This is a genomic window from Priestia sp. JV24 (assembly GCF_025910025.1).
Taxonomy (GTDB): domain Bacteria; phylum Bacillota; class Bacilli; order Bacillales; family Bacillaceae_H; genus Priestia; species Priestia megaterium.
In genome coordinates this window covers 57,672-114,071 of record NZ_JAPCIN010000009.1, presented here as the reverse complement: position 1 = coordinate 114,071, position 56,400 = coordinate 57,672, and the positions used below count along the sequence as shown (strand labels likewise).

General features: G+C 38.2%; 65 protein-coding genes, 1 tRNA gene and 1 riboswitch (2 of these 67 running past the window's edge). Of the genes, 27 read left to right on the top strand and 39 right to left on the bottom strand.

Translation table 11 applies throughout. The annotated features are described in order from the left end of the window. A protein-coding gene (locus OK414_RS02845; RefSeq protein ID WP_016762982.1) for a M20 family metallopeptidase crosses the window boundary here: on the top strand, positions 1-238 show its 3' end. 971 nt of this gene lie to the left of the window's left edge; the window shows 238 of its 1,209 coding nt (coding positions 972-1,209); its start codon lies beyond the left edge, outside the window; it ends in the stop codon at positions 236-238. Between the two features lie 113 nt (positions 239-351). Next, positions 352-1,071: an EcsC family protein gene (locus OK414_RS02840; RefSeq protein WP_013055323.1), complete on the top strand. Its 720-nt coding sequence runs from the start codon at positions 352-354 to the stop codon at positions 1,069-1,071. 37 nt (positions 1,072-1,108) lie between these two features. Here the strand turns inward: OK414_RS02840 and OK414_RS02835 are convergent, their stop codons facing one another. Together OK414_RS02835 and OK414_RS02830 are read right to left on the bottom strand one after the other, a co-directional pair. Then, positions 1,109-2,314 carry an ABC transporter permease gene (locus OK414_RS02835; protein WP_263045968.1) on the bottom strand — a complete coding sequence of 402 codons (1,206 nt, stop codon included), beginning with the start codon at positions 2,312-2,314 and terminating at the stop codon, positions 1,109-1,111. Next, on the bottom strand, positions 2,307-3,050 hold the full coding sequence (locus OK414_RS02830; protein ID WP_013055321.1) for an ABC transporter ATP-binding protein: 744 nt from the start codon (positions 3,048-3,050) through the stop codon (positions 2,307-2,309). The genes OK414_RS02835 and OK414_RS02830 overlap by 8 nt, the downstream gene beginning before the upstream one ends. A 690-nt stretch (positions 3,051-3,740) precedes the next feature. Between OK414_RS02830 and OK414_RS02825 the strand changes: the two genes are divergently transcribed. Further along, positions 3,741-4,175, top strand: coding sequence for an HIT family protein (locus OK414_RS02825; protein ID WP_013081680.1), 435 nt, complete (start codon positions 3,741-3,743; stop codon positions 4,173-4,175). Positions 4,176-4,277: 102 nt separating this feature from the next. On the opposite strand, the gene OK414_RS02820 is transcribed toward OK414_RS02825, so the two are convergent. The 3 genes from OK414_RS02820 to OK414_RS02810 all read right to left on the bottom strand — a co-directional run bounded on the left by OK414_RS02820 (position 4,278) and on the right by OK414_RS02810 (position 7,492). Next, a complete protein-coding gene (locus OK414_RS02820; RefSeq protein ID WP_034654482.1) occupies positions 4,278-6,173 on the bottom strand; it encodes an acyltransferase family protein in 1,896 nt (631 codons plus the stop codon). Positions 6,174-6,476: 303 nt separating this feature from the next. Further along, a complete protein-coding gene (locus OK414_RS02815; protein ID WP_013081678.1) occupies positions 6,477-6,920 on the bottom strand; it encodes a GNAT family N-acetyltransferase in 444 nt (147 codons plus the stop codon). A gap of 17 nt (positions 6,921-6,937) precedes the next feature. Further along, on the bottom strand, positions 6,938-7,492 hold the full coding sequence (locus tag OK414_RS02810) for a PadR family transcriptional regulator (RefSeq protein ID WP_025752934.1): 555 nt from the start codon (positions 7,490-7,492) through the stop codon (positions 6,938-6,940). Between the two features lie 252 nt (positions 7,493-7,744). Between OK414_RS02810 and serC the strand changes: the two genes are divergently transcribed. The 4 genes from serC (at position 7,745) to OK414_RS02790 (ending at position 11,152) form a co-directional block, all read left to right on the top strand. Beyond that, positions 7,745-8,842 carry a 3-phosphoserine/phosphohydroxythreonine transaminase gene (gene serC / locus OK414_RS02805; RefSeq protein ID WP_034654485.1) on the top strand — a complete coding sequence of 366 codons (1,098 nt, stop codon included), beginning with the start codon at positions 7,745-7,747 and terminating at the stop codon, positions 8,840-8,842. Between the two features lie 124 nt (positions 8,843-8,966). Further along, the gene (locus tag OK414_RS02800) at positions 8,967-9,497 is read left to right on the top strand and encodes a tryptophan transporter (protein WP_034654488.1); all 531 of its coding nucleotides are present in this window, start codon (positions 8,967-8,969) and stop codon (positions 9,495-9,497) included. A gap of 549 nt (positions 9,498-10,046) precedes the next feature. Then, the gene (locus OK414_RS02795; protein ID WP_013055314.1) at positions 10,047-10,442 is read left to right on the top strand and encodes a YtxH domain-containing protein; all 396 of its coding nucleotides are present in this window, start codon (positions 10,047-10,049) and stop codon (positions 10,440-10,442) included. A gap of 113 nt (positions 10,443-10,555) precedes the next feature. Further along, on the top strand, positions 10,556-11,152 hold the full coding sequence (locus tag OK414_RS02790; RefSeq protein ID WP_263045969.1) for an HTH-type transcriptional regulator Hpr: 597 nt from the start codon (positions 10,556-10,558) through the stop codon (positions 11,150-11,152). Positions 11,153-11,155: 3 nt separating this feature from the next. Here the strand turns inward: OK414_RS02790 and OK414_RS02785 are convergent, their stop codons facing one another. Beyond that, a complete protein-coding gene (locus OK414_RS02785) occupies positions 11,156-11,500 on the bottom strand; it encodes a DUF1878 family protein (protein ID WP_013081673.1) in 345 nt (114 codons plus the stop codon). A gap of 476 nt (positions 11,501-11,976) precedes the next feature. Here OK414_RS02785 and OK414_RS02780 point away from each other — a divergent pair, with 476 nt between their 5' ends. Continuing rightward, positions 11,977-12,156, top strand: a complete 180-nt coding sequence (locus OK414_RS02780; RefSeq protein ID WP_034654491.1) for a hypothetical protein — start codon at positions 11,977-11,979, stop codon at positions 12,154-12,156. 35 nt (positions 12,157-12,191) lie between these two features. On the opposite strand, the gene OK414_RS02775 is transcribed toward OK414_RS02780, so the two are convergent. Beyond that, positions 12,192-12,287, bottom strand: a complete 96-nt coding sequence (locus tag OK414_RS02775) for a YjcZ family sporulation protein (protein WP_016762974.1) — start codon at positions 12,285-12,287, stop codon at positions 12,192-12,194. A gap of 36 nt (positions 12,288-12,323) precedes the next feature. Next, complete coding sequence (locus OK414_RS02770) at positions 12,324-12,413, bottom strand: YjcZ family sporulation protein (protein ID WP_016762973.1); 90 nt, start codon at positions 12,411-12,413, stop codon at positions 12,324-12,326. A 307-nt stretch (positions 12,414-12,720) separates the two neighbouring features. On the opposite strand from OK414_RS02770, the gene OK414_RS02765 reads away from it, so the two are divergent. Then, positions 12,721-13,644 carry a peptidylprolyl isomerase gene (locus OK414_RS02765; RefSeq protein ID WP_016762972.1) on the top strand — a complete coding sequence of 308 codons (924 nt, stop codon included), beginning with the start codon at positions 12,721-12,723 and terminating at the stop codon, positions 13,642-13,644. Between the two features lie 42 nt (positions 13,645-13,686). Here OK414_RS02765 and OK414_RS02760 read toward each other — a convergent pair whose 3' ends face one another. From OK414_RS02760 to OK414_RS02745, 4 genes are all read right to left on the bottom strand, one after another. Further along, the gene (locus tag OK414_RS02760) at positions 13,687-13,869 is read right to left on the bottom strand and encodes a sporulation YhaL family protein (protein ID WP_013055310.1); all 183 of its coding nucleotides are present in this window, start codon (positions 13,867-13,869) and stop codon (positions 13,687-13,689) included. A 65-nt stretch (positions 13,870-13,934) separates the two neighbouring features. Then, a complete protein-coding gene (gene yhaM / locus OK414_RS02755) occupies positions 13,935-14,876 on the bottom strand; it encodes a 3'-5' exoribonuclease YhaM (protein ID WP_013055309.1) in 942 nt (313 codons plus the stop codon). 494 nt (positions 14,877-15,370) lie between these two features. Then, positions 15,371-16,624 (bottom strand): ABC transporter permease, encoded by a 1,254-nt coding sequence (locus OK414_RS02750; RefSeq protein ID WP_263045970.1) that lies wholly within the window; start codon positions 16,622-16,624, stop codon positions 15,371-15,373. Then, the gene (locus OK414_RS02745; protein WP_095380406.1) at positions 16,617-17,516 is read right to left on the bottom strand and encodes an ABC transporter ATP-binding protein; all 900 of its coding nucleotides are present in this window, start codon (positions 17,514-17,516) and stop codon (positions 16,617-16,619) included. Before OK414_RS02745 ends, OK414_RS02750 begins: the two co-directional genes overlap by 8 nt. 141 nt (positions 17,517-17,657) lie before the next feature. Here OK414_RS02745 and OK414_RS02740 point away from each other — a divergent pair, with 141 nt between their 5' ends. Then, positions 17,658-17,843: a YhzD family protein gene (locus OK414_RS02740; protein ID WP_013055306.1), complete on the top strand. Its 186-nt coding sequence runs from the start codon at positions 17,658-17,660 to the stop codon at positions 17,841-17,843. Positions 17,844-17,883: 40 nt separating this feature from the next. Here the strand turns inward: OK414_RS02740 and OK414_RS02735 are convergent, their stop codons facing one another. The 7 genes from OK414_RS02735 to OK414_RS02705 all read right to left on the bottom strand — a co-directional run bounded on the left by OK414_RS02735 (position 17,884) and on the right by OK414_RS02705 (position 24,155). Then, a complete protein-coding gene (locus tag OK414_RS02735; protein ID WP_013055305.1) occupies positions 17,884-18,156 on the bottom strand; it encodes an HU family DNA-binding protein in 273 nt (90 codons plus the stop codon). Positions 18,157-18,268: 112 nt separating this feature from the next. Continuing rightward, complete coding sequence (locus OK414_RS02730; protein ID WP_034654500.1) at positions 18,269-19,072, bottom strand: enoyl-CoA hydratase; 804 nt, start codon at positions 19,070-19,072, stop codon at positions 18,269-18,271. Between the two features lie 5 nt (positions 19,073-19,077). Then, positions 19,078-20,691 carry a long-chain fatty acid--CoA ligase gene (locus tag OK414_RS02725; protein ID WP_016762968.1) on the bottom strand — a complete coding sequence of 538 codons (1,614 nt, stop codon included), beginning with the start codon at positions 20,689-20,691 and terminating at the stop codon, positions 19,078-19,080. A 115-nt stretch (positions 20,692-20,806) separates the two neighbouring features. Next, complete coding sequence (locus OK414_RS02720) at positions 20,807-22,309, bottom strand: coproporphyrinogen III oxidase (protein WP_170943847.1); 1,503 nt, start codon at positions 22,307-22,309, stop codon at positions 20,807-20,809. Positions 22,310-22,436: 127 nt separating this feature from the next. Further along, a complete protein-coding gene (locus OK414_RS02715) occupies positions 22,437-22,595 on the bottom strand; it encodes a hypothetical protein (protein WP_162837677.1) in 159 nt (52 codons plus the stop codon). Positions 22,596-22,745: 150 nt separating this feature from the next. Beyond that, positions 22,746-23,624 (bottom strand): Cof-type HAD-IIB family hydrolase, encoded by an 879-nt coding sequence (locus OK414_RS02710; protein ID WP_013055300.1) that lies wholly within the window; start codon positions 23,622-23,624, stop codon positions 22,746-22,748. Positions 23,625-23,804: 180 nt separating this feature from the next. After that, entirely contained in the window at positions 23,805-24,155 is a 351-nt protein-coding gene (locus OK414_RS02705) for a YlbF family regulator (protein ID WP_013055299.1), read from the bottom strand. Between the two features lie 187 nt (positions 24,156-24,342). Between OK414_RS02705 and OK414_RS02700 the strand changes: the two genes are divergently transcribed. From OK414_RS02700 to OK414_RS02670, 7 genes are all read left to right on the top strand, one after another. After that, entirely contained in the window at positions 24,343-25,686 is a 1,344-nt protein-coding gene (locus OK414_RS02700) for a YheC/YheD family protein (RefSeq protein WP_263045971.1), read from the top strand. Continuing rightward, positions 25,683-26,765: a YheC/YheD family protein gene (locus OK414_RS02695; RefSeq protein WP_230586591.1), complete on the top strand. Its 1,083-nt coding sequence runs from the start codon at positions 25,683-25,685 to the stop codon at positions 26,763-26,765. Before OK414_RS02700 ends, OK414_RS02695 begins: the two co-directional genes overlap by 4 nt. Positions 26,766-26,769: 4 nt before the next feature. Continuing rightward, positions 26,770-28,119, top strand: a complete 1,350-nt coding sequence (locus OK414_RS02690) for a YheC/YheD family protein (RefSeq protein WP_216876286.1) — start codon at positions 26,770-26,772, stop codon at positions 28,117-28,119. Then, the gene (locus tag OK414_RS02685; protein WP_263045972.1) at positions 28,116-29,276 is read left to right on the top strand and encodes a YheC/YheD family protein; all 1,161 of its coding nucleotides are present in this window, start codon (positions 28,116-28,118) and stop codon (positions 29,274-29,276) included. Before OK414_RS02690 ends, OK414_RS02685 begins: the two co-directional genes overlap by 4 nt. A gap of 66 nt (positions 29,277-29,342) precedes the next feature. After that, on the top strand, positions 29,343-29,552 hold the full coding sequence (locus tag OK414_RS02680) for a YheE family protein (protein ID WP_013081659.1): 210 nt from the start codon (positions 29,343-29,345) through the stop codon (positions 29,550-29,552). A gap of 29 nt (positions 29,553-29,581) precedes the next feature. Then, the gene (locus OK414_RS02675; RefSeq protein ID WP_263045973.1) at positions 29,582-30,484 is read left to right on the top strand and encodes a PucR family transcriptional regulator; all 903 of its coding nucleotides are present in this window, start codon (positions 29,582-29,584) and stop codon (positions 30,482-30,484) included. Between the two features lie 139 nt (positions 30,485-30,623). Continuing rightward, positions 30,624-31,733: an ABC transporter ATP-binding protein gene (locus tag OK414_RS02670; protein WP_025752961.1), complete on the top strand. Its 1,110-nt coding sequence runs from the start codon at positions 30,624-30,626 to the stop codon at positions 31,731-31,733. A gap of 23 nt (positions 31,734-31,756) precedes the next feature. On the opposite strand, the gene OK414_RS02665 is transcribed toward OK414_RS02670, so the two are convergent. Further along, positions 31,757-31,921: a hypothetical protein gene (locus OK414_RS02665; RefSeq protein ID WP_013055291.1), complete on the bottom strand. Its 165-nt coding sequence runs from the start codon at positions 31,919-31,921 to the stop codon at positions 31,757-31,759. A gap of 257 nt (positions 31,922-32,178) precedes the next feature. On the opposite strand from OK414_RS02665, the gene OK414_RS02660 reads away from it, so the two are divergent. Both OK414_RS02660 and OK414_RS02655 read left to right on the top strand, forming a co-directional pair. Beyond that, positions 32,179-32,254: transfer RNA gene (locus tag OK414_RS02660), tRNA-OTHER, on the top strand. A gap of 37 nt (positions 32,255-32,291) precedes the next feature. Beyond that, positions 32,292-32,510, top strand: a complete 219-nt coding sequence (locus OK414_RS02655; RefSeq protein ID WP_013055290.1) for an alpha/beta-type small acid-soluble spore protein — start codon at positions 32,292-32,294, stop codon at positions 32,508-32,510. 65 nt (positions 32,511-32,575) lie between these two features. On the opposite strand, the gene OK414_RS02650 is transcribed toward OK414_RS02655, so the two are convergent. Then, entirely contained in the window at positions 32,576-33,841 is a 1,266-nt protein-coding gene (locus OK414_RS02650; RefSeq protein WP_016762960.1) for a hemolysin family protein, read from the bottom strand. A 185-nt stretch (positions 33,842-34,026) separates the two neighbouring features. Here OK414_RS02650 and OK414_RS02645 point away from each other — a divergent pair, with 185 nt between their 5' ends. Then, positions 34,027-34,647, top strand: a complete 621-nt coding sequence (locus tag OK414_RS02645; RefSeq protein ID WP_263045974.1) for an NAD(P)-dependent oxidoreductase — start codon at positions 34,027-34,029, stop codon at positions 34,645-34,647. 38 nt (positions 34,648-34,685) lie between these two features. Here the strand turns inward: OK414_RS02645 and OK414_RS02640 are convergent, their stop codons facing one another. After that, positions 34,686-34,883, bottom strand: coding sequence for a hypothetical protein (locus tag OK414_RS02640; protein ID WP_016762958.1), 198 nt, complete (start codon positions 34,881-34,883; stop codon positions 34,686-34,688). 181 nt (positions 34,884-35,064) lie between these two features. On the opposite strand from OK414_RS02640, the gene gpmA reads away from it, so the two are divergent. Then, positions 35,065-35,790 carry a 2,3-diphosphoglycerate-dependent phosphoglycerate mutase gene (gene gpmA / locus OK414_RS02635; RefSeq protein ID WP_013081653.1) on the top strand — a complete coding sequence of 242 codons (726 nt, stop codon included), beginning with the start codon at positions 35,065-35,067 and terminating at the stop codon, positions 35,788-35,790. A gap of 30 nt (positions 35,791-35,820) precedes the next feature. Here the strand turns inward: gpmA and thiD are convergent, their stop codons facing one another. The 9 genes from thiD to OK414_RS02590 all read right to left on the bottom strand — a co-directional run bounded on the left by thiD (position 35,821) and on the right by OK414_RS02590 (position 41,830). Then, complete coding sequence (gene thiD / locus OK414_RS02630; protein ID WP_016762957.1) at positions 35,821-36,630, bottom strand: bifunctional hydroxymethylpyrimidine kinase/phosphomethylpyrimidine kinase; 810 nt, start codon at positions 36,628-36,630, stop codon at positions 35,821-35,823. Positions 36,631-36,652: 22 nt separating this feature from the next. Continuing rightward, positions 36,653-37,672 (bottom strand): thiazole biosynthesis adenylyltransferase ThiF, encoded by a 1,020-nt coding sequence (locus tag OK414_RS02625; RefSeq protein ID WP_013055284.1) that lies wholly within the window; start codon positions 37,670-37,672, stop codon positions 36,653-36,655. Then, positions 37,669-38,436: a thiazole synthase gene (locus tag OK414_RS02620; RefSeq protein ID WP_016762956.1), complete on the bottom strand. Its 768-nt coding sequence runs from the start codon at positions 38,434-38,436 to the stop codon at positions 37,669-37,671. Before OK414_RS02620 ends, OK414_RS02625 begins: the two co-directional genes overlap by 4 nt. A 5-nt stretch (positions 38,437-38,441) precedes the next feature. After that, on the bottom strand, positions 38,442-38,645 hold the full coding sequence (gene thiS / locus OK414_RS02615; RefSeq protein WP_013055282.1) for a sulfur carrier protein ThiS: 204 nt from the start codon (positions 38,643-38,645) through the stop codon (positions 38,442-38,444). Beyond that, positions 38,642-39,769 carry a glycine oxidase ThiO gene (gene thiO / locus OK414_RS02610; protein ID WP_263045975.1) on the bottom strand — a complete coding sequence of 376 codons (1,128 nt, stop codon included), beginning with the start codon at positions 39,767-39,769 and terminating at the stop codon, positions 38,642-38,644. Before thiO ends, thiS begins: the two co-directional genes overlap by 4 nt. Then, a complete protein-coding gene (locus OK414_RS02605) occupies positions 39,753-40,376 on the bottom strand; it encodes a thiamine phosphate synthase (protein WP_034655313.1) in 624 nt (207 codons plus the stop codon). The genes thiO and OK414_RS02605 overlap by 17 nt, the downstream gene beginning before the upstream one ends. Positions 40,377-40,497: 121 nt before the next feature. Beyond that, a riboswitch (TPP riboswitch) is annotated at positions 40,498-40,599 on the bottom strand. Between the two features lie 161 nt (positions 40,600-40,760). Then, entirely contained in the window at positions 40,761-40,976 is a 216-nt protein-coding gene (locus OK414_RS02600) for a hypothetical protein (protein ID WP_013055279.1), read from the bottom strand. Between the two features lie 47 nt (positions 40,977-41,023). Continuing rightward, complete coding sequence (gene crcB / locus OK414_RS02595) at positions 41,024-41,413, bottom strand: fluoride efflux transporter CrcB (RefSeq protein WP_028410256.1); 390 nt, start codon at positions 41,411-41,413, stop codon at positions 41,024-41,026. Next, positions 41,414-41,830 (bottom strand): fluoride efflux transporter FluC, encoded by a 417-nt coding sequence (locus tag OK414_RS02590; RefSeq protein WP_263045976.1) that lies wholly within the window; start codon positions 41,828-41,830, stop codon positions 41,414-41,416. Between the two features lie 324 nt (positions 41,831-42,154). Between OK414_RS02590 and OK414_RS02585 the strand changes: the two genes are divergently transcribed. From OK414_RS02585 to OK414_RS02575, 3 genes are read left to right on the top strand one after another with little or no spacing between them, the layout of a single operon-like run. After that, on the top strand, positions 42,155-42,976 hold the full coding sequence (locus OK414_RS02585; protein WP_013081647.1) for an amino acid ABC transporter substrate-binding protein: 822 nt from the start codon (positions 42,155-42,157) through the stop codon (positions 42,974-42,976). Further along, positions 42,960-43,664 (top strand): amino acid ABC transporter permease, encoded by a 705-nt coding sequence (locus OK414_RS02580; RefSeq protein WP_016762949.1) that lies wholly within the window; start codon positions 42,960-42,962, stop codon positions 43,662-43,664. Before OK414_RS02585 ends, OK414_RS02580 begins: the two co-directional genes overlap by 17 nt. Positions 43,665-43,694: 30 nt before the next feature. After that, on the top strand, positions 43,695-44,429 hold the full coding sequence (locus OK414_RS02575) for an amino acid ABC transporter ATP-binding protein (protein WP_013081645.1): 735 nt from the start codon (positions 43,695-43,697) through the stop codon (positions 44,427-44,429). A 34-nt stretch (positions 44,430-44,463) separates the two neighbouring features. On the opposite strand, the gene OK414_RS02570 is transcribed toward OK414_RS02575, so the two are convergent. Beyond that, the gene (locus OK414_RS02570; RefSeq protein WP_263045977.1) at positions 44,464-45,408 is read right to left on the bottom strand and encodes a nucleoside hydrolase; all 945 of its coding nucleotides are present in this window, start codon (positions 45,406-45,408) and stop codon (positions 44,464-44,466) included. Between the two features lie 179 nt (positions 45,409-45,587). Here OK414_RS02570 and OK414_RS02565 point away from each other — a divergent pair, with 179 nt between their 5' ends. Further along, complete coding sequence (locus OK414_RS02565; protein ID WP_034654537.1) at positions 45,588-46,583, top strand: NADPH:quinone oxidoreductase family protein; 996 nt, start codon at positions 45,588-45,590, stop codon at positions 46,581-46,583. 51 nt (positions 46,584-46,634) lie between these two features. Here OK414_RS02565 and OK414_RS02560 read toward each other — a convergent pair whose 3' ends face one another. The 3 genes from OK414_RS02560 to OK414_RS02550 all read right to left on the bottom strand — a co-directional run bounded on the left by OK414_RS02560 (position 46,635) and on the right by OK414_RS02550 (position 48,994). Further along, positions 46,635-47,066, bottom strand: a complete 432-nt coding sequence (locus OK414_RS02560) for an Rrf2 family transcriptional regulator (protein WP_034654540.1) — start codon at positions 47,064-47,066, stop codon at positions 46,635-46,637. A 66-nt stretch (positions 47,067-47,132) separates the two neighbouring features. Further along, positions 47,133-47,462, bottom strand: coding sequence for an antibiotic biosynthesis monooxygenase family protein (locus OK414_RS02555; RefSeq protein WP_034654541.1), 330 nt, complete (start codon positions 47,460-47,462; stop codon positions 47,133-47,135). A 122-nt stretch (positions 47,463-47,584) separates the two neighbouring features. After that, positions 47,585-48,994, bottom strand: coding sequence for a SpoVR family protein (locus tag OK414_RS02550; RefSeq protein ID WP_013081640.1), 1,410 nt, complete (start codon positions 48,992-48,994; stop codon positions 47,585-47,587). Positions 48,995-49,315: 321 nt separating this feature from the next. Between OK414_RS02550 and OK414_RS02545 the strand changes: the two genes are divergently transcribed. Next, a complete protein-coding gene (locus OK414_RS02545) occupies positions 49,316-49,567 on the top strand; it encodes a YhdB family protein (protein WP_013055267.1) in 252 nt (83 codons plus the stop codon). A 210-nt stretch (positions 49,568-49,777) separates the two neighbouring features. Next, positions 49,778-50,389, top strand: coding sequence for a biotin transporter BioY (locus OK414_RS02540; protein ID WP_013081638.1), 612 nt, complete (start codon positions 49,778-49,780; stop codon positions 50,387-50,389). Positions 50,390-50,423: 34 nt separating this feature from the next. On the opposite strand, the gene OK414_RS02535 is transcribed toward OK414_RS02540, so the two are convergent. The 4 genes from OK414_RS02535 to OK414_RS02520 all read right to left on the bottom strand — a co-directional run. Further along, positions 50,424-52,178 carry a phospho-sugar mutase gene (locus OK414_RS02535; protein ID WP_263045978.1) on the bottom strand — a complete coding sequence of 585 codons (1,755 nt, stop codon included), beginning with the start codon at positions 52,176-52,178 and terminating at the stop codon, positions 50,424-50,426. 164 nt (positions 52,179-52,342) lie between these two features. After that, positions 52,343-54,022, bottom strand: a complete 1,680-nt coding sequence (locus OK414_RS02530) for a glycerol-3-phosphate dehydrogenase/oxidase (RefSeq protein ID WP_016762944.1) — start codon at positions 54,020-54,022, stop codon at positions 52,343-52,345. 186 nt (positions 54,023-54,208) lie between these two features. Beyond that, entirely contained in the window at positions 54,209-55,699 is a 1,491-nt protein-coding gene (gene glpK / locus OK414_RS02525; RefSeq protein WP_034654548.1) for a glycerol kinase GlpK, read from the bottom strand. Positions 55,700-55,766: 67 nt separating this feature from the next. Next, positions 55,767-56,400, bottom strand: partial view of an MIP/aquaporin family protein gene (locus OK414_RS02520; protein ID WP_013055262.1) — the 3' portion only. 194 nt of this gene lie beyond the right edge of the window; only the last 634 of its 828 coding nucleotides appear in the window; the start codon falls outside the window, past its right edge; it ends in the stop codon at positions 55,767-55,769.

Sequence of the window (56,400 nt, the reverse complement as noted above, 5' to 3'; positions counted from 1 at the left end):
AGAAACGGAGCCTCACATGACTGGGGAAGATTTCTCTTATTATTTGCAGCATATTAAAGGAACGTTCTTTTTTACAGGAGCTCAGCCAGAAGGTGTAGATGCTCCGTATCCTCATCATCATCCTAAATTTGATTTTAACGAAAAAGCAATGCTTATCGCAGCTAAAACGCTTGGTACGGCTGCTGTTGAGTATTTAAGAGAACAAGCTCCTTCTAAAAACGTAATAAAAGCTAATTAATCATTCAGCAAGCATTCGTACAGATAAGCAGACGAGTGCTTGTTGTTTTATTTCAGGAACCTTTTCCACACTTAAAACGTAGTATTTATATCGACTGAAATGAGGTGATTTTTTTGAATACGTATGAAGAAAAAGTGTTACAAGAAGCTGAACATTGGAAATTCAGCATGTTGAAACGACCTTCTAAATTTCAACGGACCGCAAAATCTTTACAGCTTAAAATAAATGAAAAAATCCCTGCTAAAGTCCATAAGATTATGACTGAAAGCATAAAAAAAATGGTTGAAACCACGCTTGTTGGATCCGATTTCACCACTAAAAAAAGAGATGTCAGCGGTCTTTCGTTTGAAGAAAAAGAGAAAAGAATTTTGGAACTCATACCTAAGTACAAAAAAACAGCTGCTGTAGAAGGAGCTGGTACTGGTGCAGGCGGTATCCTTTTAGGTGCAGCAGATTTCCCGCTTCTTCTTTCCATAAAAATGAAGTGCTTATTTGACATTGCCGCTACATATGGTTTTGATGTAAAAGAAAAAGAAGAACGCATTTATATGCTGTATATTTTTCATCTTGCCTTTTGCAGCGACGACCATAGAACGAAGCTGCTCGAAGTAGTAGAAAACTGGGAAGAAAAGAAAGAGGAACTTCTTGAGCTTGATTGGAAAGCTTTTCAACAAGAATACCGTGATTACATTGATGTCGTGAAAATGTTTCAACTTATGCCGGGAATTGGAGCTGTTATAGGTGCATATGCTAATTATCAGCTTCTTGACCATCTCACAAAAGTAGCAATGAACGTCTATCGCTTCCGTATATTATCTTCGTCTCCAAAGTAGTCTAAAAACGTAAAAAAGCTCCTTTCGGAGCTTTTTTTTACGTTAATTTTTTATTTACATATGCATGTACAAATAAGTGAATAAATACAGCACCTGCTGTCACAGAAAGCAGTGCAGCAACTATATTAGAAAAAGCCACCGCTATGGCGAGCACAAGAATTTGTACATACAGCGCTTTTTTCCATACATCCAAAAATGCCTTTTTCCGTTCTTTAGCTTCAACTGGATAAAGAGAAAGCCATAAAATCTGTTTGTGCTGCTTCCAAAGCGGGAGTAATTGAAAACCCGTCATGTATATAACAAATAAAACAACCACTATATTGCCGTATTGAAACGGCGCAGCTACAATTAAAAATCCGCCAATGACAGTTAAGCGAACGAGCAAACTTAAATAATCTCCTGATCGTAAAAATGTTCTGGTGTATAAGTAATGGTAAGTGGCACTTTGATGAAATGGAATACGTGCTACTAGCCAATCTAAATATCTACGGCGTTTGATTCGCTCTTTCACCTGAGGAACGTCCGTAAATAAATTAGCTAATCGATAAAAATAGCCCATACGCTTTTCTTCTAAGTCAATTAGCTTTTCCCATTTGATCGGCTTTCTTTTTGTAAGGGAGCGATAATAAATAGCTAGCGCAATCATAATCACCGCTACGACTCCTGTAAACAATACGTATGCATGGGAAAATAAGAAGTACGTAAAAACTGCGTTCAAGAAAAACCTGACGATATAATCTGTCCACTTCGCCCACTTTTCTTCAAACCATACAGCCCACCAAGACATGCCTAAGTTTACAACTTTCAAGATGAGTAATAGCAGAAAAAACACAAAAACGTTTGAGTAAGAATCATGCATTACCTTTACGTGAAGAGGTGCTGCTGCACCAGTTGTAAATAATAAAATATAAAGCTGAATCGTAAAGGTAAACCAAAAAGATTTTTTAAAATAAGGCTGCAGCTTCGTCTCTAAAGGGAGTAAAAAGACTAAATCAGGTCGTTTTAAAAACGTTTGAATTTGACCCATGGTTAAAATCAACCCCATAAGTATCGCAATCACTACAGCCGAAGGAAACGCAGGTGTTAATGTACTCAACCACTGTTGATAATAGTAGGCCAAACCGCCAATCGCAAAAATTAACACTAATTTAATGTGGTCATTTAAGATATATTTTGTATATCTTCTTACATCCACTAAATACTGCTGAAACCGTTGCTTCCATAATGCATCAATCTTACTCATAGCCTTCTTCCTTTGTTAATTCAATATAAATTTCATCAAGAGTAGCATTGCGCATCTGAAATTCTTCTTGAAGGTCTTTAAGCGTTCCTTGCGCTCTTACTTCTCCGTTATGTAGAATAACAAATTTATCGCAGTAGCGTTCCGCGGTCGCCAAAATGTGTGTGGACATTAAAATGCCTGCACCTTGCTTTTTCATATCCGTCATCAAATCAAGTAAAGATTGAATACCCAGCGGATCTAAACCTAAAAAAGGTTCATCAATAATATAAAGAGACGGCTGAACCAAAAAAGCGCACATAATCATAACCTTCTGCTTCATTCCTTTTGAAAAATGCGCAGGGAACCATTTTAACTTCCGGTCTAAACGAAACTCTTTTAAAAGCGGCTGCAGACGGGCTTCATATGTTTGAGGCTCAAGTCCATAAGCCATAGCTGTCATATCTAAATGTTCTTTTAATGTTAATTCATCGTATAGCACAGGAGTTTCTGGAATAAACGTAAACTGACTTCGATAACCTGTCGGATCTTGTTGAAAGGTTTTATTATTAATGGATACACTTCCTTTTTTTGCTTCCATTAATCCAATGATATGTTTAATCGTTGTACTTTTGCCGGCTCCGTTTAACCCGATTAACCCGACTAATTCACCTGCATTTACATCAAACGATACATCTTTTAAGACGGGAGTTTTTGTATATCCCCCTGTAATATTGTTAATTTGCAATAAAGAACCCATCACGATCTCCTTTTATTTGTTCTTTTTTGTCTCCAAGCGCAAGCGCTATTTGCTCTATTGTACCAAATCTTTTTCTTCCTCACATTGTTTTCAATTTTTTTCGGTTAATTTTTCCAGAATATAATCGAAATATCGGGACATTCTATATAGGGAAGAAGGAAAACAAGTTATTGATTACAACTAATCATTACAAAGCTTCTTACATTTGGGATGAGGTGTCTACAGCAGGCATATTTCAGAAAACCTTATTGTAAATCGATGTATGTTTGATTCATAAGGGGATGGTAGTCATGAACGTAGTAAGAATATATATAATGGGTAGACAATAATGTTCATTTATTACTGTGTAGATGAGGTGTTTGTCAAAGACCAAGAACGATTTCGTTCACATTGTATATTTTTTAGCTCAATGCTTAAATGAGGTGTTTGTTAAAGAGAATATACTTTTTCAAGTTACTGTTTCATTAGGCAATGCAATTACGTAAATGAGGTGTTCCTTAAAGATCATATGCTGCATTAAAAGCTATTTTTTCCTTCTTCACATGACGGGATGCATAATCGTTTGCATCCCGTTTTTGTGTATAAAATGCCAGCAGCTATTTCTTGCCTGCTGATTGCATTTCTACTTTGTGGTAAAATAAACATACATGTATACCCATACATTTATATTGGTAACGGAAGGTGAATATAATGAGCACACATGATGAAAACTGTATTTTTTGCAAAATTACTCGCGGTGAAATCCCAGGTGCAAAAGTATTTGAAAATGAACATGTATTAGCTTTTTTAGACATTAGTCAAGTAACAAAAGGGCATACGCTGGTGATTCCAAAAGTACATAAAAAAGACATTCACGAACTAACGCCGGAAATTGCGCGCAATTTGTTTGAAGTAGTTCCTCAAATCGCAAATGCAATTAAAGAAACATACAGCCCAATCGGCTTAAACATCTTAAATAATAATGGTGAAAAAGCTGGTCAATCCGTGTTTCATTATCATATGCACATTATTCCTCGCTATGGGGAAGGCGATGGATTCGGTGCTGTATGGAAAGAGCATACAAGCGAATACACGCCTGAAAAACTTCAAGAAATCGCTGGCAATATTTCTTCTCACCTTTCTTAAAACAAAAAAAGCTTACACATGTAAGCTTTTTTTGTTTTAACTATTCATTTAACACATGTTTAATCAGTTTGTGATATAAAATATCGTGCGGCTTTTCACTTATTATGAACGACTTTCCGCCTTAACTTCTAAATTCATACGTTCTTCAATCAATTTTGTTAATGCTCTTGATCCTTCAGGTACCAAGTGGACACCATCTGATGTAAAGTATTCAGGGTGCTTAGAAGCCTCTGAGTGCCAATCTACGAGCGTGACATGATCAAACTTTTCAGAAGCAGCTTTCAAATTCTTGTTCACGGTGCTTTCCCAGGAACGAGGAACGCGCGTATTCACTAAGTAAACGTCCGCGTGTGAAAAAGCTTTTAACAGTTGTTCCAGTTCTTCATTTGTAAAATAGCCATTTGTTCCTAACTCAATAATCACTGCGCTGTTCGGATTATTAAATGCTTGATAGCTAGGAGTTAGCTGCAGTGCTTCATTGAGCTGCCTTCCTACTTTTCCGTCAATCGTAATACTAAGCGGCATCTCTTTAAGATTAGGAGCAATATCCAGCATGACCGAGTCTCCAATCGCAAGAACATCTCTGTAAGAATTCGGCTGCTGTTTTTCTTTGGCATCAGATTTTTCTTCCCCGGAACTCTTTTCCGCGTTCTCTGCTTTTTTATCAGCCGCTTTGTTCTTGTCTTTGACAGAAGTTGAAGCATTTTCTTTATGATTCGTTTGAATTTTAACCTCTGTCTCTTTCGCTTTCGTTTCATCCTTTTGCTGCGTACTAATAGCAAAGCTTGTCATATCTGCTGTAAACAGCGCCAAAAAGAAAATGAGACTGCCCAACACCGCTTGTCTCGAACGAGAGAGATTACGCCATTTAAAAAGCTCTCTCGGATGGTAGTGCCTGAAATAATAGCGAAAGCCGCGTGTGCGGATAGGCACTTCAATGTAACGGTAAGAAAGTTCAGCAATGATAAATGTAAGGCCTACTTGTAGCAGCGCATGCCAATAGACCGGGCGGCCAATCTCGGATACAGGTGTTGTAAGAACAATAACCGGATAATGCCACAAATAGATGCCATATGATCTAGTACCAAGCCAGCGAAGCGGTTTAAACGACAGAGCTTTTCCTAAAAAACTACTAGGATGACTAATCGTTGCAACCAGTACAGCAGCGTTTAAACAAATCAGCAGCATTCCACCTTGATAAAGAAAAGATGCATGAGTATACTCATCAACGCTCCATACGCAGAGAATAAATACAAAGAAACTCACCATACTTACCGCGTTTAATACTTGCTTGCCTACGGCTGGAAGATTTTTCGATGATAAACGATACATCGGCCAGGCAAATGCAAGTAAACAGCCGATTAAAAGGGCAAATAGCCGAGTGTCGGTTCCATAATAAATGCGGCTAGGATCTCCTCCTGGCTCATATAAAAAAGACATTAGAATAGCTGAGGCCATTACTCCAGCTAAAATGAATAGAGAAAGAATTCCTTTCTTTTTGATAAATTTTAAACCCAATAATAAAACAAGTGGCCACACAATATAAAACTGCTCTTCAATAGCCAGTGACCATAAGTTCTTTAATGGTGACGGTGACCCAAAACTATCAAAATATGAAACTTTATGAAAAATAAACCACCAGTTACTCATATAAAAAATAGACGATAATGCATCGCCTCGTAGCGTTGTTAACAACGGCCGGTTAAATAAAATAACCCAAGCTGCAGTTAATACTACCATCACATACACAGCTGGAAGAAGTCTTCTCGTTCGGCTAATCCAAAAATGCTTCAAATTTTTCAAAGGATTTTCCCAAGATTGCACCAGTAAAATCGAGGTAATTAAATACCCTGATAATACAAAGAAAACATCAACTCCTAAAAACCCTCCAGATGCCCATCCAAATCCTAAGTGATATGCAATGACAGACATAACAGCGAAAGCTCGAAGTCCATCCAAACTATATATATACCTATTTTTCTTTTCCTTTGCACTCATAAAAATGCCTCCAAGCAATATGTACAACAAATTTCTTTCTGAACCAATATTAAGAATATTACGTAATTGTTACATTTTTGTTACAAAAATCATTATATACAATATTATTACTTTCTTCAATATATCACTTACTTAAAATCAAAGAATAAGCAAAAAGAAACAAATTCATTATCTATCTTATTCATAAATTACTAATTTAGTAGTAGTCATATCGATTCTATCTGCGCAGTACTAAAGCCTAACATCTTTCTTTCACCTTACCCGTTTCAGAAATAGAAAAACTTCACACAATTGGTGAAGTTTCTAAGGTGTCTTTAGCATATCTACGTGGGGAAGCCCTTCATCTGAATAAATATCGGAAACAGGTCTAAAACCAAACGATTCATAAAATGTTTGAAGTCTGCTTTGAGCTTGAATTTTAATTGTCTTCTCGTGCAACTCATTCTCTAAAAAATCAATTCCTCTTGCTACTAGTTCTCTTCCGAGACCCGTACCGCGCTGTGCTTGTTTTACAATAATGCGCCCAAGAGAAGCTTCCTGGTAGCTAATTCCTTTTGGTAAAACTCTAAGGTATGCGATAATTTTCTCATTCTCTTTTTTGAACAAGTGATAAGCAAGTTTGTCTTTTCCATCTACTTCTAAGTAAGCACACTTCTGTTCAACAACAAAAATAGCGGTGCGAACCTGTAGAATTTCATAAAGCTCATCGTTTGTCAGCTCTTGAAATGATTTTATGCACCAAGTCATGATCCGCTCACCTTTTCTTATTGTTCTTTTTCAATTAAATTCAGCGTGCGTTCAAGCCAATTGATATAGCTTGTCTCCCGGTCTTGAGCGCGAGATAGCACCAAATAATGACCAAATTGAGGAGACGAAACGGTAATGTGATGATTAACTTGTTCCAAAAGGTCATCCATTCGTTTCTTTAAAAAAGTTAGCTTCACTTTCCTGCTTGATAGCTGATTATCTATTTGTTGCTTTAACTCTTCTATTGACATGGATGAAGCAAAATAAGCTTTTAACATAAATTCATCTTTAGTTGTTTCAGGAATAGGATCAATTGTAGTGAGCCACTTGCTTAACTCGGCTCTTCCTTCTTCCGTTATCGAATACATCTTTTTTTCTAATTTCTTGCCTTGAATCACGGTTTCATAGCGAATAAAACCCTCTTCTGTTAATCGCTTTAACTCGGGATAAATCTGGCTGTGCTTAGCACTCCAAAAATTACCGACCTCTTCTTTAAAAAGTCTGGTAATGTCATACCCGCTGAGCTCCTTCTGATCTAAGAGCCCTAATATGGCATATTTTAATACTCTCATTCTGTTCCTCCACATTATTTCTTCCATCAGTATAGCATATAAACATTTCATTTACATGTTTGCCAAAACATGTTTGCGTATACTTTTATTTATCTTTTTTCTATTATTTTCTCTTTACAGATTAATTTAAATTTTTGAAAAGTTACCTCCACAATCAATGGTTTTCATGATAGTATAATGATATTCTTTCTGACATCAGTCATTAGCCATTTTGTATGATGAGTGTTCGAACTAATTTGAGGAGGAATTAATGTGATTACGTTAAACAGAGCTTATAATTTTAATGCAGGTCCGTCTGCGCTTCCCCTACCTGTCTTACAACTTGCTCAAGAGGAGCTAGTTAATTTTAAAAATACGGGTATGTCTGTGATGGAATTATCACATCGCAGCAAAGAGTTTGAAGATGTATTAACACATGCTAAAGAAACACTCACGGAATTGCTTAACATTCCAGATACACATGAAATTTTATTCCTGCAGGGCGGAGCAAGCCTGCAATTCTCTATGATTCCAATGAACTTTTTAGCTCCCGATCAAGTCGGTGCATATGTCCTAACCGGAGCATGGTCGGAAAAAGCATTAAAAGAAGCAAAGAAACTTGGAAAAACAGCAGTTGTTGCTTCTACTAAAGAAGAAAATTACCGCTCTATTCCATCTCTAGATGATATAAAGCTTCCAAAAGAAGAGATTGGGTACTTGCATATCACGTCCAACAATACCATCTTTGGTACACAATGGGCTGACTATCCGTCTATCGAAGGAGTAGACTTAATTGCCGACATGTCAAGCGACATTCTTTGCCGTCAAATTGATGTATCTAAGTTCTCTCTCATTTATGCTGGTGCTCAGAAAAACCTCGGACCATCTGGTGTCACGGTTGTCATTTTGAAGAAAGAATTACTTAAACGTATTCCTGAAGGTTTACCAACAATGCTGAATTATGAGACACATGTAAAGAGCAACTCTCTTTACAACACTCCTCCAACGTTTGGCATTTACATGCTTTCACTTGTTTTAGATTGGATTAAAGAACAAGGTGGCGTTAAAGCAATTGAAGCCCAAAATCATAAAAAAGCTAAGTTACTCTACACAAGCATGGAACGTTCAAATGGTTTCTATACCCCTCACGCTACAGAGGAAAGCCGATCAATTATGAACGTAACGTTTACTTTACCGACCGATGAGTTAACGGCTGTGTTTTTACAGCAAGCAAAAGAAAAAGGCTTCGTAGGATTAGCTGGACACCGTTCAATCGGCGGATGCCGCGCTTCTATTTACAATGCTGTACCGCTTGAAGCGTGTGAAGCTCTTGCCGCCTTTATGGATGAATTTGCACAAGCAAACGCATAATTGGCAGAATTAACTGATCCTTTTTTCACATAAATATGTTATAATCAGTATGTAAATATATGCAATGGGCATAGACGCACTATTGGTATATTTCGAGCTTAGCTTAGAAGAGGAGAGATGAGAAATGAATACAAAGGTTTTAGTTTCTTTAGCGTTATTAGTCGGAATTGGAGCGGTTCTCCACACGGTGGTACCTCCTATTTTATTTGGAATGAAGCCAGATATGATGTTAACAATGATGTTTTTAGCAATCCTGTTGTTTCCTAGCATAAAAAATGTTGCATTGGTTAGCTTAACCACAGCGGTTATTTCTGCTTTAACAACAAGCTTTCCTGGCGGACAAATTGCAAACTTGATTGATAAACCAATTACAGCATTTGTTTTCTTTGCATTATTTATGCTTGTGAAAAAAGCAACAGGCATTAAAACACCAGTTGCCGCTGCTTTAACAGCTGTTGGCACACTCGTATCAGGAACCGTATTCTTGTCTGCTGCCGCGCTAATCGTCGGCTTACCGGGCGGAAACAGCGTCATGGCGCTTGTTACTGCGGTTGTATTACCTGCAACAGTAGTGAACACAATCGTTATGGTCGTTATTTATCCAATTGTTCAATCCGTTCTAAAACGCACAAGCATCAAAGCAAAATTATCGTAACGTCAAGAGCCTGATTTAATTAAGAATCAGGCTCTTTTTTTACACCAAAAGCTCAGGCCCGCCAAAGCGTGGCGGACCTTTAGATAAAACGGTTCATTCATAGTATGTTGCTGATCTTTTAGAGACAATCTACAGTTCGACTCTTAACTTTTTGTTTAAAAAGAAATGGTACAGAATGCTTTTCACTTAAATTTCATTTGCAGCTCATACAATAGGTATGAAGACTTACTATGTAATAAAGGTTTAAGTTCTCCATCCTAGGTTACATAATAAAGTATAAGCGCCAATAAAAAACTCGCAAAAGCCACTGTCGCACATGTAAGAGACTTTTGTTTCAGCACATGTTTAGGTGGATATGATGCCGTTCTAGTCGTAAGGCTAAACCATTTAAAGGCAGCCAGAAAAAAACTCAGGCTAATTATCAAAAGAATGAATAAAGCTACCCCATGTTGATAACCTCCTTCTTTTGTATAAATTTATGCTATTTTTTTATGATTATGTCAGAAGGAAGTGTTAGCAATTACTTTACTACATAGGAGGAAATAAATAATGAGCAGAATGAAAAAACTAGCAGCTGGAGCAGCAATCGGAAGCACCGTAGCCGCTATTACAACGCTTCTTGTTACTCCATATTCAGGACGAGAACTTAAACAGCGTGTCAGCTCTCGAAAAGACCGAGTTAACGCTTCACAACAAGAGCTCTCAACAAAAATAAAAGCTGTTTCTCAACAAGTACAAATGACCGCCAGAGAAGGAAATACTATAGTGAAAAATATCGCAAGTGACCTTTCTACTACCCTTGGTCAGTTTAAAGAAGAAATTGTCCCTCATAAGGAATCCCTTCAGCATCATTTGAAAGAAATCCAAAATTCTTTGTCAAACCTAGAGGAACATGTACAGACAACTAAAAATCCCAATGAAAAAATTGACAAAAAAGAAGGTTAAAACGCCTTCTTTTTTAATTTTTTAAAATTTTGTAAATTTACATCTTTATAATTTTTTATTTTATTGGCATAATAGAAGATAAATAAAAAAAGAGACTAAGTAGGTGGGAGAAGATGAAAAAGACTAGTGATCAAGATTACAGTTTGAAAGAAGCACTTCTATTTAGCCAACGCATTGCCCAATTAAGTAAAGCCCTTTGGAAAACCGTAGAGAAGGATTGGCAGCAATGGATTAAGCCTTATGACCTTAATATTAACGAGCATCATATTTTATGGATTTCATATCATTTAAACGGGGCTTCCATTTCCGAAATTGCCAAATTTGGAGTTATGCACGTTTCTACTGCATTTAACTTCTCCAAAAAACTAGAAGAACGAGGTTTGCTTGAGTTTTCTAAAAAAGAAAGCGACAAGCGAAATACGTACATTCAGCTGACAGATAAAGGCGAGGCCATTTTATTAGATTTAATGGAACATTACGAACCTTCTAATAATTCAGTGTTCAGCGGCGCACTTCCGTTGCGCGACTTATACGGCAAATTCCCTGAGTTTATGGAACTAATGACCGTCATCCGCAAAATTTACGGTGAAGATTTTATGGATATCTTCGAGCGATCTTTCCATCATATCGAAGAAGAATTCACTGAAGAAGATGGCAAGCTTGTCAAGAAAGATAAAGAGAACCACCACGAGACTATTTCAAACTCTTAATGGTTAGTCCCTTATCCATTGAATAATTTCAAAAAATTCATTCATCACATCTTGATAAGAAGGTTGATAACGAAGCGATTCGACCGTCTCTCTGGGAGTTAATTTATAATTCAGCATGCCAACAAATTGTGTAAGAAGCGGAACAAAGTCTGTTAGACCTTCCGCTTTTTGCTCAATATATTCGTTTTTTGTATCTTCACACAGAATTAAAATTTCCTCTACTTCCTTCTTTGTAAGCTGATTTCTTACCACTAAATCAATAAATGGTTTAGCTTCTTGTTCAGATGTCCCAGATAACAGTTTTATGTAATATTCTAAACGTGATACTCGAGATTCTAAAGTTTCCATCCGCTTCCCCTACTCCTTCAACGTTCATATACCTCTACTCCATATTGTACATGATTCATTCATGTTCTTCCAAATAATTCTTTCTGCGTCATTCACATTTCCTGTTTAAGTAGCACCGTATAAAGATTTTCATATACTGATTATGTGCTCACTGCATATATTAATATAAATCCCTCTGTCCTTTTTAACATTCCTTTTGCACAATGGGTAATTGTTACTCATTTCTTATCCATTCACTTTGCTATTTCGTTTAAAACCTAGTTCTCAACTTCTTAACTACCCTTTATAAAATAAAAACCGCATTTCTGTGTAAATACCTTTTGAAATTCTTTGCTCAACTGTATATATAACTATCTATTTTACCGCTTTTTTGGTAATGTTAATATAGATATTTGTAAATTCATACAAAGCTGTACTATATAAATGACTATAAGACTTTTTGTCTTCGTCACACTGATTTTGTTAGGGGGATTTTTATGTACATATTCTTTATTGTATTTGCGCTATTCATTTTATTCTACATCAATGCACTAACAAATACATTGTGTATTCAAAAAGAAGTTCCAGCTGAAAAACAGCCTAAAGTTTTTCGTACGATTAATGTATTAATTACCATTTTATTAGTTTCATCTTATATTGAAGTATCATTTACATAAAAAACGGTGAGATGTCTCACCGCTTTTTTATAGGCTTAGCAAAAACAGCTAGCTCCGATGATAACTAATAAGATGAATAATACGACTAATAGCGCAAATCCACTGCCGTATCCGCATCCGTAAGAACCCATATCTATCACCCCTTTCCTTTTATATTCATCTGTTTCCTAGTGGTAACATGCACAACCAACAATGACTAATAAGATAAACAGTACAACTAATAGTGCAAAACCGCCTCCATATCCGCCTCCGCTCATTTGAGCACCCCCTTTGTTTACTAATACTGCATCTTATGCATCAGCTCAAAAAACGTCTAGGCTTTTAGCCCAAACTCGATAATTTATTTCTCTTGCTTCTCGTTTGGAGATTACTCTGTGAGTTTGTCCATCATTTTGAAAACGCTTTATAAAAAAGCCATCATAAGCGTATAATCACTCCATGCTTAGTGGAAAATAAATGTAAATTTACGTGGTTTTAACTTCATTTGCTAACATCAGGAAATGTGATATAGTAAATCTTGAGTCAAGCTACATAAGTAAAAATGATGAGTAGGAGTGTTTACGTATGAAAAAAAGCTTAGTTGCACTAACAACGGCAGCCAGCCTCGTTGCTTTATCAGCATGCAGTGGGGGAAATGATGCTTCAAATGCAAACGATTCTTCAAAAGTAATTGTAGAAACAAAAGCAGGCAATATCACTCAAGGTGATTTGTATAAGCAAATGAAAGATACAATCGGACAAGACCAATTTAATACACTCGTACGAAGCGTTACCGAAGAAAAAGTATTGAGTAAAAAATATAAAGTAACGGATAAAGAGCTTGATCAGCAGCTGAACATTCTAAGAGAACAATACGGTGATCAGGTGGATTCAGTTATTAAGCAAAAAGGCGAAAAAGAAGTCAAAGATATGCTAAAAGTTGATATTCTCCGTGAAAAAGCTGCTACGGCAGGCATTAAGGTATCGGACAAAGAGCTGAAAAAAGCTTATGATGAATATAAAGCTCAAAAACCTCAAATTCGCGCAAGTCATATTTTAGTAAAAGACGAAAAAACAGCAAACGAAGTAGAAGCGAAAATCAAAAAAGGCGAGGACTTTGCTAGTCTAGCAAAAGAATATTCAACGGATCAGCAGTCTGCAGCTAACGGCGGCGATTTAGGCTACTTCGGTGAAGGCCAAATGGTTAAAGAATTTGAAGAAGCGGCTTACAAGCTGAAAAAAGGTGAAGTAAGTAAACCAATCAAAACAGAGTACGGCTACCATATCATCAAACTAGTGGATAAAAAGAAAGTAGAATCGTTTGAGAAAAAGAAACCCGAACTTGAGCAGCAAATCAAACGTTCAAAAGTAGATCAAGCAGAAGCGAACAAGAAGATTCAAAAAGAGCTTGATAAAGCAAAAGTGAAACCAAAAGATAAGGATGTAAAACCAATTTTCGAAGAAGGTGCGACAGATAGTCAATCTGGCGTAGAAACTCCTCAGCAGTAATGCTAAGAGCCTGTCACTCATGTGACAGGCTCTTTTATATAATCAGATGGAATCGCTGTTGCGTCTTTCTTTTTCCACTTGCATTCTTTCGATGAAGACTTGTCCCTCTTTTTCAATAAACGAATCATCCACTTGCTTATCATGTTGTGCAGCACGAATCGCCATAAATCCACTAAAGAAAATGCCTGCTACAACTAAATAAATCCAAATTGGTAGTGTCACCATATATTGATCCCCCATCACAGTTATTTACAACCACTATATGCGAAGGAAGAAAGACTTATACCTTTTTAATCAATCGTTGGTTTATAAAATGAGCGATTATCAAGTGCAAAAATACGCTCTGTAAACTCACCGGGCTTCACTTTTGTTAATGCTCGGTCCAGCATATTCATTTTAGCGTCTACATTGTCAATCAAATGAAGCATCTCAGCCTCTTTAATTAACGGCTTTTTCGGACTTCCCCACTCTTCCTTACCGTGGTGCGATAATACAAGATGCTGAAGAAGCATAACCTCTTCTCCTTCAATCGCTAATTCTTCTGCCGCTTTTCCAATTTCATTCACCATAATTGAAATATGGCCAAGCAGGTTCCCTTCGACTGTGTATATCGTCGAAACAGGACCTGAAAGTTCAAATACTTTGCCAAGGTCATGAAGAATAACTCCAGCATAAAGCAAATCGCGGTTTAAGCTTGGATAAAGGGTTGAAAATGACTCAGCCAGCTTCAACATAGACACCACATGGTAAGCAAGTCCCGATACAAACTCATGGTGATTTTTAGTTGCTGCCGGATATTCTAGAAATTCCGTTTGATATTTTTTAAACAAATGGCGAGTAATGCGCTGGACATTCGAATTTTTCATTTCAAATATACTCTTTGTAATATGTTCGACCATTTCTTCTTGAGATAAAGGCGCCACTTCTAAAAAGTCAGATGTGCGCACTCCGTCTTGGGGCTGTGCAGGACGAATGTTGCGTATTTTCAGCTGGTTGCGTCCCCGGTAATTCATTACTTCTCCAGCAGCTCGCACAATCTTTTGAGCAGCATAATTTTCCTCGTCATCTGGGGAAGCATCCCACAGCTTGGCTTCAATATCACCTGTTTTATCTTGCAGGATTACCGTTAAAAATGGCTTTCCATTGCTTGCAATTCCTCTCGTTGAGGATTTAATTAAAAAATAAAGATCAACTTGCTCTCCTACTTCGTATTGAGCAATTCCTTTTGTCATGATCTTTTCCTCCTTACCACTTCATTCTATGTATTTGATAACGAAGCTCTTATCGCTTCTTCCGCTTATTTACAGCTCTTTACATTTCATTTTACCATCGCTTGCCACCGAATGCACGGGTAGACGCTTTTTCATAAAAGATGAGATTGCGACATAACAAAATCAATGCAATCTAAAGACGAACAAATTGGATAAAGGCGCTGAACTGCTTGAGACACCGCTGTTGATTTCCGTGCAAGACTTCGCTTTCCGCGAGCGGGCGCTGAGCCTCATCGTCCCTTCCGCTCCTGCGGGGTCTCACCTATTCCGCTTTTCCCGCCGGAGTCTTCGTCTTGCTCTCCAATACACAGCTAGAAGCAGCCACATATATATGAAAACTATGGTCACTATAGCAATAAAAAAATCCGAACGAGTTGGATTCTCCCTCAAGAATCTAGGTTGTTCGTTCGGAACTTCCTTCAACTAAACTACTTTTATCTCAGCCTCTCACTTCTTTATGTTTCTTTTTTCGTTAGCTGCAGCGCCTTTTTAATATCTTTAAAAGAGGTAGATTGCCCATACATAAGGACTCCTCCTTTATACACACGGGCACCAAATATAGCTAAAGCAGTAATCGTCACAACTAAAATCCCTATCGATACACTCACTTCCCACACAGGAACATTTAACATACCTACACGCAAAAACATAATCATCGGAGCAAAAAATGGGATAAAAGATGTGACCGTAATGATTGTGGTTTCAGGATCACCAAGTCCAAACATAGCAATTAAAAAAGCAGCCACAATCACAAGGGTCATAGGCGTAATCATTTGCTGTACATCTTCAATACGGCTCACAAGAGAACCTAAAAAAGCCGCGAGCGTAGCAAAAAGGAAGTACCCCAATATGAAGAAGACAAATGCATACACGAATGTAGTCAGCGGAACATCATTAAATCCGAGATAAGAAAAGATACCGTTATGATTTGTTTCCACACTGGCTTTTAACGATGTGTAGCCCACGCTCAGTATCACTGCAAGCTGTGTTAAGCTGAGCAGTGCAATTCCAATGATTTTAGCAAACATTTGTGTAATAGGTGATACGCTCGATACAAGGATCTCCATAACGCGGGATGATTTTTCAGTAGCTACTTCCATTGCGATCATGCTCCCATACATGATAACAGCAAAATAAATAACAAACAGCAGTACATACACAAGACCTCTTGCTTGATTTAGCTCTTGTTCTGTTTTGGCATTTTCAACTAACGCTTTCTTTTTAAATGAAACAGGGCTGTAAAGCTGATCAATTTGCTTTTCTTCTAACCCGATTTTCACTGTAGCCATAGCCACTTTTGTTTGCTGTACCGCCTGTTCTAAGGTAGAAGAAAGGTTTGATTCGGCCAAAGAGTTAGCTTTGTACACAGCTTGAGGCAGCTGCTTATCGTTTAAAGATAAAAGTAAATAGCTATCGAGCTCCCCGTTTTTTACCGCTTGTTTTGCCTTAGACTCAGACGTAAATTCTTTTAAATGAATGTCTTTATCCATGGCATTTACATTTTGTTTGAACAACGTATATAAGCTTTCAACTTCATAGATGACACCCACATTTGTTCCATTATCGTCTGAATTAAAAACGTCGATAATTTTCTCCATATTTGTAAGAGCAACTAGAATAAGAGCAGTAATAATCGTCGTAATAATAAAAGATTTTGTTTTTAATTTATTAAGATATGTATGAAAGACAATGACCCAAAATTTATTCATAGGAAGCACCTACCTTTTCAATGAAAATATCATTTAATGAAGGCTCTTCCACTGCGAATTTAGATACAAATGAAAAGTATTTAAGTTCTTGAAAAATGAGTTGTGATACGGATTCATGTTGAATTTGAACAATCATGCCCTCAGCCGTTTTTTTTACCTTTACAACGCCTTCAAGCTCTGTAATTCTCTCAAACGGACCTTTTCCATGTACAATGACGTTTTTCTTTCCAAATGAACGTTTGATCTCGGGCAGCCTTCCATACACTACAGGCGTGCCATGATGCATAATACATAAATATTCACAAAGTTCTTCCACATGTTCCATTCGATGACTTGAAAAAACAATCGTCGTTCCGCGTTTTTTCAAATCAAGCACCGCTTCTTTTAATACCTCTACGTTTACAGGATCTAAGCCGCTAAAAGGTTCGTCTAAAATAAGCAGCTCGGGTCGATGAATAACAGAGGCAATAAATTGAATTTTTTGCTGATTTCCTTTGGATAGCTCTTCTACTTTTTTGGAAGCATATTGGGGAATATTGAATCTAGATAACCAGTGCTCCATTTCTTGCAGCACGTTCGCTTTTTTCATTCCGCGCAACCGTCCAAGATATACAAGCTGATCTTTGACTTTTAATTTCGGATACAGTCCCCTTTCTTCTGGAAGGTAGCCAACTAGATGACTTCTACTGTAAGTTAAAGATTTATCATTCCATTGGATATGACCTGAGGTTGGTTCAATGAGCCCTAAAATCATTCGAAACGTCGTCGTTTTGCCAGCACCGTTTGCACCTAAAAAACCGAACACTTCGCCTTTTGGAATTTGCAGGGATAGCTCGTTTACAGCTGTAAATTCACCGTAACTTTTTGAAACTTCACGGATAGAAAGAGACATTTAATTCCTCCTTTGTAAATAAACCTATGTTTATTGTATGGAAAAAAATGATATCTGTAAACCTTAGCAGGATTTAGGGGAATAGGACGAGAAATATGTTGAATACGCTTACAATTATACTATAAGAGGAGAGTAGATTTTATGAGTACTTACACATTAACCGCTTTTGAAAAGACGGGGGAAAAATTAATAGATGAAAGTTTTGAAGCAGCTTCTGAGACAGAAGCAAAGACTATCGGCACCAAGAAGTTAGAAGAGCTTTCCTATTTAGAAAAAACGCATCGATGCGTTAGCTCTAGCGGAAAACTTGTATTGTTTCATCGTTAATACAAAACGCCGGAAAGTTTTAGCTTTCCGGCGTTTTATATTACTTTACAGCTTCTTTTAGTTCTTTACCAGCTTTAAATGCCGGTACTTTTGATGCTGGAATTTGCATTTCTTCACCCGTTTGAGGGTTACGGCCTGTACGAGCAGCACGCTCGCGTACTTCAAATGTACCGAAGCCGATTAACTGAATTTTTTCACCTTCACCTAGCGTCGATGAAATTGTTTCTAGTAATGCATCAACTGCTTTAGATGCATCTGCTTTTGTTAACTCTGATTTTGTTGCCACTGCGTTTACTAAATCTGTTTTGTTCATTTCCAATCACCTCATTAGTTTCTACATTATCTTGTGTTACCACTGTTTTGCAACTTTTAAACATGCTCTATCAATATGATAGACAAAAATATTGGCTTTTAAACTAGTTCACTTAATTTTCGGAAATATCTTTTTCACTTTGATTAAAAACAGGCGCTCGCTTTTCTAGAAACGCACGTACACCTTCCTTATGATCCGGACTTTGGCTCATAGCAAACTGACTTCTTTTCTCAAGCGCAAGCACTTGCTTTAATTGTGAAACAGATGTCTCCACATAAATTCGCTTTGTTTCCTTCAAAGCACGTGAAGGTTTTTTTAGCCAATATGAGAGATAATCTTCTACATGCTTCGCCAAATCTCCTTCTTTTATTTCATCAATTATGCCAAATTGATGAGCTTCCTCTGCTTTTAATGTCTTTCCTTCCCAAATTAGCTGTTTTGCACGATGAGCACCGATGCGCTTTTCTAGTAAAAAGTGACCGCCTCCGTCTGGAATTAGAGCAATACCGATAAAGTTCATCGCAATTTTTGTGTGTCTTTCTGCAATAATATAATCAGAAGCAAGCGCGATGCTCAGTCCTAGCCCTGCTGCCGCACCGTGCAGTACACTTATTGTCATTTGAGGGAGGCTATATAAAGTCAGCACGGCTTCATTAATCAAATCCATTACCTGCTCAAAACGTTCTGATTGTGAAGGTGACATCATCATATTAATATCTCCGCCTGCTGAAAATACTTTTCCGTTTCCTTTTACTATTAAAAAGTCCGCTTCACTTTCTTCGACAACTTTTAAACATTGAATAAACTGCTCTAGCACTTCTTCGTTTAATGCATTTAACGCATCCGGCCTGTTAAACGAAATTGTGGCGATACGCTCTTGCAAAACTAGTTCTACTACTTTTAATTCGACGGTCATCTTACTCACCCTTTCTGATAATGATTGAGGACTTGTTCACGAAGCGTACGTTTTAAGAACTTTCCTACCGTTGTCTTCGGGATCTCATCCATAAATAAAATGTCATCTGGAAGCCACCATTTTGCGAACTGCGGCGCTAAAAATTCGAGCAGCTCTTCTGACGAAACGATGCCTTTGTATGCATCTTTTAACACGACACAAGCCACCGGACGCTCTTGCCACACCTTATGAGGGACTGCTATTACACAGGCTTCGAAAACAGCTTCATGGGCAATAAGCGCGTTTTCTAGATCAACCGATGAAATCCATTCTCCTCCGCTTTTAATTAAATCTTTTGTTCGGTCTACGATTTTGATCGTTCCCTCTTCGTCAACCGTCACAATATCTCCGGTGTACAGCCAGCCGTCTTTAAACGTATCTTCTGTTCTTTTATCCTTGTAATATTCAGAAGCTACCCATGGGCCCTTTAGTAATAGCTCACCCATTTCGACTCCATCCCAAGCAATTTCTCCATTTTGACCTATTACTTTCATTTCAACGCCAGGAACTAAGAAACCTTGCTTCGCTTTTACGTTGAGCTGATACTCAAAGTCTTCGCTGTACTGATAGCTTTTTAAGCGGGAGACGGTCACCACAGGGCTTGTTTCCGTCATTCCGTATGCATGCATAAATTCAATTTGATATTTTTCCTGAAATTCTCGAATGACGCTTTTTGGGGCCGCTGATCCGCCACATAAAATAGCTCGCAAACTATCGACTGCGTAAGGCCTGGTTTCTATCTCTTGTAAAAAGTTTAACCAAACGGTAGGTACTGCTGCAGCCAGAGTTACTTTCTCTTCTTCAATCAAAAAAGCAATCGTCTCTGAAGTACAAAAAGCACCCGGCAGCACGAGCTTTGTTCCAAACCAAACGGCAGCAAAAGGAATTCCCCATGCGTTCACGTGAAACATTGGAACGATAGGCATAGCGGTATCAGCTTCTGATAATCCAGCACTATCAGCAAGCCCTAGCGCCATACAGTGCAGATAAATAGCGCGATGAGAATATACAACGCCCTTTGGCTCGCCTGTAGTAGCAGAGGTATAACAAAGACCTGCTGGTTCTTCTTCGTTTAAATCTTGAACAAAAGAATGCGATGCATCCCCTTGCTTAATCCAATTTTCGTAATGATAAACTGGCAAGTCTGTTTTTGGCAGCTTATTTTCATCTGACATAATGATATAGGCTTCAACATGTGGAAGCTTGTGATGAATGCTTTCAAATAAAGGTAAAAAACATTCATCAAATAAAATGACTTTATCGCGTGCATGGTTAATGATGTATACAATTTGCTCAGGATCTAACCGGATATTGATGGTGTGAAGAACAGCGCCTATTCCAGGCACGGCAAAATAAGCTTCTAGATGTCTATGATGATTCCATGCAAACGTCCCGACTCTTTCTCCTCGATTCACTCCAATTCGTTCTAGCATACTAGAGAGCTGCCGAGTCCGTTTTATTAACTGATTATAAGTTAAACGCTGAATTCCTTTTGAAGATTTAGAAACCACTTCTTTTTTACTAAACAGCTTTTCAGCTCTTTCCATCATAGATGGTACGGTTAACTGTACATTCATCATTAAGCGGCACCTCGCATCGCCATAATAAGAAAACGCTTACAACTCTTTTATATATTCAACAGATTCCGACATTTCCCTGCCGAAAATAAAAAAAGATCACTAAAAAGTGACCTTTTTATTTCCTAAACAATTCATCTAAAATCTTGAGTTTCTCTTGTGTGTAGTGCTCGAATCCATCGTTGTACGATTTTGGGTCTTTTGGATTCGCAAACCTTGTGATAATGCCTGTTTCTGGATGCACGAACTTACTAGATGCCCCGCATCCAAGACCAATAATCGTCTGCTTTTCTTCCATAATCATAATATTGTACAGGCTCTCTTGACCAGGGAATGAATATCCAACGTTCTCTAAATTACCTAAAATATTTTTTTGGCGATATAAATAATAAGGTTCATACCCTTGTTCTTGAGTCCACTCAGTCGCTAAATCCATCATTTTACCAATTTCATAGCGATCTGCCACTTTGTATTTCCGTTTATTTTGAGTCATTTCAGACGCGCGTTTAAACGATAGGGTATGAACAGTTAAAGATTCAGGAAGCAATTTTTTAGATTCGTCTAGCGTATGCTGAAATTCTTCTACACCTTCATTTGGAAGTCCAATAATTAAGTCCATGTTAATGTTATTCATCCCCATTTTTCGAGAAAGATGAAATTTATCAATAGTTTCTTCAACTGTATGATGACGTCCAATAGCTTTTAAGGTTTCTTGAATATAAGACTGCGGATTTACACTAATCCGGTCAATATTCCATTTGTTCAAAACAGCTAGCTTTTCTTCCGTAATCGTATCGGGTCTTCCTGCTTCTACCGTAATTTCACGGATATTTTGTACATCCGGGAACGATTCATACATCTCTTCATACAGCATGTCCATTTCTTCAGCGGTAATGCTCGTTGGTGTACCTCCACCATAATAGACGGTTGTAATCTTGACGTTATTGTCTTTTAGCCATTTTCCTACTTCACGCATCTCATAATGCAAGCCGCCTAAAAATGACGTAACGGATCCTTGACGTCCGTTAATTGCATATGCTGGGAATGTACAGTATGCACACTTCGTCGGACAAAACGGAATGCCTATATAAATGCTTACCTCGTTCTTTAACTCATGTAAATCGGGAATAGCTGCTAGTTGACGATCCACAATATGCTGCATTAAATTAATTTTGTCATCGGTGATTAAATATTCTTCCTTTAGCTCACGATGCGCTTGTTCTTTACTTTTGCCTGACTGCAGTTTCATATGAAGCAGCTTCGTTGGACGTATACCAGTTAAAATACCCCATTTTTGAACAATGCTTGTATACTCCTGTAGTACAGATAAGTAGACGCGAAGCACCACATTTTTTATTTGCTTAAATTTTTCTTTTTCTGTTTCATATGGCGTAAACGATTTAGCAAGCTCTTCTGTAAACACTTTGTCCGTTTCAGCGTCATGGAGTACTGCTTTCGCATAAATTTCTTCATGAACTTTTAGCTCTACTTCGACTTTCAGCTGAGCTTCGTTATCATCCTCAAAGGAGACGTTGCTTTCTTCAAAAAACAAATCTGAAATTCGGTGAAGCGGACGTAAAAAACGTTCATCTTCTATACCTTTTATATAAATGTTCAATATAATCACCTTTCAAATCAATTCTATCTAAGTAATCAGTTTACAAAACCTATGTATGTCCGGTCAAGGTGCTCAGTTCAAGGGAATGCGCGGACAGGAAACAAACGGAAAAGAGATTGAGCCATAAACATTAATTCAATCTAAAGACGAACAAATGAGATACATGAGCTGAACCGCTTGTTACACTTTGTTGATTTCCATGCAAGGCTTTGCTTTCCGCGGGCGGGCGATGAGCCTTCTCGTCGCTTGCGCTTTTCGCACGGAAGTCTTCGCCTTGCCCTCCAATCAACTGCTAGAAGCACGTACATATATGAAATCTACGTTCACTCTTCCAATAAAAAAATCCGAACGAATTGGATTCTCTATCAAGAATCTCGATTCATCGTTCGGATCTTCCTTCGGCTAAACTGCTTTTGTACTAGCCTCTTTTTTCCTTTATTTATTTTAAACGAAAGCTGTCAATTTGATGAAGATAACCAAGGCGCTGCTGCTTTCTAAATAATTCTTTTACCATATAGGCTACACCATTTTCATTATTAGAACGAGTAACCCAATCCGCAAGCATTTTTAATTCTGTTGGTGAATTGCCCATGGCCACACCCATTCCTGCATGTTCAATCGTTTCTAAATCATCATAGCAATTTCCAATTGCTACCACGTCTTCCATTGGTATCCCTAGACGATTTGCTACATAACGAACGCCGGCAGCTTTTGTGGCTCCTTTTGGCGTAATATAACATCTATTTTCATTTGGATACGAAAACCATTCAATATCCGGAACTGCACTAGCAATTGTTTGCTCGGCATATTCTTTTTCTCTACGATCTGCAAAATAAACTTCTATTTTTGGCGTAGAAACAGGTTCATCACGAAGTGTATCTCCTAATGAATCTACGAACTGCACGGGATAAAAGAGCGGTTCTCCCGTTTTCAACACGCTTTTAGCTACGATATTATTAGGAAGCTTTACACGATTTCCAATTGAAAACCTTTCATGTAAAATGCGGACATGACAATTAAAATTTTCAAAAAGCTGAATGAGATTAAATGTTTTTTCCTCGCTAATTCTCTTATCTAGTATCGGTTTGTCTATCGATGTTCCGATAAAGGCACCGCTATGAGTAATGAGCATTGCTGGATGAACTTTAAGTGACCGAGCAATTTTTTTAGCAGACGGAAAATGCCTGTTTGTTACTAACGTAACGTAAACCCCTTTATTTTTAACGAATTGAATTGCGTCTTTGGTTTCTTTTGTAACGCGCCCTTGGCTATTTAAAATGGTTCCATCAATATTCAACGCTAGCAATCGATAAGCCATATGAGAACCCCTTCTTTCATAGATGTCTAATCCGTTAGGATACGGTTATAAATGACCTTTTCATGATAGTCGGCATGTGTAGCCTTGTTACTAAGCTTATGAGCAGAACTGCACAATTAGAAGGAATTTCCGCATAAAAAAAAGAGGAAAAGATTTCTCTTTTCCTCTTTTCTCTATCTCTTATTCAGCCGCACCGTAAAGTTCTTCAAGTGGCTTCATGATAATTTTGTTTAATTCACCAATTACCATGCTCATACGTTGCTCAGCTTCCATTAGCTTCGCAATATTTTGATCTTGTTGAACGATTGCAACTGTTTGTTGAGCTTGCTGAACTTCTTCTTCAGTGATTTCTTGGCCCATCATTTGCTTTTGTTGCAACTCCATTTGCATTGTACGGAAACGCTCAAATAATTGTTTTGAACCTTGATCAGCGTTTACTGCTGCATATAAGTTTTTTAAGTTTGTGTAATCGTCGCTTTGACGAATTGCTTTTTCTAAATCATTTGCTACATCATGTAAGTTTACAGACACGTTAAGTTCCTCCTAATTAAGTTCTATAATTTCTTGACTTCCCTAACTATAACAAATTATTATATAAAATTCAGCTTAAGACCTTTATTTTCTTAGAAAACGATAAATTCTCTTCACAGATTGGGCTAATTCCTCATAGTATATATCAGCATTCGCCTACTAAAGGAAAGAAAAAGAGGATTCGTTTATGAATACTTTTACCATTTCTCTAAAACCACTAGAGAACCATATGAGCAGCGACATTTACATTAGTTCTGCTCTGTTCTCCCATGTGAAGTGCAAGCACGAGTTTACGTTAACAGTAGGCTCCATTACGAAAGAAGTCGAAGCCACCGTTTTTCAGCATCGAGAATGCTGTTTCATGATGTCAGAAGCTCTATTTACAGACTTTCGCTTTCCGTATGAAGCACATCAGCTGAGAGGCATTTATGAAGAGAACACGTTTAGGTTGGGACCCGTCATTAGCATCGTAACAGAAGTTCGAGAAGATGAAGAACTCTTTGGCTCCATTTCTGTATTTTGTAAGGAATTTGTTCAAGCTTGCAAGGAGTTAGGGTGTTTTTGCTATGTGAGTAAATTAAGCGACGTGAAGTCATTATCCCCTAAAGGATATGTTTATCGCGCTGATCGATGGGTTTATTCAGACGTTCCCTTTCCTGGAATCGTACACAATCGGATTCATGCCAGGAAAACGGAGCAAACCGCTGATTTTCAAACCTTTAAAACATTTTTAAAAGAACATGACGTTCCTTTCTTTAACGCACGCTACTTAAATAAATGGACGGTTTTTCAACAGCTTAAAGATGTCGTACACTTGCTTCCATATTTGCCAAAAACGTATCAGCTTCGTTCACGTCAAGATCTTCTTGACGCTTTGGAACTTCATGACGATGTTTTTTTGAAGCCTGTTCATGGTAGCCAAGGAAAAAACATTTTTAAAATTTCAAAAAAAGAGAGGTATATTTTAGACTATACAACGTTTACGCAGACATATGAAAAAGAATATGAATCTCTTTATGACTTATTTGAAACGCTTTATAGTCAATTAAAAAGGCAAGGATTCCTCATCCAAGAAGGAATTTCACTGCAGACATACAAACAGTGCCCTTTTGATTTCCGCATTCTCTGTCATAAAAAAGACGACTTGACGTGGAAAATCACGTCCATTGTCACACGTGTATCAAAACCCGGCAATTTCGTCTCAAATCTTGCCCGTGGAGGAGATATTCATCCTCCTCAGCAAGTGTTAACTCAGCTCTATGATTCAAAAACTACCCGCCATATCCTTTCACTTTTAAAAGAGATTGCGATTGAAATTTGCACGCAGCTTTCTCATCCGTCTGAACTTTATGCCGAATTCGGTATTGATTTAGCGATTGATCAAGAAGGAAAGCCTTGGATTATTGAAGTAAATGTCAAGCCTTCCAAACAATCTGATTCAAGCGCTTTCTCTGTCCGTCCATCAACAAAAGCACTGCTTGATTATTGTCTGCATGCAACGAATTTTCAATTTCCCAAGGAGGATTTATGATGATTTCATTAGGCTTTTTAACGATTCACCCGCAGCAAGAAGTGGAGTACGTGACCGAAATTGCTAAACATGCTTCTGAGTTTTCGATTGAAATATACCGTTTTACTCCTTTTAACATTCATCCTAACACCGAAAATATTGAAGGCTTCCGCTACGATTTACAACAAAAGAAATGGATAGAAGATTCCTTCTTACTTCCTTCGTTTATTTACGATCGCTGCTTTTATCGAAAAGACTCTCTGTCTAAAAAGGCTCGCCCTATTGTAAACTGGCTTAAACAGCGGGAAGATGTTACATTTTTAGGCCATGGATTACCCAATAAGCTAGATGTCTATGAAGTAATTAAAAAAGATAGCTATTTATCTTCATATATTCCTCCTACCACTCCAATCGAAAGTGTAGAGCAACTTGTTCAGCTGCTTCGAACAAACGATAGCCTAATGATTAAACCTGCCAACGGCTCACAAGGTAAAGGGATTGTGAAATTAAGACAGCGTGGACGTGAAATTGAAGCTTCTTATCAACAAAATGACATTGTAAACACCATTCTATTTTCCTCTTTTCAAGAGTTTAAGAACTGGTTTACGAAAACCACCCGTGATGTACTGTATATTGCTCAACCCCATATTTCATTTTTCCCTTATGAACGCACTCCTTTTGATATAAGACTGCTATTACAAAAAGGAAACGATGGTGCTTGGAAAGAAATTGGAAGAGGCATTAGACAAGGTGAACGGGACTCTATCGTAACAAATGTAAGTTCAGGAGCATCTATTGTACCTTTTGAGAACTTGCTGCCTCGCATTCCTCGCGTTCATCGTCAATATGTAAGGGATGAAATCAACACCATTTGTAAAACGATTCCGTCCGTGCTCGAAAATCACTTTCCTTCTCTTTTTGAATTAGGTATTGATTTATGTATCTCGAGAGACTTCAGCATCTGGATTCTAGATTTAAATTCGAAACCGGGAAGAAAAATAGTAATGGAAACAGCACCTGAACAAAAAGAAGTCATGTATAAAAATGTCCTGTCTTACTGCGTCTATTTAGCTAACACACTATCGTATCGTAAGGAGTAATGCTATGAAAAAAACTCTTACTCCCCTTGTTGTAGTAGAGCAGCTAGGCTGTGATCTTTCTGTTCCTGCATCTCTTTACAAAGACTCCTTGAAACAAGCAGCTTTTGGAACCATGACAGCTCCATGCCTTATACAATCTTCAGAACGTGAAGAAATTCAGATTTCAGCTGAGCTAATGACAAAACTTCAAATTCCTTTCGCCCATATGATGCATCCTATTATTGTGAATGAGACCATTCACTTAGGACCTTTAATCGGTGTGTTATCCGCTGGTTTTACTGGTTCTCTGCTGCGGCCAATTGGAAAGCGTTCCCTTCACTTAGCTAAACTTCTTTCTACTGCAAGTATAACAGGGGGCCTGCCTTTTATTTTTGGAACTCATCATATCAACTGGGAAACCGGGACCATAAACGGCTATTTTTATGAAGAAAGCGGCTGGACACAACATGAAATCCCGCTTCCTAACGTTGTATATAATCGTTTGCCAAATCGAAAAACAGAAGGGTTAGCTCCTTTTAAGTTCATTAAAGAAAAGATGATGACTGATTACGGCATTCCATTTTTTAATCCTGATTTTTTCAACAAGTGGGAAATTCATGAGCTTTTAAAACTGAACGAGCAGACAGCCTATTTGTTACCTTACACGGTTGAAAGTCCTTCGTGTGAGCAAATAAAAAAACTTCTACTTCTTCATCAAACCGTTTATTTAAAACCGAAAAACGGAAGCTTAGGCCGGGGCATTTATACCCTATCTTTTAAGAGTTCCATGTACACGCTGACTTACAAAGGAGAAAAAGGTCTTCATGTTCAAGAAAAAGAAACCTTAGAGGATCTATTATCAGAATTTGAATATTTACTTACTAATCCTTCCTACATTGCTCAGCAAGGTATTTCATTAATCAAAAAAGAAAAGCGCTGTGTAGACTTTCGCGTGCATACGAATAAAGACGGGAATAACCAATGGGTGCTTACTGCTCTGGCTGCTAAAGTAGCCGGTCCCAACAGCATCACTACGCATCTTGATTACGGCGGAGAAATTGAAGCTACAGCTAAAATATTCACCAACCCTTCTTACAAAAAAGAAATTGAAAATAAGCTAAAAGATGCCGCTATCTCAATTAGTCATGTGCTTGAACAGGAGTTGAACGGATTAATTGGAGAGCTTGGATTCGATTTTGGAGTGGATTATCAAGGAAACGTATGGCTGTTTGAAGCTAACTCCAAGCCCGGTCGCTCTATTTTTTCACACCCTGCCTTACGAAAAGCGGATCAACAAACTAGAAAACTTTCTCTAGAATATGCGATTTACTTATCTGGATACTATCTAAATACACCTGAAGGCATCAGCATATGATTACAATTTACTATCACAAAGAAAAGCAGCAGTGGTTTCATCATAACCCTTCAGCATCTTACACATGGGGAGTTCAAGAAATTGAACTTCCCTTTACTCAAAACATTTCTTCTACTCAAGCTTTTCTTCGTTTAAAAGGAGAAAAAGTCGGTCCTATTGTGGGAGTTTTAACGAACAAAGCGGTTTTGGAAAAACTGAATGTAAAACAGCGCCCTTTATTGGAACTCTTACATCATACCCTGCAAGAAAAAGGCGGGCTTCTTGCTTTATTCGCTGAAGAAACAATGTCTCATCACTTCTTTGAAGGGTATTGCTTTGACGGTGCAAAAAAGCAGTGGATCAAAACAACTTTGCCGCTGCCAAACGTTATATATAATCGTTATCCAGGAAGAAAATCAGAAACTAAGAAGCTGACATCTTTACATCAAAAAATTAAAGGCAAGCACATCCCACTTTTTAATTCCGCTTTTTTTTCAAAATGGAAAGTATATCAATTATTTTCAAAGGAGCCACTACTATCTTCTCACCTTCCTAAAACCTATCGTTTAACACCAGAAATTGATATTGCTAAGCTTCTGCAAAAGCACTCTTCCCTTTACTTTAAGCCTATTAACAGCAGTAAAGGTGCTGGAATTTTTCGATTATCTTCCCATAAGCATACGATTATTTACCAAGATCATAAACGCAAAGAAGAATTTTCTTCTTTACAAGCAATTGACCTTCCCAGGTCTGCTTATCTCATTCAAGAAGCGATTGAGACGCAACCATTCAAAGACAGGCGCTATGACTTACGTATTTTAGCGCATCACAAAGATAGCGGATATGTTATTAGCGGCGTCGGCATTCGACATAGTCCCTATCAATCCATTACAACACATACGTTAAACGGCGGCAGCATTTCACCTTTCCAAGATTTAGAAGATGAAGTAGATACTTCCTTTCTTTCGTCCTTTGTAAATACGTGCGGGCAAGTCCTTCAAAAATCCTTCCCTCTAGTTGAAGAATTTTCTCTTGATATGGCAAAGTCAGCCCAAGGGCAGTATTATTTGTTTGAAGTGAATGCAAAACCGATGATTTTTGATGAAACAGATATTCAAACGCAAGGTGCTAAACACATATGCAACATATTTTACAAATTAACAAAATTTTTAGATTAAATGATTTTTCATCTCCTTTTCTCATGGTAAGCTTATAATAACTAATTGAGAAAGGAGATTTTCTTTATGGTTTCACACTTTCAGGTTAAACCGCTGTATCAAAATAATCGAATGCCGGGCTGGCATATCTCGTTTTATATGAATCGGGTTTATTATGAGGCTGATTATTTAAAAGATGGACAAATTGTATGGAAAACTGCGCCTTCTAATCAAATAGATGAAACACAATTAATTGATTATATTCATGAGCTTATGCTTTTTCACGTTTATGAATAGTAAGCTTTCACCGAAGGGAACGAGCACAGATGAAACAGTTGCACACACTATTTGGGGATAAAATGATTAAGGCTAAAATCCCTTCTCAATTTGAACGTTACAAATGGTTTTCATGTGATGAAGGCTTCATTGGAATTGAACACACCGCTTTATCTCAAAAAGAGCAGGCATTACTTTCTGCTTTTTTAACCCCTTATGATGAGAAAATTTCTTTACTGACGCCAGAGCAATTGTATTGGTTAGACCTGTTATTTGAAGCACCTGAAAAAGTCATTCATTCTCATCATAAGCACCATTCTTTTCGCTTCACCCAGTTTTTAATTAAACGTTTGTTTGAACAAAAAATAGAGTTTGAAAATGCGCTTCACGCCTTGTATTCTACCTCGATTACTGTGTTGTGGATTGATAAACAATCAGGTATCGTCATCGAAACCTTTAATGATCCTAATGACTTAACTGAAAATTTATCAGATTCTATCGAGGTGCTATGTCATGATTTTGAAACTTCAATTCAGTTCTTTGAAGGACAAATTCACTTTTTTCCGTCTTCACCGCGATTAATTTTTGAGCGTGAAAAGAAATGGTTTTATCAAATTAAGCATACAGTCGAACAAAACCATGTTATCCATTTTACCGACGTTTTACCCCATTTGGTTCTGCAAGAGTCTTCAGAGGCAATCCAAAATCATATGATACATTTACTTGACTTAGTAAAAGATGATGGAGATCTTTTAGAAACCATTAAAGTTTATTTAGAATGTAATTTAAACGTATCTCTTGCTGCTAAGAAATTGTACATGCATCGCAACAGCTTGCAGTATAGAATTGAGAAATTTATTGATCGCACACACCTTGATATCAAACACTTTACAGGAGCTGTGTCTGCTTACTTAGCCATTCTTGCTTTAAAAAATTCGCAAGATGGAAAATAAAATGAAAGGGTTTTCGTAAATAGTGCACGAAAACCCTTTCTTTTTTTTGTGCATGTTTCCCATTTACCGTTTCATTTAAAAAAATTACACTAGATTTAAGAAAACGGTTTCACAGAGTACATACAAGGGGGAAATGGAAATGGCTGAATTACGTTTAGAACATATTTATAAAATGTATGATAAAGATGTGACGGCGGTAAAAGATTTTAACCTTCACATCCAAGATAAAGAATTTATTGTATTTGTTGGGCCTTCAGGCTGCGGGAAATCGACAACGCTTCGTATGGTTGCAGGGCTAGAGGAAATTTCCAAAGGTGATTTTTATATTGACAGCAAGCGTGTAAATGACGTTGCTCCAAAAGATCGCGACATTGCAATGGTATTCCAAAACTACGCATTGTATCCGCATATGAGCGTATATGACAACATGGCTTTCGGCTTAAAACTTCGTAAATTACCAAAAGATGAAATCGAACGCCGCGTAAAAGATGCCGCTCGTATTTTAGGACTTGAGCAATACTTAGAGCGTAAGCCAAAAGCATTATCCGGCGGACAGCGTCAGCGTGTAGCTCTAGGTCGTGCAATCGTTCGTGATGCTAAGGTCTTCTTGATGGACGAACCTTTATCAAACTTAGACGCGAAATTACGTGTGCAAATGCGTTCTGAAATTGCGAAGCTTCACCAGCGTTTGGGTACAACGACAATTTACGTAACACATGACCAAACCGAAGCAATGACAATGGCTTCTCGTCTGGTTGTTATGAAAGATGGGATTATCCAGCAGGTTGGTACACCAAAAGAAGTATATGAAAAACCTGAAAATGTATTTGTAGGCGGGTTTATTGGTTCTCCTGCTATGAACTTCTTAACCGGAACGTTAAAAGACGGAAAGGTTCAAGTAGGCGATTCTCTTCTTGCAGTTCCGGAAGGTAAAATGAAAATACTTCGCGAGCAAGGATATTTAAACAAACAAATTATTTTAGGCATCCGTCCTGAAGATTTCCATGATGAGCCTGTATTTATTGAATCTTCACCTGGCACAAAAGTTACAATCAAAGTCGATGTATCCGAGTTAATGGGAGCTGAAACCATGCTTTATTCTAAACTTGGCGGACAAGATTTTGTAGCACGCGTAGATTCAAGAACAGATATTAAACCGCTTCAGTCTCTAGACTTAGCATTAGATATGAACAAAGCGCATTTCTTTGATGCAGAATCTGAACAGCGCATCCGTGCTGAACACGAATAAAAAAGACCCCCAGGGGTCTTTTTTTATTCCTGTATTTGCTTCAATTCTTCACTGTGACAAGTAGAGCAGTAAAAGAGATGAATACATTGGTGATTTGCTAAATCACTAGGATACCCATTTTCTACTTTTAACTGATCGATTTCCATGTAAGCACTGTAATCATCAAAATAATCGCTGACTTTTCCCATATCCCCCAGCACTCCTCCACATGTTTTGCACGTCATTTGTACATCACTAAACCCATTACATAAGGAACAAATCGACATCCGCACACCTCGCTTTACCTGATCAATATGTACCTATAATATGCACGGAATAAAACTCTCTTACTCTTTATCAAACTCTACACAAAAATTTCTATAAATTACCAATAGTTTTCTATGTATATGTTTTTTCCCTTTCGCCATAATACTAGTAACAACCGAGTACAACAGCTCGCAAGCATTGAGTTACGCCGCGGTAGGCAAGCGGATCTAATCGATGCATCTGCTCGGCTGGTTCAACTCCAGCTAACTCAACCATTACAATCTATTTTATCTAACGAGGAGATGAATACACATGGCAAATTATCAAAACGCATCAAACAGAAATTCATCAAACAAGTTAGTAGCGCCTGGTGCTCAAGCTGCTATCGATCAAATGAAGTTCGAAATCGCTAGTGAGTTTGGTGTAAACTTAGGACCAGATGCAACAGCTCGTGCGAACGGATCTGTTGGTGGCGAAATCACAAAACGTTTAGTACAATTAGCTGAGCAAAACCTAGGCGGCAAGTACTAATATTAACTAATTTCATATTATGGCTTTAGCGCTCCAAGATCTCTTGGAGCGCTTTCTAGTTTCTTTTAATCAGCTTCCTCATTCTTATTCCCAAATGATTTTACGGAAACTTTGCGAATACGTCGATTTTCTACTTCCTTAATGGTAAACAATATCTCTTCATATGAGAAAAAGTCTCCTTTAGCAGGGATATGATCAAACTGCTCATATATCCATCCCCCTAAGGTATGGCACGTACTGTCAGGAGAACTAACCGCTATATAGGTTAAAAATTCATCAATAGGGATGTCGGCGTTAAATTCGTACTCCTTTTCCCCTATCTGGTGTACATACTTAACAGCTTCATCATGTTCATCCCAAATCTCTCCTACAATTTCTTCTAATATATCCTCTAAGGTCACAAGACCGGCCGTTCCACCAAACTCATCAACTACAATTGCCATGTGCACCTTACTTTTTTGGAGCTCTGGCAATAGAACAGATATTTTCATGGATTCTACTACAAAAATAGGTTGTCTCAACAAATCACGAATAGAAATCTTTTTTCTTTGGATTAAACAGGTTAAAAATTCTCTTTCTGATAAAATGCCAATAATATTATCAATATGATCTTCATATACAGGGACTCTTGAATATCTCTCTTCAAGAAACATTTGACAAACCGAATCAATATCGGCATTTACGTCAACTGCTGTGACATCTATTCTAGGTTTTAAAATTTGCCCCACCACAATGTCATTAAAATTGAGTGAACGATGAACTAGCTCTTTTTCAATATTATTAATCGTTCCTTCTTCTTCGCTTAAATCTACCATCACTTTAATTTCATCTTCTGTAATCGTTGGTGTAGGAGCAGACGTTAACAAGTGAGAAGTTCCTTTTTTTACCTGTAAAAATAAGAAGGAAATCGGGGTTAACAATTTAATAATAATAAATAACAAGGAAGAAATCATCAGCGCAAAAGATTCGGCATGCTCTTTAGCTAACGATTTTGGCAAGACTTCACCAAAAATCAAAATGATGATGGTCATAACAATGATACTAATCACAAGTGCTAGGTTTCCTTTAAACATATCGAGGGCAATTTTAGCTGCCAAAGAGGACGCAGCAATGTTTACGACAACATTTCCTACTAAAATTGTCGATAGCGTCTGCTCAAAGTGTTCAGCAATATGCAGCGCTTTTTTACTTCCCCGATATTTTTTCTCAGCGTAATGTTTTAAACGAATTTTATTTACGCTTGAAAAGGCTGTCTCAGCAGATGAAAAGAAAGCTGATAACATAAGCAAAACGACTAGTATCATCATTTGATTCAGAGGCAAGTCTCCCAAAAGACATTCACTCTCCTATTTTTTTGATTTTTCTGTCTTTTTATCATATCAAATTTTTTTGTTGTTGAATATTTCATTCATCAACTTTGTATTACTTTATGCTACGCATGCTTTTTATTATGAATAAGTATACAGATTGTATATCCTAAAGAATAGATACTATCTTTTATAGAGGGGTGTAGCCAATGAAAATTTTACTATTAGGCTCTACAGGGCGAGTTGGACAGTCTTTATTAAAAATGATGCTAAAAGATGAAAACGACGTTACTGTACTTGTTAGAGACCGCAATAAGCTACAGGTTAGTCATCCAAACCTACATATCTTACAAGGCGATGTACTTCATCAAGAAAATATCAACTTTGCCCTCAAGCACCAAGATATCGTAGTCAGCGCGTTAAATACAGATGGTGCAGAGACGATTTCGAAAAGTATGCCGCTTATTATAAACAGCATGAAGTATTATGGCGTTCATCGTATTCTTACTACTGGAACTGCAGGCATCTTACAATCACGAACAGAACCAGAAAAGTATCGTTTTCAATCAAATGAATCAAAGCGTAAAACGACCAGAGCAGCAGAAGATCATTTAAAAGGATACTTACACTTGAAGGAAAGTGATCTAAACTGGACGGTTATATGCCCAACATACTTGCCTGAGGGTGAAATAACAGGCACGTATCGAATGGAAAAAGATATTTTACCAGCTGATGCCGTTAAAATTTCAACGGGAGATACCGCTCATTTTACCTACCATGAGATATGGGCTCAAAAATTTCCCAAATGCCGCGTTGGAATTGCTTATTAAAAAATCAGGAGAACTTTTCGTTTTCAAAACGAGAAGTTCTACATCCAGAAAATACCGATTATAGCTAATCCACCTAGAACAAAACCTCCTATTTGACCAACGAGAGCCGGTGTCAAAACAGGCTTTCCTTTTTCTTTCTCTAATGTGCTAATATCAAGCTTCATCTGATACATTTCTTCTTTTAAATCTTCAATTTGGCCGTGCAGCGCTTGAATCTGACGTTCTTGGTCACTCATCCACTATCTTCCCTTCCCTTTTTTATTTTTATCATATGCGTAAAAAAGTTAAAGCTTTACTTTTCGGCATCACTTTTTCTAAATGATAAAAACTCCTTTCCCCGGCTTTAGGATAAAAAACTCTTTCCTTCTCATAATAAAAAAGAATAGAGTCCTTAGTCACTGTTGAAAGGAGAACACGATGATAAAACTTGTGTTGATTCGGCACGGACAAAGCGTGTGGAATCTTGAAAATAAATTTACAGGCTGGACGGATGTAGATCTTTCTAAAAATGGATTGCAAGAAGCGCGAGAAGCTGGAAAAGTACTAAAGAAAAACGAATATACTTTTGATATTGCCTATACTTCTGTTTTAAAACGATCCATTCGCACTCTATGGATTGTCTTACATCAAATGGACTTCATGTGGATTCCCGTGTATAAATCTTGGAGGCTGAATGAACGGCACTACGGGGCTCTTCAAGGTTTGAACAAAGAAGAAACCGCAAAAAAATTTGGAGAAGAGCAAGTGCATTTGTGGAGAAGGTCGATGAACGAACGCCCTCCTGCTTTAGAGACAACAGATATTCGCTATGAAGCTTCCAACCCTAAGTATAAGGAATTAGCTAAGGGACAATTTCCTGTAACGGAAAACTTAGCCGATACAGAAAAGCGGGTTCTAGAATACTGGGACGAAACTATTGCTCCTTCTATTAAAGCTGGCAAAAAGGTTATTATTTCCGCTCACGGTAATACGATTAGGGCTCTGATGCAGTACTTGGATAACATTTCGCCTGATGGCATTGCGAACTTGAATATTCCTACAAGCGTGCCGCTTGTTTATGAGCTTGATGATAATTTAAAGCCCCTTAGACATTATTATTTAGGCATCGATGGAGAGATTCCTACCCATATTCCTTCTTCATAAAAAACGTGCCTAGATTGTAGGCACGTTTTTTTATATGTTTGAACGAAAGTATTTTCCATACGCCCAGTGATTAGTAGGACCGTGTCCGGAACCAATTTCAAGCGTGTGCTTAATCGCATAGTGAACAAAATCCGAGGCAGTTTGAACTGCTTCAACCACGCTTTTGCCTTTCGCTAGTTCAGCTGTGACGCAAGCAGCAAACGTGCATCCCGTTCCATGTGTATGCTTTGTATTCATCTTTTCATGTGTGATTTCAACGTACTTATGACCATCATACACTATATCAATCATATCTTGATGAGATTGATCATGTCCGCCTTTAATTACCACGTGCTTTACACCTAGCTCATGAATCTGTTTTGCCGCTTCTTTTCGGTCTTCGATCGTGTGAATTTCTTTACCCGTGATGACTTCCGCCTCCGGTATGTTCGGCGTAATGACTTCACAAAGAGGCAATAATTCTTTTAGAGCCTGTACGGCTTCTCTTTGAAGAAGAGACTGACCGCCTTTTGCAATCATAACGGGATCAACTACAACATTTTGCAGTCCGTACTGTTTGATTTTACGAGCCACTGCGTAAATAATATCAGCACTGAACAACATACCTGTCTTCACTGCATTAGGAAATAAGTCAGTGGCAATTGAATCTAACTGCGTTTCAACTGCTTCTACTTCTAAAGGATAAACTCCTTGAACGCCAACTGTATTTTGTGCGGTCACAGCTGTAATAACAGACATGCCAAAAACGTCACGCTCTTGAAATGTTTTTAAATCTGCTTGAATACCTGCTCCTCCACCGCTGTCTGATCCAGCAATGGTTAATGCTTTTGGTACTGTCATGCTTGAAACCTCCATCTCTTTCTTACCCAATATACCGATGATAAAGTGACTTTGCTTCTACTATATCGTTTGTTCCATGCACAAAGACGCGCCCATCTTGAAACATAACTAAACGGTAATCATCTACATAAAAAGAAAGCAGATACGGATTCTGTTCAATTTTATATCCTTTTTCTTTTAATCGTTCACCTAAAGACTGCAGCGGCTGCTTGGCTGATTTGCCCGGACGGATTTGTACCGTGTTTCTTCCGCATAACACAGCTGTTTTCGTTTGATTTTCATATTGTAAAAAGGGATACGTTTGTTCACTGCCGCATGAGCGGCAAGCAGATTTGCGAAACACGTTCACATTGATGCTCGTATACTCATTTTTCCATACGTCAAACGAAACAAGTTCCCTCCTGAGCGCATTCCAGTCTCCGACTAATATTTTTAACACTTCTGTTACTTGATGAGCGACTACCATTTGGACAGCAGGACTAATAATCCCCACTGTATCACATGTTAACCCTCCAAGCGGTACAGATTCAAGCAAACAGGATAAACATGGTGTTTCACTTGGTATGATAGTATAACTAATTCCATAACTTCCTACACATGCTCCGTAAATCCAAGGAATATCATATTTTTGTGATAAATCATTCATTACAAGGCGTGTGTCAAAATTATCGGTTGCATCAATCATAACATCTACCCCCTCAACAAGCTGTTCTAAAACTTGAGGGGTACCGTCTGCTACGTGCGCTTCTACTTTTACATCGTGATTAATATCGTGAAGCCGTTTTTTAGCGGCAATTGCTTTTGGAATTCTTTTATCAGCATCTTTTTCACTATACAATTGCTGCCGCTGAAGGTTGCTCCACTCTACATAGTCCCGGTCAATGAGCGTTATTTTCTTTACCCCCGCTCGCGCAAGTGCCTCCGCGTTCCCTGTTCCAAGAGCACCTGCTCCTACAATCAGAACATGCTTTTCTTGAATTTGCTGCTGTCCGCCTTTTCCAATAGGTTGAAACAATTCTTGGCGGGAATAACGATTAATCAACCGATACTCATCCCTTCTGTTGGACTGCTTGCCGTTGCATATTGTTTCTTTTCAATACGTCCTGCTTCAAATGCTGCTCGTCCTGCTTCAATCGCTAGCTTCATAGCACGAGCCATTTTCACAGGATCTTTTGCTCCTGAAACAGCTGTATTTAATAACACACCATCTGCTCCTAGCTCCATAGCTTGAGCTGCGTCTGAAGCCGTTCCAATACCTGCATCTACAATTACTGGAACAGTTGATTGTTCAATGATAAAACGCATGTTCAACGGATTAATAATACCTTGACCTGAACCGATAGGCGAAGCTCCTGGCATAATGGCATGTACGCCTAACTCCTCTAAACGACGTGCAAGTAAAACATCATCTGATGTGTAAGGTAAAACGGTAAAGCCCTCTTTTAACAGTTCTTCACTGGCTTTTAATGTTTCAACTGGATCAGGAAGCAGCGTTTTATCACATCCAATTACTTCTACTTTTACCATGTCACAAAGTCCAGAAGCCTTTGCTAATTTAGCAATACGTACGGCCTCTTCTGCATTTTTTGCTCCAGCAGTGTTAGGCAAAAGAGTGAAACGCTTCACATCAAGCGCTTCTAATAAATTAGGTTGATTTTGATCAAAAATATCCATTCGTCTCACAGCAAATGTTAAAACTTCTGTTTCTGACTCTTCTACCGCTTGACGCTGAGTCGTAAAGTCAGGAAATTTCCCTGTCCCTAATAATAAACGTGAATTAAATGTATATTGTCCAATTTTTAACATACTCTTCATCCTCCTCCGACAAATGAAACAACTTCTAATATATCGCCATCTTTTAAGCATGCATCGCTATGTTCTTCTTTTTGCAAAATGTTCTTGTTTAGCTCAACAATTACCACTCGTTCATGCAGGTTCTGAGCCTGCAACAAGTGCTCGACCGTTTCAATTTCATCTCCAAAAGTAACGGTCTTACCATTAATGATTAGATTCAATGAACTCCCTCCATTACTCTTGTTAGCTGAAATGATGTAAAAAATGAATGATTCAGCTTTTTCCCTAACAAAGCATCAGCCATAATTTTTCCAGTTGCAGCACTTAATAAAATACCGTTTCGGTAGTGGCCAAACGCCATGTGTAGATTCGCTATTTCAGGATGCTCTCCTAAATAAGGCCAGCCATCATTTGTTTGCGGACGAAGACCAGCCCATGCTTTTTCAAATGTGGCTTCTTTAATAGCTGGCAGAAGCGCCGAAGCTTTATTCAGCAAAAATTGAATACCTTGTGCAGAAACCGTCTTGGTAAAGTCATGCTGTAACTTAGTTGCCCCGATTACGATTCTTCCACCAGTCTTAGGCACTAAGTAAAAACCTTCATCTAAAAAAATCGTTTTAGAAAGCAGCGGCTTATGACTTCGAAGAGCAATACACTCCCCTTTTACGGGAAACACGTGACCTAAATGTTCAGAAGAAATAAAGCGTTTAGCCCATGAGCCTGCTGCGATAACTACTTTTTCTCCATAAAAAGAGCCTTTGGACGTCTGTACACCTTTTACTGTTTCACTTTCCATAATAAGAGAATGAACGTCACAGTATTCGAATACATCTGCTCCGTGATACAAGGCTCCATGAGCAAGAGCTTGCGTTAACTTAGCCGGAGCTAGCTGGCCGTCTCCCGGTATTGTAATGGCTCCGTATATGTCTGGAGAGAGCCCGGGTTCTAACAAACGCGCTTCTTTTACATCGATCCATCTTACATGTTCATCCCACCCGTGGTGCTGAGCGGCTTTTTTCTTTAATACGTGTGCATCTTCTTCTGTTACAGCAACTTTTAATAAGCCTTTTTGAATGAGCTCTACGTCGATGGCCGTTTTTTCTTTTAGTTCCTTCACCAGTTCAGGAAACATGCTTCTGCTCTTAATAGCAAGGTCTAAAAGAGGACCTTCTTCATCAATTTCAGCTTGAGCACCTAAAATACCAGCGGCTGCACTTGAAGCTTCACAACCAATTTGATTGCGTTCAAGAATAGCTACTGACGCTCCTTGTTTTGACAAATGATAAGCGATAGAAGAGCTGATTATACCTCCTCCGATTAACAGTACATCATAATGCTGCTTCATTTTCTCCACCTCCAGATGTCCATATATGAGAATATTGTTTAATCGCTTTGAGGGGATCTTGCGCAAGCATGACACCAGACATCACAGCTATACCGTGTGCTCCTGTTTGAAGCACCTCTTTGGCATTTACAGGTGTAATTCCTCCAATGGCAATAACCGGTATCTGCACAGCATCTACTACTTCTTTTAGTGCTGCTACCCCTCGACTTTTTAATCCTTTTTTTGAATGTGTTGAATAAATATGTCCGTATAGAATGTAGTGAGCACCATCTTTTTCAGCTTCTAAAGCCTCTTCCACAGAGTGAACTGATTTTCCGACAATAAGAGAAGGAAATGCGTCTATAACAATCGAAACGTCTAAACTATGATAAGCAAGCTGTACGCCTTTTACTTTTAAAGCATGCGCTACATCAACTCGGTCATTCACAATAATTTTAGAGCGACAAAATGGCAAGCTTTCTAGTAAACATTGAATCTGCTTTGCCGTTTTCTCTTTTTCTCTAATATGAACGGCGCCCGTAAAAGGCGCGATAGCCGTTAAAACTTTTTGAAGCTCTTCGATTGGCTGCTTATCTGTTGTAATGACATGAAATTTAGGAATATCCACATGATCGAAACCTTTCCATTCAGAATAAAGAGAAATTTCAATCACCTCATCTTGTGTAGAGGGCTTTATTACATACAAAAAACCACTCTACAACGTAGAGTGGTTAGCATGCATCGTTATGTAAACATGATCGCCACTTCCCTACGCTGGTCCAAACCAGATCAGGTTCAAAGGGTCCGAAATACATTCGTCTCAGCTTCAAAAAGCTCCCCTAGTGATTGCTATTTATTGATTTTGTTTTCGCACTTAAAATTATAACACAACTAGATGTAAATACAATATCTCTTTATGCTCTTACGGCTCTCTTCCTTTTATAGATGTATCTTTTATGCTTCTTTACTAAGTAAGAGGTCCGGCGCACCGCATCATTCTGCTTTTATATGATTAGTAATCGGTATAGTCGTCAAATTCTTCCTTGTCTTTTTCCTTTTTCCGATCCCATATAAACAGCAGGAGTAACATAATAAAAGTTAGAATATAAAAACCGTAAAAAATAAATGCCGCCACAACATTTATAAATAAAAATAAAAAACCGATGATCTGACCTGCAACAGCTACAATCAACAAAATGTATTTCCAAACTTCTGCTTTTCTATCCATTCTCTACTTCTCCGTCTTTTTGTTTTTCCCTACTAGAAACGTTCTCTTTACTTAAATAAAAATGTTCCTGCCAGTAAACCGACTGTAAATAAACCAACTGTTCCAAATGCTGAAATCCCCACGTACGCCAGCATTTTCCGATAAGATTTTTCTCGAATTAACTGTACGGTTTCCACACTGAACGTTGAAAAAGTGGTAAAGGCACCAAAAAACCCAATGCCAATCATTAAAAATATTGAATCATCATAAGCATGACTCGGAACCTTTCCATAATAACTACCGTAAAAAAGACCAAGCCCAAACGCACCGAGCAAGTTTACAAACAGCATTGATACTGGAAAAGGAGGGTTTGAAACTGTTTTTGTAACTTTTAAACCCAAAAGATAACGGCATATTCCTCCAGCTGCCCCGCCAAGTGCCAAGCTCACTATGCTCATTTACTTCACCTCATGTACTTTCACTAAATTTTTCCCTGCCGCTTCACCGCATAGATAGCCTGCTAAAGCAAGAAGGATTCCACCTACTAAAGAGACCATTACATAAATGGCTCCCCAAAATAAATGGCGCTGAGTGAGAGAAATGACGTCTCCTGCAAACGTTGAATACGTTGTAAAACCGCCGCATACGCCAACTCCTAGTCCAAGCTTTATCCATTCTTTTGGATTTTTCCACACAAAAAATCCTGTTAATAGGCCTAGTATGAAGCTTCCTAATAGGTTTTCAATTACCGTTCCTATTGGGTAGCCCGCATATAATAAGGAAAGATTCAGCAAATAACGTGCATATGTACCAGCGATAGCACCAAAGGCAATTGAGATTAAGTTTATGGCTTTCATCATATCGCTCCGTTTCATAAATTCTTCTTTAAGTGTACCATAAGGAATTTATTTCTACCTTAACATTTAACTATATGTTTATTGCACCAAAAGTCATGAAAAAATGAAAGAGAAAATCGTCGCATGAAACTTCCTTTTTACTCCTCAAATCTCCCTTAAAAATCCACTTAATCCAAATTTTAAAATCTTTCTGTATCCTTATGACAAACCGTGTATAGAAGGTATATTTCCCTTATTTTAAGTCACATTAATCGTATAAGTTTTTTTTTGTTGACTTTTGCTGTGTTCTTGTTTAGTATCACAGAGTATCATTTCCTATCAGAATACTAGGGGGTTTAGAAAATGAAGAAATTTGCTGCACTTTTGTCGCTACTATTAGCTTTCACAGTTGTGCTTGCCGCATGCGGTTCTAGCTCAAAAAATGAAGCAAACAATGGAGACAATAAATCTTCACAAGAGGATTTATATAATAAAGTGAAAAAAGATGGCGTATTAACAATTGGAACTGAAGGTACATACCCTCCGTTCACTTTTCATGATGACAAACAAAAGCTAACTGGGTTTGATGTAGAATTGGCTCAAGAAGTAGCTAAACGTCTTGGCGTAAAAGCTGAGTTCAAAGAAACACAGTGGGATGGCATGTTTGCCGGATTAGATGCTAAACGCTTTGACATGATTGCTAACGAAGTGGGTATTCGTGAAGATCGTCAAAAGAAATACGATTTCTCTGATCCATACATCCAGTCAGGCGCTGTATTAATTGTTCGTAAAGACGAAAAAGATATCAAATCATTTAAAGATTTAAAAGGAAAAAAATCAGCGCAGTCATTAACAAGTAACTACAAAGACATGGCTCAATCTTATGGTGCAAACATTACGAGTGCTGAAGGTTTTGCTCAAGCAGTAGAACTAATGAGCGCAAACCGTGTTGATGCTACAATCAACGATAAATTATCGTTCCTTGACTATAAGAAAAAGCACCCTAACGCACCTATCAAAATCGCGGATGAAAAATCCGATGGTGCTGCAAGCGGCTTTATGTTTAGAAAAGACAGCGGTAAGTTAGTGGATGAAGTAAACAAAGCATTGAAAGATATGAAAAAAGACGGAACATACGCAAAGATTTCTAAGAAATGGTTTGGCGAAGATGTTTCTCCTAAATAATATTTTTCCTGATGGAGAGCGATTGAATCAATTGATTTCAATCGCTCAATCATCTCTCTTACCAATGCTAAAGGGAGCTATTCAATATTCTATTCCACTAACATTAATCACGTTTGTACTCGGTATCATTTTAGCTGTCTTAACAGCCTTGGCTCGTTTATCATCTATAAAAGTTTTAAACATAATTGCGCGCATCTATGTATCGATTATTCGAGGTACACCGCTGCTTGTGCAATTATTTATTATTTTCTACGGCTTACCCAATTTAGATATAACAATTGACCCATTTATCTCTGCTGTTATTGGATTTTCATTAAGTGTAGGTGCGTATGCATCTGAAATTATCCGAGCAGCGATTCAATCTATTCCTAAAGGACAGTGGGAAGCTGGTTACTCACTTGGTATGACCTATTCCCAAGCGTTAAGACGGATTATTTTACCGCAAGCAGCACGTGTATCGATTCCGCCATTATCTAACTCTTTTATTAGCCTTATTAAAGATACGTCACTTGCATCGCTTATTCTTGTTTCTGAGATGTTCCGTAAAGCTCAAGAAATTGCTTCGACTAACTATGAATTTTTACTTCTTTATAGTGAAGCAGCGCTCTTGTACTGGATTATGTGTACAATCTTATCCATTATTCAAGGACGCATTGAAATAAGACTAGATCGTTACGTATCTAAATAACCGTTTCGAGTAGCTAAAGGAGTTTTTTATATGATTAATATCAAAAATTTGCATAAATCATTCGGTGATTTGCAAGTATTAAAAGGGATTGATTTAGAAGTTGAACAGGGCAAGGTAATTGTATTAATCGGTCCTTCCGGATCGGGTAAAACTACTTTTTTACGTTGCTTAAACCTTTTAGAAATCCCAACAGACGGCACGATTGAACTTGATAAAAAAAGCATGAATTTCACCAAGCCTGTTCGTAAAAAAGACATTACTTCATTTCGAAGTCTAACAGGTATGGTCTTTCAAAACTATAACTTGTTTCCTCATAAAAGTGCGCTTGAAAATGTTATGGAAGGGCCTGTAATTGTAAAAGGTGTTTCCACTCAAGAAGCAGAAAAAAGAGGGAAAGAATTATTAACACGAGTTGGCTTAGGAGATAAGCTCGACTTTTATCCTTTCCAGCTGTCTGGCGGACAACAACAGCGTGTTGGCATCGCCAGAGCAATGGCGATGGACCCAAAAGTTATGCTGTTTGATGAGCCTACTTCAGCTCTTGATCCTGAGCTTGTAGGAGACGTTCTTCAAGCGATGAAAGACTTGGCAAAAGAAGGAATGACGATGGTGGTGGTAACTCACGAAATGCGCTTTGCCCGTGAAGTAGCAGATGAAGTTATTTTTATGGACCAAGGCGTCATTATGGAAAGAGGTACACCGGATCAAATATTTTCAAATCCTCAGCAAGAGCGGACACGTCAGTTCTTGAATATGATTCATTAAAAAGGTTGCACACTTTCATGTGCAACCTTTTTCTTTATTTGGCTACTGCTTTTTTCATTAAATCTGTAATGCACGTAAAGAATGCTTCAGCTGTGACATCATATACGACATCTACAGGTCGCCCTTCTTCAGAAATTTCTGTTCTTCCTTGGCTTGGTGTTTCTGTATGCACAATACTCGAAACCGTTTTCACCTTCACAAGCGTTGAATTCCCTGTAAATGCTGTTGTGAGTACATCCCACAAATAATATGTTGAATTGGTTTCAACATGCACAAGCGGCGGGCAGGCCGCGTAGCACTGCCCTACAAAGTCTACTCCTTCATATCTTCGAAGTGAAGCCCACATTTGACGAATAGCCGGTGTTAAAGGAACTTGATTCGTGCTTTCTAAAGCAACCATCTCAATTTTAATTTTGCTTTCCCATACTTTCGCTACTGCTTCTGGATCCCAAAAAGCATTCCACTCCGCCGTTCCATCGTGTTCGGGCTCTTGCACGTTTCCTACCTCTTGAAATGTACCGCCCATCCATACTAACTTGTCAATTTTCTCTTCTATTTCCGGCATTTTTTCCAATGCTCTTGCTAAATCTGTTAACGGTCCTGTAAACAATAAAGTTGTTTTCCCGGCTGTGTGCTGCAATGTCTCGATTAAATGATCATGGGCAGGGAGCTGACTTATTTTTGTTTGTACTTCCCCTTTTTCATTTAAAATCGGCAGTGCATCTACATAAAACGTATGCATGCGCCACTCCTTTGGAAATGGATTCATACCGCGTGAAGTAGATTTAGCGACCTCGATATCATAACTTCCAAAACGATCAATAATCTTTTGGCTTGCGCTGATACCTGGCTCTAGATATCCGTCAGCGGGAATGACAGATACTCCCGTTACTTTTACATCATCCATTTGCAGCAGTAAAAAAAGCGATACTAAATCATCGATGCCTGCATCATGGTTAAAATATACATTCGTGCTCATTTCCCTTCTCCTCTTTTCTATGTATTGCTAACTAATAGCTATACCGCTATTTTATAATGAAATGATCTCTTTCGTAATCAAATTATTAGGAACTTCTTTTACTATTTTCTATAATGGGTATAGAAATAAGGTAATCTATGTATAGATGTATACATCCCAGTATAGAAAGGAGAAATAAAATGGAGCAATCATTTTCAGCATTAATAGTAGATAAAAAAAGTGAAGACCAAGTGGAGGCGTCCGTCCAAAAACTGACGCTAAACGATTTGCCAGAAGGCGATGTACTTATTCGCGTTCATTATTCAGGAGTGAATTATAAAGATAGCTTAGCCAGCATCGCAAACGGCAATATTGTGACAAGCTACCCATTTGTCCCAGGAATCGACCTAGCAGGCGTCGTTGTATCTTCTGACAGCCCTGATTTTAAAGAAGGTGATCATGTCATCGCAACAAGCTATGACATTGGCGTATCACACTTTGGAGGCTATAGTGAGTATGCGCGCATACGCAGCGAATGGATTGTCCCTCTCCCTGAAAATTTAACGTTAAAAGAAGCAATGATTATCGGAACAGCTGGCTTTACAGCTGCTTTATCTGTGCATCGCTTAGAGGAAAACCATACTAGTCCATCTAATGGCTCTGTGCTTGTAACAGGCGCTACGGGAGGTGTAGGAAGCTTTGCGGTTGCCATTCTTTCAAAATTAGGCTACACAGTGGAAGCAAGTACGGGAAAAAGCTCGGAAGCAGCTTATTTGAAAAAGCTTGGCGCTTCCTCTATTGTAGCGCGTGAAGACGTTTTTAACGGCAAATTAAAAGCATTAGGCAAGCAAAAATGGGCCGCTGCGGTGGATCCTGTAGGCGGAGAGCCTCTAGCTTCTGTTCTCAGTCAAATTCAGTACGGAGGCTCTGTAGCTGTCAGCGGGCTAACAGCTGGAGGCAAAGTGCCTACAACCGTCTTTCCCTTCATTTTAAGAGGGATTAATTTATTAGGTATCGATTCTGTTTACTGTCCAATGCCTACTCGAAAAGAGATTTGGAATAGACTCGCTAATGACTTTAAGCCTGAAAGCTTCGAACCTTTCATTCAGCAGGAAATTTCACTACAACAGCTCCCTGAGGTACTTCCGACTTTATTAAAAGAACAAGCTCGGGGACGAACAATTGTGAAGCTATAAAAAAACGGAGAAACCTAGGTTTCTCCGTTTTTTACGAACAGAAGCATGTTATTATGCATCTATTTTTACTATTAAATCCGTCACTAATTCTTTCATGGTCACATCAGCTAAGACTTGTTCCATGGCATCTTGAGAACGTTTTAAAATCAATTCAAGGACACTTTGAATATTGGCTCCTACAGGACACTCCACATTCGGATTTTCATGCATTTGAAACAATTCTCCTTCTTCCACTGCCGCCACCGCTCGATAAACGTCTAACAACGTTATCTCCTCTAGATCTTTCAATAGATAAGCTCCGCCAGCTCCGGCTTTTACACCCACGAGTCCAGCTTTCTTTAACATCCCAATTACTCGTCTTATAACAACAGGATTTGTATTTACACTGCTAGCAATCCACTCTGAAGTACTAGGATGACTGCTATCTAATTTAATTAAAGATAGTATGTGAACGGCCACGGTGAATCGACTGCTAATTTTCATTGCTCTCACTCCTATTTTGTTGTAATCATTATAGTTACAACATTTATGAAAGTCAAGCATGCTTTTTTAGGAAAGAATGTCCTCTTCTACCGCCTCATAAAAGCGCAGCGTTTTCTTGATTTCCATAGCTTCAGTACATGCTTTCGTTTTCTTTTTATTCGCTTCTTTATGTTCGTTCACATGTTCTTCTCTTGAGATCCACGCTTGAAAGAACTGCTTGTCTTCCCACTTGGATACAAAGACATATTCAACTTTATCTGCGGAATCTTTTTTCCAGCATTCGAACGATAAATTTCCTTTGGCTGCCTCAATTTCTATTTTGTTTTTCTTAGCTTTTTGCTTGAGCTGTTCTTCAAATTTCTTTTCTGTTTCAAAAGTTGCGTTTACAACAAACATCTTATCTTCCTTTCTAAATGAAAGTAATTCTCATTCGATTATTGCATAGTAATTTTATTTTTTCAATTTATATGGATAAGTTACAGAAGCCCAAAAAGACCGCTGTTTAAGCGGTCTTCTTTTTACAAATGTTTTCTATGCACTGTTTTTCCATCATACGTAAAGGCGATTGGCTTGCCTTCCATTATCGTTTCTAAATGAACGGGGCGGCCCCAAAGCTGATGAACGTACGGTACCACTTTTTCTAAGTATTTGACATCTAATTCAATTCCTTCATACCAGTGTTTTAAATAGAGCTCGCCATTTTTTAAATAGTCTCCATTGGTTACTGTGATATAAGGAAATCCGCCGTTTACGCGCATATTAACAAGCTGATCTCTAACTTCTGTCCACTCTTTGTCGACGATTTTATAGTCTTTTCCTTGTTTTTGGAATAAGTACATATCCTCCCGCATGACTAAATCTTTTGTTAAGTAATTGCGAATAAAGGAAATATCTGATTCAACCTCACGTACCTCAAACATCTTCTCTCTTCCTGAACCCGGCTCCACGCCCCGGCGAATCATATCTTCTGTTGGATTATTGTAGCGTTCTTCAATGTCTTCAAAGATTTTTAAACCTAAATAATATGGATTGATTCCCGTCTTAGACGGCTGCACAACCCCTGCATTTAGCTTGGCGAATTCTATCGCTTCATCACTCGTTAAGTCCATTTCTCGAATAATGCGCTGATGCCAGAAAGAAGCCCAGCCTTCATTCATAATTTTTGTTTCAAGCTGCGGCCAGAAATAAAGCATTTCTTCTCGCATCATCGTTAAAATATCTCGCTGCCAATCCTCTAAATAAGGGCTGTATTCTTCGATAAATAATAAGATGTCTTTTTCAGGCTGAGGCGGAAATTTTTTAAAAGACTTTGGAGGTTTTGGTTTTTTCTTTTCTTTATAATCCAAATTCCATAAATCATCGTAAGGAGAAATGATTTCTTCTTCCGATGATTCTACATCATCTATGCTCCAAGAAAGCTTGGCACGCATAAGGGACGGATCAATATGTTCCTGAATCGATAGAACAGCATCCAAAAATTTTTCTACTTCACGCTTACCGTGCTTTACTTCGTATTCTTTAATTCGATCAGCGGTCGCTGCCATACTTTCTACCATATCCCGTTTAGTGTTGGCAAAACGGCTGTTATTTTTAAAGAAGTCACAGTGGGCTAACACGTGAGCTACAATTAATTTATTCTGAATAAGCGCATTGGAATCCAATAAAAATGCATAACAAGGATCTGAATTGATAACTAATTCATAAATTTTACTCAATCCAAGATCGTAGTGTAATTTCATTTTGTAAAATTGTTTTCCAAAGCTCCAATGTGAAAAACGAGTTGGCATCCCATATGCACCAAACGTATAAATAATATCTGCCGGGCAAATTTCATAGCGCATCGGATAAAAATCTAAGCCGAAACCGCTAGCTATTTCCGTAATTTCATCAATCGCACGGTATAATTGCTTATAATCTGCTTCTTTCACGACAGCTCCCCCTTTCACTCCTTACTTCAATCTATGTACAAACATGTCAATTCATGTGTTTTCATCAAAAAGAAGCTTTATTTTTTCAAGAAAAGGGGATTTTTATTTAGTTGTCTTAAATAATGGATGTAATATAACTGTTATACTGCATCATTCTTTGCCTTTCTTATCATTTATCCGGTCTTGTACGTTTATTCTTCTTGCATAATGACTACAACCTCTTTTAATTATGCACTGGTCTTTTGCCCAACATTTACAGCGTAAGAATTCCCGCAAATATCATACACTAATTTCAACTCCTCAAAAGGAGGAACGTTATTAATGGATGTAATTGATTATGATCGCGCTTTATATTACACACACCGTTCACAATGGGATAACTTATTAATTTTAATGGTTCGAACAGACGACGATTTTCTTTCAAAAAAGATTGAACATTTTTTGCACGCCTACAATTTTGAACGAAACTACCGCATCATTCAAGAAGAGCTTTATTCTTTACTACGCTACATTGATCATGCAACGGAATATTCGGAGCACAACCCGGAGCTTCTGGAAGAATCATTGTACTAGTATTTTTGATACACACACTTGGACAAAGAAGGGATGAATTCCCTTCTTTATTTTTTTATGTTGCACTAAAAATATGCATACTTTATTTCAAAAAACATCAAATGATATATGTAAACATATTTATTTTTATCGTTGACATAAAAGTGAATTCGACGTACAATTTTCAGTACATACGCTAAGATATTTCAGTACATACTGGGAGGAACATATATGAGTACTAATAAAAGGTTTCGCACATTAGATTTAACGCTAGCCGGTATGTTTGCGGCTCTTATGGCTATTGGTGCAAACATTACTTCTTGGGCACCTTTTTTACAAGTAGGCGGCGTGCCTCTTTCACTTCAGCCTTTTTTTGTTATATTAGCAGGACTTTTACTTGGGAGCAGAATGGGTTCTATTTCGATGATTGTATACGTATTAATTGGCATTGCCGGCGCCCCGGTATTTGCTCAATTTAAAGCAGGAATTGGTATTTTATTTGGAAGCACCGGCGGCTTTTTGCTTTCTTATATCATAGCAGCATTTATCACAGGAAAAATTATGGAGATGCGCGGCAAGCCAACTTTTTCTATCTTTTTAATTTCATCACTAGTTGGTATTGCCGTTATTTATTTAATAGGTACTACGTATATGTATGTAGCGGTTAATTACTGGCTTGAAGCTCCTGCAATGACATATGCAGCCGCTTGGAAGATTATGTCGTGGTTTGCGGTAAAGGATCTTATTTTTACTGTTCTTGGGGCTATGCTTGCTCCGAAAATTTATAAAGCCCTACGATCTTCTTCGTATTTGTCAAATACGCAATCAAATAAAGTATCATAAAAGAAGCCTGCTCAAGTTTGAGCAGGCTTTACTTTTATACCGTTTTCACTTTATCTAATACACGTTCTACTTCACCCATTACAGCTGTTTGTACAGCTTCTAAATGAGCAATGCTTGTTGCCTCATCTTCTGAAACGACGCCAAAATAGAACTTCACCTTTGGCTCTGTACCAGACGGACGAAGGCAAAACCAAGAACCGTCTTCTAAGATATATTTTAATACATTTGATTTTGGTAATGTAATTTCTTCTACTTTTCCTGCTTTAATATGCTGACGCTCACTTAATGTATAATCCTCTACAACCGAAACATTTAATCCTGCAATGTCAGTAGGAGGTTCATTTCTAAATGTAGCCAAAATATGCTGAATTTGCTCAGATCCTTCTTTTCCTTTAAGCGTTAAAGATTTCAGACCTTCACGATAGAAACCATATTTAGTAAACACTTGCTGTAGCGCTTCATATAGCGTCATGCCCTGCTTTTTATAATAAGCACAAGCTTCTACTGCTAGAATGGCTGCTTGTACAGCGTCTTTGTCACGAGCAAAGTCACCAATTAAATAGCCGTAGCTTTCTTCATAACCGAATTGGAATGTATACTCGCCCGTTTGCTCATATTGCTTAATTTTTTCACCGATAAATTTAAAACCTGTTAGAGTGTCAACAACTTGCAGTCCAAATGAACGAGCAATTTGTGCGCCAATTTCTGACGTTACAATCGTTTTTAACACAACACCATTAGCAGGCAGCACGCCTTTTTCTTTCTTTTGAGAAAGCAAATAGTGAAGCAATAAAGCACCCGTTTGGTTTCCTGTTAATAACGCATATTCGCCGCTTGGATCTTTGACAGCAATTCCTAAGCGGTCTGCATCTGGATCCGTTGCGATTAAGATATCTGCATCAATTTCTTTACCTTTACGAACAGCATATTCAAATGCAGCCGGTTCTTCAGGATTCGGAGATTTAACCGTCGAGAAATTTGGATCAGGAAGTTCTTGTTCTTCAATCACCGTGACATTTTCGTAACCGATGGATTGAAGCGCGTTGCGAACTGGCTTATTAGCTGTACCATGTAGAGGTGTAAAAACCACTTTTAAATCTTTACCTGTTTCAGAAGCTAGCTCTGGATTAATTAAAATCGTTTTTAGTTTCTCATTGTATGCTTCGTCAATCGCTGAACCAATCATTTCAATAAGACCTTTTTCTTTTAGCTCCGCTTCAGATTGAACAGCTAATGTAAGTTCATTTTCCACAGCATTTACAAAGCCAACTAGTTCATCAGCTTCTTTTGGCGGCAGCTGACCACCGTCTGGACCATATACTTTGTATCCGTTATATTCAGGAGGATTGTGGCTCGCTGTAATAACAATACCTCCAAATGCGTTTAACTTACGCACTGCAAATGAAAGTTCAGGTGTTGGTCTTAGCTCTTCAAATACATACGTTTTAATTCCGTGACTTGCTAATGTTTTTGCTGCTTCCATTGCAAATTCAGGCGATTTGTGGCGAGAATCATACGCAATGACTACTCCTTGGTTAATAGCTTCTTCACCAGCTTGTTTAATGTACTCAGCAAAGCCCTCGGAAGCTTTTCGGATTGTATACGTGTTCATACGGTTTGTACCCGCTCCAATTTCCCCACGCATTCCGCCTGTTCCAAACTCCAACGTTTTGTAAAAACTATCTTCTAATTGTTTTTCATCACCTTTGATTGCGTCTAAATTTTGACGTAATTCAGGATCTAAATTTTGATAATTAATCCAAGATGTATACGTTTCTTTCCAACTCATAAAAAAAGCCCCCTTATATAGATGTAAATATGTATGAAAAGAGAAAAACGAGTAATCGTCTTTCTCTTTTTTTAACAGTCATATTATATTTCTTCGTCAAAATTTGACTTCCTGCTATTATATTATGGCTGTATTGACAAATTTTGAGGTACTTTTTTATTTTATCATGAAATACCTGTCATACGGTTAACTTTTTCATCTACTGGTACAACTGCGTCATGAAGGTGCTGTTCTAATTCATCCGTATAAGCTTTTGTTTGCTCAGGCGTCCACTTTAACTCTTCGGCCATATGAGCAATCACTTGTTTTTTCCAGCTTCTTACCCAGTTGATATCAAAGAATAAAGCGCCCGTACGTCTAATGAAGAAGTCCACTGGTTTTGAAACCATTTCTTCTTCTATGCCATATTGAATTTGCAAAAATACACTAGCTGGAAGGTCGCTGTTTTTTAGCTGATCAGGACGTTCAATCATGTAGCGGTATACTTTATCTACGTTTGAGCCATAGCGTTTTACAAGCTTTTCAGCAGCGTCACGTGATAACCCTAGTTTGATGCCTTCTTTGACTTTTTGCTCTACAAACGTTGGGAACCCACCTGAACCGCCTACATTACCTCCAGAAATCGGTAAATGTTTAGTTTGACAGCTTTCAAATTCGCGTCCTTCTGCTTTAAAATCTTCAGCTACACGATTTACGACAATTTCAGCCATTTTACGATACCCAGTTAATTTCCCTCCAGCGATTGTAATTAAACCTGATTCTGATGTCCAGATTTCATCTTTACGCGAGATTTCAGAAGGATCTTTTCCTTGTTCGTGAATAAGTGGACGAACCCCCGCCCAGCTTGATTCTACGTCGTCTACTGTAATATCAACCGTTGGGAACATATAGTTAATCGCATCAATAACATATTGACGGTCTTTTACAGTCATACGCGGATGTCTAGCGTCCTCTTTATAGACCGTGTCCGTTGTGCCTACGTATGTTTTTCCATCACGCGGAATCGCAAATACCATACGTCCATCAGGTGTATCAAAATAAATGGCTTGCTTTAACGGAAAGCGCTCTTGATCAATAACTAAGTGAATCCCTTTTGTTAATTGAAGCTGCTTGCCTTTTTTTGAATTATCTTTTTCACGCAGCGTGTCCACCCATGGACCTGCAGCGTTAACGATTTTTTTCGCATAGATATTATATTCTTTATTCGTAAGCTGATCACGAACAACAGCCCCTACTACTTTTCCTTTATCGTAGATGAAGTTTTCCACTTTTGTGTAATTGACTAAGTCTGCTCCTCTTGCTGCAGCTTCTTTAGCTACTTCAATCGTTAAACGTGCATCATCTGTTTTATATTCAACGTAGTAACCGCCGCCTTTTAAATCTTTAGATTTCACCAATGGCTCACGGCTAAGAGTTTCTTCTGCGCTAAACATTTTGCGGCGCTCTGAGCGTTTTACACCAGCTAAAAAATCATATACGCGCAGTCCAATTGAAGTTGAGAATTTACCGAATGTTCCACCCGTATGGAAAGGTAACAGCATCCACTCCGGAGTCGTTACATGAGGGCCATTTTCATATACGATGGCACGTTCTTTACCAACTTCGGCTACCATTTTAACTTCAAACTGTTTTAAATAGCGTAGACCGCCGTGAACAAGCTTCGTTGAACGACTAGATGTTCCTGCTGCGAAATCCTGCATTTCAACTAATGCTGTTTTCATGCCTCGATGAGTCGCATCAAGTGCAATACCTGACCCAGTAATTCCCCCACCAATTACTAGTAAATCATATTGATTTTGTGTCATGTCTACCAATTTATTCGAACGTGTTTGACTTGAAAACATACGTCATTCCCCTTTCATTTTTTAAAGATATCAAAATTTCCCAATATACAAAAAGAGAGACCACAAATCACATATATAGTATGCCTACATATGGATCTGTGGTCTCTCCGATTCTCCAACCAATTTATTAACTTGAGTAAATTATATCATACATGCACTTTTAATTAAAGGGTTTTCATCAAATAATTATTTAAAAGCCATTGTTGCATGTACGGCTTTTTTCCAGCCGCTATATAATTCTTCACGCTTTTCTTCTTCCATATTTGGTTCAAAAGATTTTTCCATATTCCACTGCTGCGCAATTTCATCGCAATCTTTCCAGTAGCCGACCGCAAGACCCGCTAAATATGCTGCCCCAAGAGCGGTTGTTTCATTCACTTGAGGACGCTCAACCGGAACGTTTAACACATCACTTTGGAACTGCATTAAGAAATTATTCTTAACTGCTCCTCCGTCCACACGCAATGTTTTTAATGTAATTCCAGAGTCCGCTTCCATCGCGCTTAATACATCTCTTGTTTGATAAGCTAATGATTCAAGCGTTGCACGAATAAAGTGTTCTTTTTTTGTACCGCGAGTTAATCCAAACATCGCCCCCCGTACATCGCTATCCCAATATGGCGTTCCAAGTCCTACGAAAGCTGGCACAATATATACGCCGTCTGTAGACTCTACGCGCGTTGCATAGTTTTCAGTTTCAGCCGCATTTTTAAACATTCTTAAACCGTCGCGAAGCCACTGAATAGCAGATCCTGCTACAAAAATACTGCCTTCAAGCGCATATTCTACTTTGCCGTTAATCCCCCATGCTAATGTAGTTAACAAACCGTGATCGGACTTAACTGCTTTTTCACCCGTATTCATGAGCATAAAGCAGCCTGTTCCATACGTGTTTTTCGCCATTCCTTTTTCATAGCACGCTTGTCCAAATAAAGCGGCTTGCTGATCCCCTGCTGCTCCAGCAATTGGAATATTTTTACCAAAGAAATGATAATCTACTGTATGAGCGTAGACTTCAGAAGAAGGCTTTACTTCTGGAAGCATGGATTTCGGTACCCCTAAGATATCTAGCAGTTCATCATCCCATTTTAAATCGTAGATATTGAACATAAGCGTGCGGGATGCGTTTGAGTAATCCGTTACATGCGCCTTTCCGCCTGATAGCTTCCAAATTAACCATGTATCAATTGTTCCGAATAACAATTCACCGTTTTCTGCTTTTTCACGTGCACCTTCTACGTTATCTAAAATCCACTTCACTTTTGTTCCAGAGAAGTATGCATCAATTAATAATCCCGTTTTGTCGCGGAACGTATCATTTAATCCTTTTGCTTTTAATTCTTCACAAATACCAGACGTTTGTCTAGACTGCCATACAATTGCGTTGTACACCGGCTTCCCTGTTGCTTTTTCCCATACTACTGCTGTTTCACGCTGATTGGTAATCCCAATTCCTTCGATTTGATCCGCATGAACACCTGACTCAGATAAACAAGATGCGATAACTGCTAGGATAGAACCCCAAATTTCACTTGCATTATGCTCTACCCAACCTGGTTTTGGAAAGTACTGTGTAAACTCTTTTTGAGCTACATGTACAACTTCACCTTTTTTATTAAATAACATTGCTCGTGAGCTTGTTGTTCCTTGGTCTAAAGATAAAATAAATTTTTCCATATCAATATCCCCTATTCTCTGTATAGTGTCGTTTCTTTATTGTACATAGTTAGATGGTAAAGCGCATTCATTTTTTCGGTACTACTGCTGATTGAATCTGTGCTGCCTTTTGTTTAGAAACAGCGTAGATAACTGCTAAAACAATCAGGGCTAGACTTAAAACAACCCATAAGCTGCTTGACATTTTATTTAAAAATGCCGCTTGGTAAAATACTGCCCCGATTGATCCGCCTACTAAAGGACCCACTACTGGCACCCAAGCATATTTCCAGTTCGAGCTGCCTTTGCCAGGTATCGGCAAGATAGCATGAGCAATACGAGGTCCTAAATCACGAGCCGGGTTGATGGCATAGCCTGTTGTTCCTCCTAATGATAAACCGATACTTACAATTAAAAATCCTACTACTAAAGGATTTAATCCATCTGTAAATTTATTTGCTCCAATTGCTAGGATTCCTACTACTAATACAAACGTTCCAATTGCCTCACTTAAAACGTTTGCAAATGGGTTAGCAATTGCTGGCCCCGTTGCGAATACACCTAATTTTGTACCAGCATCTTTTGTTTCTTTCCAGTGTGGAAGATAGTGTAAATATACAACTGTTGCACCAAGAATGGCTCCAATAAACTGAGCTAAAATGTACATTGGTACTTGTGACCACGGAAAATCCCCTGTAATAGCAAGCGCTACGGTTAACGCT

Coding starts and splice junctions, on each gene's coding strand:
- OK414_RS02835 (WP_263045968.1), bottom strand. CDS start 2,314: ATGAGTAAGATTGATGCATTATGGAAGCAACGGTTTCAGCAGTATTTA.
- OK414_RS02830 (WP_013055321.1), bottom strand. CDS start 3,050: ATGGGTTCTTTATTGCAAATTAACAATATTACAGGGGGATATACAAAA.
- OK414_RS02825 (WP_013081680.1), top strand. CDS start 3,741: ATGAGCACACATGATGAAAACTGTATTTTTTGCAAAATTACTCGCGGT.
- OK414_RS02820 (WP_034654482.1), bottom strand. CDS start 6,173: ATGAGTGCAAAGGAAAAGAAAAATAGGTATATATATAGTTTGGATGGA.
- OK414_RS02815 (WP_013081678.1), bottom strand. CDS start 6,920: ATGACTTGGTGCATAAAATCATTTCAAGAGCTGACAAACGATGAGCTT.
- OK414_RS02810 (WP_025752934.1), bottom strand. CDS start 7,492: ATGAGAGTATTAAAATATGCCATATTAGGGCTCTTAGATCAGAAGGAG.
- OK414_RS02800 (WP_034654488.1), top strand. CDS start 8,967: ATGAATACAAAGGTTTTAGTTTCTTTAGCGTTATTAGTCGGAATTGGA.
- OK414_RS02795 (WP_013055314.1), top strand. CDS start 10,047: ATGAGCAGAATGAAAAAACTAGCAGCTGGAGCAGCAATCGGAAGCACC.
- OK414_RS02790 (WP_263045969.1), top strand. CDS start 10,556: ATGAAAAAGACTAGTGATCAAGATTACAGTTTGAAAGAAGCACTTCTA.
- OK414_RS02785 (WP_013081673.1), bottom strand. CDS start 11,500: ATGGAAACTTTAGAATCTCGAGTATCACGTTTAGAATATTACATAAAA.
- OK414_RS02780 (WP_034654491.1), top strand. CDS start 11,977: ATGTACATATTCTTTATTGTATTTGCGCTATTCATTTTATTCTACATC.
- OK414_RS02775 (WP_016762974.1), bottom strand. CDS start 12,287: ATGGGTTCTTACGGATGCGGATACGGCAGTGGATTTGCGCTATTAGTC.
- OK414_RS02770 (WP_016762973.1), bottom strand. CDS start 12,413: ATGAGCGGAGGCGGATATGGAGGCGGTTTTGCACTATTAGTTGTACTG.
- OK414_RS02765 (WP_016762972.1), top strand. CDS start 12,721: ATGAAAAAAAGCTTAGTTGCACTAACAACGGCAGCCAGCCTCGTTGCT.
- OK414_RS02760 (WP_013055310.1), bottom strand. CDS start 13,869: ATGGTGACACTACCAATTTGGATTTATTTAGTTGTAGCAGGCATTTTC.
- yhaM (WP_013055309.1), bottom strand. CDS start 14,876: ATGACAAAAGGAATTGCTCAATACGAAGTAGGAGAGCAAGTTGATCTT.
- OK414_RS02750 (WP_263045970.1), bottom strand. CDS start 16,624: ATGAATAAATTTTGGGTCATTGTCTTTCATACATATCTTAATAAATTA.
- OK414_RS02745 (WP_095380406.1), bottom strand. CDS start 17,516: ATGTCTCTTTCTATCCGTGAAGTTTCAAAAAGTTACGGTGAATTTACA.
- OK414_RS02740 (WP_013055306.1), top strand. CDS start 17,658: ATGAGTACTTACACATTAACCGCTTTTGAAAAGACGGGGGAAAAATTA.
- OK414_RS02735 (WP_013055305.1), bottom strand. CDS start 18,156: ATGAACAAAACAGATTTAGTAAACGCAGTGGCAACAAAATCAGAGTTA.
- OK414_RS02730 (WP_034654500.1), bottom strand. CDS start 19,072: ATGACCGTCGAATTAAAAGTAGTAGAACTAGTTTTGCAAGAGCGTATC.
- OK414_RS02725 (WP_016762968.1), bottom strand. CDS start 20,691: ATGATGAATGTACAGTTAACCGTACCATCTATGATGGAAAGAGCTGAA.
- OK414_RS02710 (WP_013055300.1), bottom strand. CDS start 23,624: ATGGCTTATCGATTGCTAGCGTTGAATATTGATGGAACCATTTTAAAT.
- OK414_RS02700 (WP_263045971.1), top strand. CDS start 24,343: ATGAATACTTTTACCATTTCTCTAAAACCACTAGAGAACCATATGAGC.
- OK414_RS02695 (WP_230586591.1), top strand. CDS start 25,683: ATGATGATTTCATTAGGCTTTTTAACGATTCACCCGCAGCAAGAAGTG.
- OK414_RS02690 (WP_216876286.1), top strand. CDS start 26,770: ATGAAAAAAACTCTTACTCCCCTTGTTGTAGTAGAGCAGCTAGGCTGT.
- OK414_RS02685 (WP_263045972.1), top strand. CDS start 28,116: ATGATTACAATTTACTATCACAAAGAAAAGCAGCAGTGGTTTCATCAT.
- OK414_RS02680 (WP_013081659.1), top strand. CDS start 29,343: ATGGTTTCACACTTTCAGGTTAAACCGCTGTATCAAAATAATCGAATG.
- OK414_RS02675 (WP_263045973.1), top strand. CDS start 29,582: ATGAAACAGTTGCACACACTATTTGGGGATAAAATGATTAAGGCTAAA.
- OK414_RS02670 (WP_025752961.1), top strand. CDS start 30,624: ATGGCTGAATTACGTTTAGAACATATTTATAAAATGTATGATAAAGAT.
- OK414_RS02665 (WP_013055291.1), bottom strand. CDS start 31,921: ATGGGAAAAGTCAGCGATTATTTTGATGATTACAGTGCTTACATGGAA.
- OK414_RS02655 (WP_013055290.1), top strand. CDS start 32,292: ATGGCAAATTATCAAAACGCATCAAACAGAAATTCATCAAACAAGTTA.
- OK414_RS02645 (WP_263045974.1), top strand. CDS start 34,027: ATGAAAATTTTACTATTAGGCTCTACAGGGCGAGTTGGACAGTCTTTA.
- OK414_RS02640 (WP_016762958.1), bottom strand. CDS start 34,883: ATGAGTGACCAAGAACGTCAGATTCAAGCGCTGCACGGCCAAATTGAA.
- gpmA (WP_013081653.1), top strand. CDS start 35,065: ATGATAAAACTTGTGTTGATTCGGCACGGACAAAGCGTGTGGAATCTT.
- thiD (WP_016762957.1), bottom strand. CDS start 36,630: ATGACAGTACCAAAAGCATTAACCATTGCTGGATCAGACAGCGGTGGA.
- OK414_RS02620 (WP_016762956.1), bottom strand. CDS start 38,436: ATGTTAAAAATTGGACAATATACATTTAATTCACGTTTATTATTAGGG.
- thiO (WP_263045975.1), bottom strand. CDS start 39,769: ATGAAGCAGCATTATGATGTACTGTTAATCGGAGGAGGTATAATCAGC.
- OK414_RS02600 (WP_013055279.1), bottom strand. CDS start 40,976: ATGGATAGAAAAGCAGAAGTTTGGAAATACATTTTGTTGATTGTAGCT.
- crcB (WP_028410256.1), bottom strand. CDS start 41,413: ATGAGCATAGTGAGCTTGGCACTTGGCGGGGCAGCTGGAGGAATATGC.
- OK414_RS02590 (WP_263045976.1), bottom strand. CDS start 41,830: ATGAAACGGAGCGATATGATGAAAGCCATAAACTTAATCTCAATTGCC.
- OK414_RS02585 (WP_013081647.1), top strand. CDS start 42,155: ATGAAGAAATTTGCTGCACTTTTGTCGCTACTATTAGCTTTCACAGTT.
- OK414_RS02580 (WP_016762949.1), top strand. CDS start 42,960: ATGTTTCTCCTAAATAATATTTTTCCTGATGGAGAGCGATTGAATCAA.
- OK414_RS02575 (WP_013081645.1), top strand. CDS start 43,695: ATGATTAATATCAAAAATTTGCATAAATCATTCGGTGATTTGCAAGTA.
- OK414_RS02570 (WP_263045977.1), bottom strand. CDS start 45,408: ATGAGCACGAATGTATATTTTAACCATGATGCAGGCATCGATGATTTA.
- OK414_RS02565 (WP_034654537.1), top strand. CDS start 45,588: ATGGAGCAATCATTTTCAGCATTAATAGTAGATAAAAAAAGTGAAGAC.
- OK414_RS02560 (WP_034654540.1), bottom strand. CDS start 47,066: ATGAAAATTAGCAGTCGATTCACCGTGGCCGTTCACATACTATCTTTA.
- OK414_RS02555 (WP_034654541.1), bottom strand. CDS start 47,462: ATGTTTGTTGTAAACGCAACTTTTGAAACAGAAAAGAAATTTGAAGAA.
- OK414_RS02545 (WP_013055267.1), top strand. CDS start 49,316: ATGGATGTAATTGATTATGATCGCGCTTTATATTACACACACCGTTCA.
- OK414_RS02540 (WP_013081638.1), top strand. CDS start 49,778: ATGAGTACTAATAAAAGGTTTCGCACATTAGATTTAACGCTAGCCGGT.
- OK414_RS02535 (WP_263045978.1), bottom strand. CDS start 52,178: ATGAGTTGGAAAGAAACGTATACATCTTGGATTAATTATCAAAATTTA.
- OK414_RS02530 (WP_016762944.1), bottom strand. CDS start 54,022: ATGTTTTCAAGTCAAACACGTTCGAATAAATTGGTAGACATGACACAA.
- glpK (WP_034654548.1), bottom strand. CDS start 55,699: ATGGAAAAATTTATTTTATCTTTAGACCAAGGAACAACAAGCTCACGA.